Below are 57,671 nucleotides of genomic sequence, written 5' to 3' on the forward strand. Positions count from 1 at the left end.
GTAAGGCATTGGCTGAGAATGGCGTAGAAATTGCCGCTGCTGGTACGTTCCTGAGATAAGTTCCCATACGGAAAGGAAGGATGACAATGGACTATAGTGCCATGAAACCCCAAGCAGTTCGCCAATTGATTCGGGAAGGCAAGATTGACTATTTTACCAGCGGCATGTGCAAGGGGTATGCCCAAGCCAACCTGGTAATCCTGCCCAAAGAACTGGCTTTTGATTTTCTGCTGTTTACTACCCGCAATCCCAAGCCCTGTCCCGTTTTGGACGTAACGGAAGTGGGCAGTCCGGAACCCAAAGCGGTGGCTCCGGGAGCGGATCTGCGGTATGACATTCCCAAGTACCGGATTTACAAGAAAGGGCAGCTGGCAGCTGAAGTTACCAATCTGGATGGATATTGGCGGGATGACTTGGTGGCCTTCCTGCTGGGCTGCAGCTTTTCCTTCGAAGGTCCCATGCTGGATGCAGGCCTGGATGTACGGCATATTACGGAAGACCATAACGTGCCCATGTACATTACCAATATTCCCTGCACCCCAGCCGGCGTGTTCCATGGTCCTATGGTAGTTTCTATGCGGACCATGACGCCCAAGGCAGCCATCCGGGCCATTCAGGTTACCAGCCGGATGCCCAATGTTCATGGGGCGCCCATCCATTTTGGAGACCCGGCAGCCATTGGCATCAAGGATATTGCCAAACCGGATTTCGGTGATCCTTCTACCATATACGAAGGGGAAGTACCGGTGTTCTGGCCCTGCGGGGTAACCCCCCAGGCCGTAGCCATGGCTGTAAAGCCCGATTTCATGATTACCCATGCACCGGGCCACATGTTCATTACGGATGTATTGAACGCTGATTTGAGCATTTTATAAAAATAAAGAAAAATAGAGAGATCAGACAAGACCAAATGAGGGGAACTTACCATGAAAAAAGAATCTAACCTGAGCGTATTGCTGGGGGCAGCGTTTCTGATGGCCACTTCGGCCATTGGACCGGGCTTTTTGACCCAGACCACCGTTTTTACCGGCCAATTGGGAGCCAGCTTCGGCTTTGCCATCCTGGCCATGATCATCATTGATGCCATTGCCCAGCTGAATGCCTGGCGCATTATTGCCGTAGCCAAAAAACCTGGACAGGATATTGCCAATATGGTGTTCCCAGGCCTGGGGTACTTTGTTTCTGCCCTGGTGGTTGCCGGCGGTCTGGCTTTTAACATCGGCAATCTGGGGGGTGCAGGGCTGGGGCTTAACGTGCTCTTTGGCATCAGTCCTATCGCAGGTGCTCTCATTAGCGGTGCTTTGGCCATCTTCATCTTCCTGAGCAAAGAAGCCGGGAATTTGATGGACAAGTTTGCCCAAATTGCTGGGGCCGTGATGGTGCTCCTGACCATTTATGTGGCGGTGATTTCCAACCCTCCTGTAGGGGAAGCTATTAAGGAAACCTTTGCTCCCAGCCATATTGACCTGATGGCTATTGTAACCCTGGTAGGGGGCAGTGTAGGCGGCTATATTACTTTCTCTGGCGGCCATCGTCTGCTGGACGCAGGCATCTGCGGGGAAGAAAACCTGCCGGAAGTGAACCGGAGCTCTCTTATGGGTATCGGTATTACCAGCCTGATGCGGATTTTTCTGTTTCTGGCAGCCTTGGGGGTTATCAGCCACGGCTTCAAACTGGATCCTGCCAATCCCCCGGCTTCCGTATTCCAACTGGCGGTAGGGGATGTGGGCTATAAAATCTTTGGTATTGTCATGTGGTCCGCTGCCATTACTTCTGTAATTGGCTGCGCTTATACGTCAGTTTCTTTCATTCGTACCTTCAGTGAATCCCTGAACCGGAACTACCGGTATTTGATTATTGCCTTTATCGTTTTCTCTGCTGCCATTTTTGCTTTCATTGGCCGTCCGGTAACGGTATTGGTGGTGGTAGGCGCCCTGAACGGGCTGATCCTGCCTATCGTTTTGGGCTCCCTGCTTTTGGCTGCCCGGAACAAGAAAATTGTGGGAAATTATCAGCACCCCAAGGTTTTGATTGTTTCTGGCTGGTTGGTATTTTTGGTGATGTTGTACATGGCTGCCAATACGGTGCTGAAGATGTTTCCTACCCTGTTTAAATAAGGAGGCCGTACGGTTATGACCAAGGCTGAAGAATTTTTGGCAGCGGCAAAAATTCTCCCGGTGGGGGAAGCTGCCTTGATGGTTTCTTTTGGGGATGTGATTGCCCCGGAGTTGCTGAACTGCTCCCGGGCCTTGACCCAAGCCCTGGAAGAGAATCCCTTTCCAGGTATTTATGAGTTTGAAGCGTCCTATACGGGCGTGACTATTTTTTATAATCCTCTGGTGCTGGCTTCCCAATCAGACCTGCCGGAAGACCCGGTGCTGTCCAAGGGCTTTCGGGAGGCTGCCAAATGGGTACGGAATTTATTGGACCAGCTGGTGCTGACGACCAGCGGAGAAACCGAAAAGGTGCGGATTCCTGTCTGCTACGGCGGGGAATTCGGGCCGGACCTGGACTATGTGGCGGAATACCACCATATGACGCCGGACGAAGTGGTGAAAATCCATACCAGCGGTGACTACCTGGTGTACATGATTGGTTTTGCTCCCGGTTTCCCCTACATTGGGGGATTGCCGGAAGCCATTGCCACCCCTCGCCGAGATACGCCCAGACTGGTAATTCCCAAAGGGACAGTAGGTATTGCCGGTACCCAGACCGGGGCTTACCCGTTGGAAACCCCTGGTGGGTGGCAGCTGATTGGCCGGACGCCCCTAGAACTGTTTCGGCCTCAGGATCCGGAGCATCCCAGTGTGCTCCAGGCAGGGGATAGAATTGAATTTTACAGCATTACGCCGGAAGAGTATGCCGAGATTGCAGCCAAAGAGAAGGGAGATGCCGTACAATGAACATTCTTGTGAAGAAAGGCGGCCCTTTGACGACCTTGCAGGATCTGGGGCGGTATGGCTACCAAAAATATGGGGTACTGGTCAGCGGAGCCATGGACTCCTTGTCCCTGGAATTGGGCAATCTACTGGTGCAGAACAAGCCGGGGGAAGGGGCTCTGGAAATGAACATGGGCGGGCCCGTACTAAAGCTGCCGGCAGGGCTGGTCTTTGCCCTGACGGGTGCTGACCTCCAGGCCAAACTGGGCGGTGTGCCCGTGCCTATGAACCGGGCCATTTATGTAAAAGAAGACAGCACCCTGCTTTTTGGCATGGCAAAAACGGGAACCCGTGGTTATCTTACCGTAGCTGGGGGCTTTGACGTGCCACTGGTTATGGGCAGCAAAAGCACCTACCTGCGGGCTAAGCTGGGCGGAGTCGGAGGCGCACCCTTAAAGGACGGAGAAGAGCTGGCGGTGGGAGCGCTGATGGAAAGCCAAAAAGCCTTTGCCGCAGAGCTTTCCAAACAGGGAGGCAAGGCCTTCTCCAGTATGGGCTGGTCCCTCCCTAATGGAGGCGTACTGGAGCCTGGCCCCATTCGGGTAGCGGAAGGGCTACAGTACGACTGGTTTACGGAAGAGAGTTACAACATCTTCTTTGGCCGGCCTTACACCATTACGCCCCAATCGGACCGGATGGGGTACCGGCTGTCCGGGGAAGAACCTCTTACCTACAAGGAAAAGGGCAAGTCCCTGATTTCTGAACCGGTAACCTTCGGGTCCATCCAGGTACCGGCGGACGGGAATCCCATCATCCTGATGGCGGACCGGCAAACCACCGGGGGCTATCCGAAAATTGGCCAGGTAGTTCAAGCAGATCTGCCCCGGCTGGCCCAGCTGCGCCCGGGAGAAAAGCTCCGCTTTAAATTGGTGACACTGACAGAAGCGGAAGGAGCGTTGGCCAAGCAGCGGGAATTTCTAAAAGAAGCGGCCTTGATGACCGCTCGGTAAGATTTTTGTTCATATGGTATAATGCAGTGAGAACTGCAGTAGTAAAACCTTGCCCTGCAGGAGTTTCCTGCAGGGTACTTTTTTGTAAAGGAGCAAAGCGATGGCACTGGATGTAACGCAATATTTGGCGGATTTGGCGGAGCTGGTGGGTCTGGAGTCTTTTAGCCGGTATCCGGAAGGAACGGCCAAGGTGGCGGCCTGGCTGCAAAACCGCTTGGACAAGGCGGGCTGGCAAACGACCCTGATTCCCGTTGGGGAGGAAGTGGGACCCTGTCTGAAGGCGGTATGGGGTCGGGAGGACCACTATGATGTAATTCTTTTGGGCCATATGGATACGGTATTCCCCCCGGGCACGGCGGCCCAGCGGCCGTTTTCTACGGAAGGGGACAAGTTTAAGGGTCCTGGGGCTTCGGATATGAAATGCGGGGACCTGTTCATGGTATATCTGGCGGAGCTGCTCAGTGCGGAAAAGGCCAAGGGCAGTGTCTGCCTGCTGTTTAACCCGGACGAAGAGATCAGCTCCCGGTTTTCCCGGCCTATTATAGAGCGGGAAGCCCAAAAGGCGGACCATGCACTGATTATGGAATCGGCCCGGCCCAATGGGGATCTGGTCAACGAACGGAAGGGCATTGCCAAGTACCGGCTGACCTTCCACGGAATTGCTTCCCATGCGGGGGTAAACCCGGACAAAGGCGCCAGTGCCATTAACGAATTTATCCGCTGGGGAGAAAAAATTATAGCTTTGGCCAGCCCAGAAGCAGGCACCACGGTGAATATTGGCCTGGTGAACGGCGGCACTGCAGCCAATGTGCTGGCGGCAGAATGCACCTGTGTCCTGGATGTGCGGATCAAGACCCTGGCAGAGGGGGAGAGAATTGACAAGGCCCTGCGGCAGCTGCAGGCTGCTCCCTTTGACAGTCGGGTGAAGGTGGACGTGGACGGCGGGGTAGCCCGGCCTCCCATGCTGCCTACGGAAAAATCCCTGGCTTTCTGCCGGCAGGCGGAGCAGGTGGCTGGGCATCTGGGGCTGCGTTTCCACTGGCAGGCAGCCGGGGGCGGCAGTGACGGCAACTTTACCTCTGCCCTGGGCATTCCCACCATTGACGGGATGGGTCCTATTGGGGGAGATGGCCACGCCGTTACGGAATACGGGCTGATTTCCAGCCTGGAACCCCGGTTTGCCTTTCTTGCAGCGTTGGTGAAAACGCTGCTGACGGAGTAGGAGGCGGGTATGCGGGATACTTCTTTGGTTTACCCCATTGATGCCCAGGGCCGGGTACTGCTGGGCCGGAAGAAGCGGGGCATGGGCGTGAACAAATGGAACGGTTTCGGGGGCAAGCTTGAACCGGGGGAAACCCTGCGGCAGTGTGCCGTCCGGGAACTGTGGGAAGAAAGCGGACTTACGGTCCGCCCGGAGGATCTGGAGCTGGTGGGGGATATTTATTTTGACCAGCCTTCTGATGGAAACTGGTCCCATGTGGGCATGGTGTACTTTGTCCGCCGTTGGCAGGGGCAGGTCCGGGCAACGGAAGAAATGGAGCCCCGGTGGTTTGCGGTGAAGGATCTGCCCTATGAGGAGATGTGGGAAGCGGATAAACGCTGGCTGCCTCTGCTGCTTCAGGGAAAACAGCTCCGGGGCACGGTGCAGTTTGACGAGGACTGCAACCACGTAATCCATGACGTGTATGCGGAGGTTCATCTTGACCCCGGCAAGTAACTGGCCCCAGCTGCTGCTGACCTGGTTTGACCAGAACCGGCGGGACTTGCCCTGGCGGGAAAAGAGCCCCCGGGATCCCTACCAGGTGTGGGTATCGGAAATCATGCTCCAGCAGACCCGGACGGAAGCGGTCAAGGAATATTTTGCCCGCTGGCGGCAACAGTTCCCAACGCTTCAGGCCTTGGCCCAGGCCAGCGAAGAACAGGTGCTTCGGGCCTGGCAGGGGCTGGGCTACTACAGCAGGGCCAGGAACCTGCACAAGGCGGCCCAGCAGGTGCTGGTCCAGTACGGGGGACAGGTGCCCCAGGAGGAGAAAGCCCTGCGCAGCCTGCCGGGGATTGGAGCCTATACTGCAGGGGCCATTCTGTCCATGGCCTACGGGCAGAAAATCCCCGCCGTGGACGGAAATCTGCTGCGGGTGCTGGCCCGGCTGTACGGGGTGGACGAGGATATTGCCGGCACTGCGGGGAAAAATACCCTGACCCGGCTGGCTGAAAAGGCCATTCCCGGGGAGCGGCCAGGGGACTTTAACGAGGCCATGATGGATCTGGGCGCGGAAGTCTGCATTCCCCGGCATCCCCGCTGCTCTCTTTGCCCCCTGACAGGGGTCTGCCAGGCTAGAGCGGAAGGCCGGGAGGAAGAACTGCCCGTCAAAAGCAAAAAAGCCCCCCAGAAGGTGTTTTATGCAGCCTGTGCCCTGTGGGAACAGGAGGGACGGTACCTGCTGCACAAGCGGCCGGAAAAGGGCATGCTGGCGTCCATGTGGGAATTTCCCATGGTGCTGGAGGCCGCGGAATCGGCTGCCAAGGCAGGGCTGGAACAGCTGCTGGGAGGCCGGACGGAAGCAGCCGTGTGGAGCCACAAGCACGTATTTACCCACCAGATTTGGCTGATGACCGGGTATCTATTGAACGGCAGCCAGGTGCCGGAGGGGGAATATCTTTGGCTCAGCCCTGAAGAATGGCAGCGCCTGCCGCTGGCCGGGCCTCACGCCAAGCTGGCGGAGAAAATCTGCCAGGGGGAATTGGCTCCGGTACTGGAATTTTAAAAGCCGAAAATAAAACAGGAGAAACCGCAAGTCCGGTTTCTCCTGTTTTTTTATTCCTTTTTCTTTTTGAGCAGCCGCCACAGGGTGGTACGGCTGATGCCCAGCCGCCTTGCTGCGGCACTTTGGTTCATATTTTCTTCTTCCAGGGTTTTCTGGACCACGGCCTGGATAAGCTGGTCCAGGGTTTGGTGGAGGGGCAGGGGCTGCCTTAGGGATGGCCGGAAGATTTCTTCCTCGTGCCGGAGCAGCTGCCGGATGGTGTGGGCCCGGATCCAGGGCGTCTCCGTAGAAAGTACAATGGCCCGGCGCAGCACCTGGCGCAGCTGGCTGGTGTTTTGGGGCCAGCTGTATTGGCACAGGAGGGTTACAGCCTCAGGATCCATGCCCACCAGTTTGGTATCGTATAGGTGGTTGTGGTGCTGGAGGTAGAGCAGGGCGTAGTTCAGGATTTTGTCCTCCTTGTGGGCCAGGGACGGCAGGGGGATGTGGAAGACCCGGAAGGTTTCCCTCAGGACGGTAAGCCTTTCCTGGAGCAGAGGATCTTCCGGGCTGCCGGTCAGCTGAAAGTACAGCCGGCCGGTGGCGCTGTAGCGGGCAGCGGCCAGTTCATCTACCAGCAGGGTAAATAGCTCCGGTGCCAAGCCTTCCAGATTCCTAAAGCAGAGGGAACCCTGCTCCAAAAACAAGGGAGAATGGGGGTCCGTGCAGAAATGGAGAATGTCCTCCTGGTGCAGCAGCCGGCAGTCCAGCTGCAGCAGGGGCGTTTGGGTGCGGCCGCTTTTTTCGTAGAGCTGCTGGCAGAAAATGTCCCCTTCTGTGCCGGGGGCCCCGGTAATGCACAGGGGCTGGACGCTTTTGGCCATTTCCAGGGCCTGTGTCCAGGCGGTCGGGGAAACAATCTGCAAAAAATTGGGCAGGCCCCGCTGCTCACTGTGGCCGGAGGAGGCTTCGTAAAAGGTTAGATAGGGCGGGGTCCCGGACTGGGTAAAGAAGCGCTGGGGCTGGATGAAAAACAGGCTGTAGGGGGCGTTCCGATAGTGGTGGCGCTGGGCCCTGATTTCAAAAAAGCCCTCCGGCAGTTTGCGGTACACGGTTTTGTCCCCTTCGGTGCGGATTGCAGGCAGCAGCCGCCGGCAGAAGGTTTGCAGTTTGTGCAGGTTCTTGGGCAGGTCGTCGTAGAGCAGCTCTCCCGTTTCGTCATAACAGAGCAGGTGTACGCCCTGCCGGCTGAGTCCGGCATGGAACAGGGTGTTTTCGGCGGTGGCCCGGCGCAGATAGGTGGTAACCTGGGTGACCTGGGTCAGGGCCTCCCGGACGCTTTCCCGGCCGGAGGTCAGCAGGACATTCTGCATGCCCAGTTTCTCCGCATATTCCACGGATACGGCGTCCCCGATAATCAGAGTGTAGCCCATTTCCTTTAACTGGGTTACTTTTTCGGCAGCATTATGCCATTGGTCGATATTATAAATGTCAAAATGCAGCTGCAATACGTCACAGAGCACCCGGGCCGAGTTGGCAATATTTTCGTAGGACAGGATGGCGGCCTTCCCCTGGTAGTGTTCCACCAGCTTGATGATGTGGAGCAGGTCGTAGTAGGAAATGGGGATGCCGAAAACCGGCAGGGTGGTGTTCTTTTCCACTTCCATTTTGGTACCGCCCCGGGACAGGACGGCATCGTAGTTTTCCAGGTGGTGCTGTTTCAGTTTTTCTACGCCTTCATAAATGGTGCCGACTTCCACCGTAACCTGGAGCTGGGGAAATTCTTTGGCCGTTTCCAGGATTACATGTTTCAGGGCTTCATAGGGCGCAATGGCCAGCAATTGGATTTTATGGTTCATAGGGATTCCTCCTGTTTCATAATGTAACATATATACAAGCAAATTACAATGTTCTGAACAATTTAAAAATATGTTTCAGATTTAAACGATTTTTGGATTTTGTATTCTTGAACCATTTTCCTGCACTTGTTACAATAAAGACGTCAAAACGGACGAAGGTCCGAATTCAGAGGGGGTATCAGAATGAATGCGGTTATTCATGTAAACAGCAAGGACAATTTGGTCACCTGCCTGCGTCCCATTGCCAAGGGCGAAACCATTACGTTTGAAGGCAAGGAGTACACGGCCACCAGCGACATTCCCAAGTTTCACAAAATGGCAGTAGCAGAAATCAAAAAAGACGAGTACTGCTACAAATACGGCCAGATCATTGGGGAAGCCCTGACGGATCTGCATCCTGGCGATTATGTACACGTACACAATCTGGCCAGCACCCGCGGCCGCGGCGACTTGAAGGCATAAGGAACAGGGGGAGCTATCATGAAAATTTTAGGCTATAGACGTGAAAATGGAACTTTCGGCGTACGGAATCATCTGCTGATTCTGCCCACCTCCGTGTGCGCTACGGATACGGCTGCCAAAATTGCAGCTCAGGTACCCGGCGCTGTGTATGTAAGCAATGAACATGGCTGCTGCCAGATCGGTTCCGACCAGGAACAGACCGAACGCACTTTGGCCGGCTTTGGCATGAACGCCAACGTAGGCGCTGTACTGGTGGTAGGTCTGGGCTGCGACGGTATTCAGGCTGATGACCTGGCCAAACGGATTGCCGTTACGGGTAAACCTGTGGACGCCATTACCATTCAAGGCTGCGGCGGCACCCTGAAAGCAATTTCCCGGGGCGGGGAAATTGCCTGCGCCATGGCTGCCAAACTGTCTACCCAAGTACGGACCGAAGGGGACATCAGCGAAATCATTCTGGGCATGGAATGCGGCGGTTCTGACCCCACCAGCGGTCTGGCTTCCAACCCCTCCATCGGCTATGTGTCCGATAAGCTGTGCAGCCTGGGCGGCAGCAGCATCCTCAGCGAAACCACTGAAGTTATCGGGGCTGAACACATCCTGGCCAAACGGTTTGTGGATGCGGATCAGCGGGAAAAATTCCTGACCATGGTGCATAACGTGGAAGAACGGGCCCTGAAACTGGGCGAAGATCTGCGTACCGGCCAACCTACTCCGGGCAACAAAGCCGGCGGCCTGTCCACCATCGAAGAAAAATCCCTGGGCTGCATGTACAAAGCAGGGACGGAAGCTCCCTTCATGGGCGCCCTGGATTATTCCGAAATGCTGCCTCTGGAAAAGAAAGGCCTGTATTTCATGGATACCCCGGGCCAGGATATTGAATCCATTACCGGCATGGTAGCCGGCGGCGCTACGGTAGTTGTATTCTCCACCGGCCGCGGCACGCCTACGGGCAGCCCCATTGCTCCGGTCATCAAGATTACGGGCAACACGGATACCTACAACAATATGCCGGACAACATTGATGTGAACGCTGGCAAGATCATTACCGAAGGCGCAACCATCAAAGATATCGGTGAAGAAACCTTCCAGCTGCTGCTGGACGTTTGCAACGGCAAGCTGACCAAGGCAGAAGCCCTGGGGCACCGGGAGTTTGGTATCTACAAAGTATCTGGCACATTCTAAGCAAGGACGGGGGCTATTATGAAAATATTACAGACTGTAAAGAAATGTCCGGGCGGTTTGATGATTGTTCCGCTGCTCTTGGGTGCCCTGGTGAATACCTGCGTTCCTGAATTTTGGGTAATCTTCAAAGGGACCTTTACTACCTACTTATGGAAAACTGGCGCCATGCCGCTTTTGGCAGCTTTCCTGTTCTGTAACGGGACAACCATTGATGTGAAGCAAGCCGGAACCACCCTGACCAAAGGCGTTTTGCTGACGGCCATTAAGGTGTTGGTGGGCATGGGTATCGGGGTAGCGGTCAGCTATACCTTTGGGGAAGCCGGTATCTTTGGCCTGGCACCCATTGCCATTATTGCCGCCATTGCCAACTCCAACGGGGGCCTGTATGCGGCTCTGGCTGGGGAATACGGCGATGCCACCGACGTAGGCGCTGTTTCCATCCTGTCCATCAACGATGGTCCTTTCTTCACTTTGCTGGCTCTGGGGGCTGCAGGCTATGCAGTTCCTGTTGAAGTACTGATTGGCTGCGTAATCCCCATTGTGGTAGGCTGCATTTTGGGCAACCTGGACCCGGATATCAAGAAGTTCTGTGAACCGGGGGCCAGCCTGCTGATTCCTTTCTTTGCCTTCCCGCTGGGCGCTGGCCTGACCCTGACTTCCATTGTGAAGGCCGGCCCTGCCGGTATCCTTTTGGGGGTTGCCTCCACGGTGCTCACTGGTCTTGCCGGGTACGCAGGCTACAAACTGATGCATTACAAACATGCCGAAGTCGGTGCCGCCATCGGTACCACCGCAGGCAACGCTGCCAGCACGCCGGCGGCTGTGGCTGCTGCTGGGGTTATTTCCACCGCTCTCAGCGATGCGGCTACGGTACAGGTTTCTGCCGCCATTATTACCACGGCTCTCCTGTGCCCGCTGCTGGTCACTATGCTGCATAAGCATGAGATGGCAACCCATCCGGAAGATTACAAATAAGCCTAGGGCTGGCTAAGCCTTGGGGCTGTATCAAGAGGTTTCGTTGATACAGCCCCTTTTCTTTGTAACCCGGCAAAAAGGGAGCAAAGGATTGCACGAAGGGGAGAAAACCCCTACAATAGGAAGAGCAAGTACTCCAAACAAAGGAAGCGCACAAAAGAGGAGCTGAAACTATGGAACTATTGATTTTGGCCGATGATCTGACGGGGGCCCTGGATACCGGCATCCAATTTGTAGATGAAGGGGCCAATACCCGGGTGGTGCTGGATCCCCAATATCCTTTGGAAGCCCTGGATCCCCAGGTACAGGTCCTGGTGATTGATACGGAATCCCGGCATATTCCTCCCGCCCAGGCTGCGGACCTGGTCCGTTCCATTACGGAACAGGCGGTGGCCCTGGGGGTGGCCTGCATCTATAAGAAGACGGACTCCGGCCTCCGGGGAAATGTAGGCGCGGAATTGGGCGCTCTGCTGGACGCTAGCGGCAGTACCCAGCTGCATTTTATTCCCGCTTATCCCAAAACGGAGCGGACTACAGTAGACGGAATCCATTATATTAAGGGAGTTCCCGTGGCGGACTCGGTGTTTGGCCAGGATCCCTTTGATCCGGTGAAGTATTCCCGAGTAGCCGATGTGCTCCATACCCAGACGGATTTTACGGTGCATAGCGTTGGTCTTCGGGAAATGGCCGGGGAGCAGCCCGGCATCCAGGTGTACGATGCCGTGACCCAGGAGGATATCCTGAACCGGGGGCTGGAACTGAAAAAGTTGGGACGCTTAAAAGTCCTGGCTGGCTGTGCCGGTTTTGCTTCGGTGCTGGCCCGGCTGATGGAAATTACCGGGAAGCGCCCGCCGCTGCCCAAGGCCGAAAAAGCGTTTCTTCTGGTCTGCGGCAGCGTGAATCCCATTACCCGCACCCAGGTAAAGCAGGCAGTGGACAGTGGAAGGATGGTGTATTATCCCTTAAAACCCGCCCAAAGCCTGACCCCAGGGTATTTTGCCACCCCGGACGGCGCCGTGCTTTTGGACGACCTGGCGGAGCAGCTGAAACAGGGCCGGCAGTGCCTGGTGGATACCAATGATATTCCCGGAGAAGAACCGGTGGAAGCCTACGCCGCCGATCGGGGCCTGAACCTGTCCGATGTGCGCAGCCGGATTCCGGAGGATATGGGGGCCCTGATCAAGGGCTTGCTGGACCGGCAGGTCCGGACTACCCTGATGGTAACCGGAGGGGACATTCTCATGGGCTTTGTACAGGCTCTGGGAACCTACGAGATTACCCCTATTCGGGAATTGTTTACCGGCACTGTGCTGTCCACAGTGCAGCTTGATGGCAAGACCCAGCTGCTGATTTCCAAGTCCGGGGGTTTTGGAGACCCGGATGTGATTCTGCGGCTGTTGGATACCCTGCAAACCACGACGAAGGAGGAAAAATAAATGCAAGAAAAACCCATTGTGGCCATTACCATGGGAGATCCTTTTGGCAACGGCCCGGAAATTACCGTAAAAGCTCTGCACGACCTGAAAATCTATGAACAATGCCGTCCCCTGGTGGTAGGCGATGCGTCCTGCATGGAATACGCTTTAAAGGTGGCGGAAAAGGTCAGCGGTTTTACCCTGAAACTCCATACCATCAAAGACGTAAAGGATGCCCTGTTCCAATATGGCACCATTGACCTGATCAGTCTGGATCTGGTGAAACCGGAACAAATTCCCCAGCACGAAAAGGACGGGAAACCCGCTCCCTTTGGGGTGGGGGCCTGCGCCCTGGGCGGGGAAGCTGCCTTCCAATACGTAATCAAGGTCATCGACCTGGCTATGAAGAATCAGGTGGATGCTACAGTTACCAACGCCCTCAGCAAGGAAGCCATCAATATGGCAGGGTACCATTACTCCGGCCACACGGAAATCTACGCCGAATATACCCATACCCAGCATTACACCATGATGCTGGCCCACGATAACCTGCGGGTGGTCCACGTTTCCACCCACGTCTCCCTGCGGGAAGCCATTGAACGGGTAAAGAAACCCCGGGTGCTGGAAGTCATCCGGATTGCCGATGCTGGCTGCAAGGCTTTGGGTATTGAGAAACCTAAAATCGCCGTAGCTGGTCTGAACCCCCACTGCGGGGAAGGGGGCCTGTTTGGCCGGGAAGAAATCGAGGAAATCCAGCCCGCCATTGATGAAGCTATGGCAGAAGGCATCTGCATACCGGACGGCAAGCCCACTCCGGCAGATACAGTGTTCTCCAAGGCACTGGGCGGCTGGTACGACATTGTGGTCTGCATGTACCATGACCAGGGCCATATTCCCCTGAAGGTCAAGGGCTTCGTGTACAACCATGAACTGGGCCGCTGGGATGCAGTGGCCGGGGTCAACATTACCCTGGGCCTGCCCATTATCCGGGCCAGTGTGGACCACGGCACCGGCTTTGGCCATGCAGGCAGCGGCAATGCCAACGAGCTGAGCCTGGAAAACGCCATTTCCTATGCCATCCAGCTGGGCATTCACCGGAAAAAACAAGCCTGATTGGGTAGTTTCAAGGAGCGGAGGAGAAGAAAACTTTTCCTCCGCTCCTTCTTTTTGCACTTCTCGTACAAACTGACTGTACAGTTCTGTCAAAGGGGCCGTTCTGTGCTATAATAAAACTTATCAAAGTTTCCTATTACCAGGCAGAAAGGAATTGATTGCGATGAATGAATCCGACCGCAACCCCAATAAAAGCAAGCAATATTATTATATTGCTGCCATCTTGATCATCCTGATCATCAATACCATCATCACCCCGCTGTTTTTTAAACCCCAGGTGCATGAGGTCAGCTATACCAATTTTCTGAGCATGGTGGACGAGGGAAAGGCCTCCAAGGTGGAAATCACCAAGGACAGGATTGCCCTGCTGTGCAATCAGGACGGAAAAGAACAGATTTACGTTACCGGCCGGGTGGACGACCCGGAACTGGTGAGCCGGCTGGTGAAGGCCAAGGTGGAGTTCTCCCAGGTGATTCCTAAGGAAGAATCTCCCATTACCCGGTTCTTCAACAACTGGATTTTGCCCTTCCTGATTTTCATGGTAATCGGCCAGCTGATTATGCGGTATTTGGGCCCCAAAATGGGCGGGGGCAATATGATGAGCTTTGGCAAAAGCAACGCCAAGGTGTATATCGAAGCCCAGACCGGCACCACCTTCAAGGATGTGGCTGGCCAGGACGAGGCCAAGGAAGCCCTCCAGGAAATCGTCAACTACCTGCATAATCCCTCCCGGTACACGGCCATTGGTGCGGTGATGCCCAAGGGCGTATTGCTGGTAGGACCTCCTGGGACTGGTAAGACCCTTTTGGCCAAGGCCGTAGCTGGGGAAGCCAAGGTACCGTTCTTCTCCATTTCCGGCTCCGAGTTCATTGAAATGTTTGTGGGCATGGGCGCCGCCCGGGTTCGGGACCTGTTTAAGCAGGCCCAGGAAAAGGCTCCCTGTATTGTGTTCATTGATGAAATTGATGCCATCGGCAAAAAGCGTGACAGCGGCCAATTTGGCAGCAATGATGAACGGGAACAGACCCTGAACCAGCTGCTTTCCGAAATGGATGGGTTTGACGGCAGCAAGGGCGTCATCATTTTGGCCGCCACCAACCGGCCGGAAGTGCTGGATAAGGCGCTATTGCGGCCGGGGCGTTTTGACCGGCGGGTACCGGTAGAATTGCCGGACCTCCAGGGCCGGGAAGCTATTTTGAAGGTCCATTCCCACGATGTACGCATGGATCCCCAGGTGGACTTCCACACGGTGGCTCTGGCTACCAGCGGGGCCTCCGGTGCTGAACTGGCTAACATTGTCAACGAAGCCGCCCTTAGGGCGGTGCGGATGGGCCGGACGGAAGTGACCCAGGAGGACCTGGAAGAATCCGTGGAAGTGGTTATTGCCGGGGCCCAGAGAAAGGGTGCGGTGATTTCCCAGGACGAAAAGAACGTGATTGCCTACCACGAAATCGGCCACGCCCTGGTGGCAGCTTCCCAGAAAAATTCTGCCCCCGTTCACAAGATTACCATTATCCCCCGTACTTCCGGAGCCCTGGGCTATACCATGCAGGTGGATACCCAGGAAAAGGTGCTCATGAGCCGGAAGGAATTGTACGAAAAGATTGTTACCCTGACCGGCGGCCGGTCCGCCGAAGAAGTGGTGTTCAACCTGGTAACCAGCGGCGCCTCCAACGATATTGAGCAGGCCACCAAGCTGGCCCGGGCCATGATTACCCGGTTTGGCATGACGGATGAGTTCGATATGGTTGCCCTGGAATCCGTGAATAGTGCCTATCTTAGCGGGGATACCTCCCTGGCCTGCGCACCGGAAACCGCAGCCAAGATTGACGAAGCCGTGTTCCAGCTGGTGAAGAAGGCCCATAAGGAAGCCCGGGAAATCCTGGAAAGCCGGCGGGCCAAAATGGACGAGCTGGCCCAGTACCTGCTGAAGAAAGAAACCATTACCGGGGACGAGTTCATGGCCATCTTAAACGGCAACAACCCGGATGCTCCGGCAGAAGCAGAAACGGTGGATACCACCGCCACAACAGAAAGCTAAGCAAGAACCGTACCCTGGACAGGATTTCCTGTTCAGGGTGTTTTTTTTCGCTAAGAAAATTCAGATTGTTTCTTTCAGGGCATTTCTTTATAATAATTGTAAGAGGGTGTTTAGCTGAAGGAGGAAATGGTATGGAACATGAAAAGGGGAGACCCAGTTATATGACAAGGCCCTTTATGGCTTTGTCTGCACTGAATTTTTTGCTGTACGGGATTTTTTATCTGCAAATGATGGTGGCGGCAGCCTACACCATGGATATTTTGGGAGGAGCACCCTGGCTGGCGGGGATTGCCGCAGGCTGCTTCCTGCTGTCAGCCATGGTGGCCCGGCTGTTTACCGGCCGCTACATAGAACAACTGGGGAAGAAGCGGATGATGGTCTGGGGGAGTCTGTTCTACATCCTGGTGGTACCCCTGTACTATTTTGTGACCAACGCTCCGTTTTTTATTACCCTGCGGCTGCTGCACGGCCTGGGGCTGGGGGTATCCACCTCGGCCATTGCAACCATCGTGGTAAATCTTTTGCCTCCGGAACGGCAGGGGGAAGGGCTCAGTTTCTTTTCCCTGAGCACCACCCTGGCTATGGCGGTAGGACCCATGTTGGGGATGTATCTGTACGCCAACTACAGTTTCCAGATGATTCTCCACGCTTGTATGATACTGGGAGTCTTGAGTGCTGTGGTTCTGCTGACCGCCAAGATTCCGGATTTGACGGTGGATCCTTCCAAACTGAAGGATTTTGGCAAGGGGATTTCCGGACTCTTTGAGAAAAGCGCCCTGCCCATTTCTTATATCAGCATTTTAATGTACTTTGCCTATTCCGGACTCAGCAGTTTCCTGGCATCCTATGTGAAGGTGATTCATCTGGTTCACGCTGGAAGCCTGTTTTTCCTGGTGTATTCCATCTTGATTATTGTTTCCCGGCCGCCCATGGGCCGGCTGTACGACAGGAAGGGCGCCTATGTGATTATCCCCACGTTTTTGGTTTTCTCCCTGGGGATGCTGCTTTTAAGCCAGGCCCGCTGGGAATGGATGCTGCTGCTGTCCGCCGTCTTTATTGGCTTTGGCTTCGGAAATTTTTCCACCCTGGGCCGGGCTATTGCCGTTCGGGGGCTGCCGCCCCATAAGCTGGGAATCGCCTCTTCCACCTACATTGCCGTGTCCGAATTGGGAACGGGATTTGGCCCCTTTATCCTAGGTCTTTTGATTCCCTTAACCAGTTTTCGCGGGGTGTATGTATTCCTGGCTTTGGACATTTTGGCAGCGCTGGGGCTGTACCTGAAATGGTATGGCCGGAAATATTAGACTGAAAATATACATATTATAGAAAACCTGTATACCTCGCAGGAAGGATTTGATAAAGCGGTGGCGAATATAGTCTGTATCATCAACTTTCTGTATCATGAAGGAGGACAAACGTATGAGTAGATTTACTTTGCCGAGAGATATTTACCATGGCTACGATGCCATGGACGTTCTGAAAACCCTGGAGGGCAAACGCGCCATCATCTGCACTGGCGGCGGTTCTGCCAGACGGAATGGTTCCTTGGGGAAAGCCGAAGCTTACCTGAAGGAAGCCGGCATGGAAGTGAAGATCTATGAGGGGATAGAATCCGATCCTTCCGTGGAAACGGTACTGAAAGGTGCCAAGGTTATGGAAGAATTCCAGCCGGACTGGATTGTGGCCATCGGCGGCGGTTCTCCCATTGATGCAGCCAAGGCCATGTGGATCAAGTACGAATATCCGGAAATCACCTTTGAAGAAATGAGAAAGGTGTTCGGCCTGCCCAAACTGCGCAGAAAAGCCCACTTTGTAGCCATTTCCTCTACCTCTGGGACGGCTACGGAAGTAACTTCCTTCTCCATCATTACCGACTATAAAAAGGGCATCAAATACCCCATTGCGGACTTTGAAATTACCCCGGATATTGCCATTGTGGATCCGGAACTGACCCATGGCATGCCCAAGAAGCTGGTAGCCCATACGGGCATGGACGCTTTCACCCACTCCGTGGAAGCCTACGTATCCACTGCCCACTGTGATTTCACCGATCCTTTGGCCATCCACGCCATTGAAATGATTGAACGGGATTTGGCCAACTCCTACAACGGGGATATGGAAGCCCGGGACAACATGCACGTTGCCCAGTGCCTGGCCGGCATGGCCTTCTCCAATGCCCTGCTGGGGATTGTCCATTCCATGGCCCATAAGACCGGGGCTGCCTTTGCCGACTACGGTGCCCACCTGATTCATGGGGCTGCCAACGCCATGTACCTGCCCAAGGTCATTGCCTACAACGCCAAGAATCCGGAAGCCCTGAAGCGCTACGGGGTCATTGTGGACTATATGAAACTGGGCGGCAATACCGATGAAGAAAAGGTGGCCAAACTCATTGCCTGGATTCGGGATATGCAGACCAAACTGAACATCCCCCATGCCATCAAATTCTATGGCAAGGATTCCCTGCCTGCGGAAGAAGGGTTTGTACCGGAAAATGTGTTCCTGGAAAGACTGCCCAAGATTGCGGCAGAAGCCATTGGGGATGCCTGCACCGGATCCAACCCCCGTCAGCCCAGCCAGGAAGATATGGAAAAACTGCTGAAGGCCTGCTACTACGACCTGGAAGTAGATTTCTAAGAGGGGCTGCAAAACGCACAAAAAAGCCTGGGAGCTTAGCTCTCCCAGGCTTTTTTTATAGCTACTTATTTTTGGATTCCCTGATGACATCCAGAAAATCTTGATATTCCATAGTCCGTTTTTTCAGCAGCACATCAATCTGCAGCTTTTGCAGGGGGCTGGTGGTCATGGTCCGGGCCTTTTGCAGTGCCAATTGGGCATCCTTTGGCCAGGTACTTTCCGGCCAGGCCTCCAGGACCTGCAGGGCCAGGGAACGGCAGGAATCGTAGATGGAAACCAACGCTTTTTCCACCAGGTCGCCGCAGGTCCCTGGGAAATATTGCAGGGTATCCAGCAGGGGCAGGCAGGGCTCTTCCTGTTCCAAATATAGGTCAGCATGGGCAGAAGCAAATTTGGCTGCCATGCCGGCCATTCTTTTGTGTTTGGGGTCCAGGAGAAAGCCATACAATTCCGTTTGCAGAGGATCTTTTTTCAGGATGGCCCAGAGCTCCTTGTGCAGGTCCAGCCCCAGGGCAAAGCCCATATGGATGGTGTCCAAATTGGCATTGCCGTCTTTGTCCAGCAGGTGGGCTTTGATTTGGGGCAGCCAATCGGTGGACAGGAGCAGGGTCTCGATTTTGCCAATCAGCAGGTGGAGCTGGTTGCTGGTGAGATAATCCCAGTACTGGTTTTCCGTCCATTGCTTCAGATATTCCCGCAGGTTGGTCAGGCCGGAGGCGGTGACAAGGTCCGTGTGGTGTTCTTCTGCATGATGGAGGTATGCTTCCAGCAGCTCCCACAGGTCGATGTTGGCTTTGGGTCCCTCAGGTTCCTCGGTCAAATAGATTAAGTAGTGGAGAATCAGGGTGGTCAGGTCTTGGAAGGTGTCCTCTTGCAAATGCTCATGATCCAATAGGTCCATGATATTCAGCTTGTTGAAGACCATCAGGGCCATGGCCGGATAATCGATGGTTTGCAAAAAGGCATTGTGGAGCAGCCATTTCCGTTCCTTGATTAGGTTGAACTCGCAGGCCTCAATGGCTCCCAGCCGGCCCCAGCCTCTGGTATGGGTCATCAGGTCCCACAGGTCGGAATTTTCCAGTTGGTGGCTGAGCTTTAGGGCGTAGACCACGAAACAGGTAAATTCTTCACAGCGGGCCAAGAGCAAAAGATCCTTTTTTAGCTGCCAGCAGAGGGTCAGGTTATCCTCATTTAGCAGGCAGAGCCCGGTAATGACAATGGCCAGTTTGACGGCTTCCCGGTTGACGGCCTTGTACAGCCATTCCTGGGTCAAATCCTTCAGACAGGCGGGAATGGGCTCCTGGCTCAGGGTTTCTATAACGGTATCGTAATAGAGAATGCAGGGCAGGGTGGCCGCTTTCATGTAAAAGTCGGCTGCGTGCACTGGGGTAGGGTCTTCCAGAAATGCCTGGAGTACCGTGTGTATCTGGCGGGAAAAGTTTTCTGCACGGATTTCCCGCTGCTGGGTTGAGTCTGCAGAAAGGTCGGACATCAGATAGGGATCGAAGGAACCCAGCATCGGCTGGAAGTCCAACTCGCCGGTTGCAGCGGGTTTGTCCGGCAGAATCTCCTTGGTGAAAAAGCCTTCTGCGTCAATATTTTCTTTTACATAGTCGAAAATTCCCGTGCCTTGGGTCCAGGCTGGAGTACTGTCTCCGCTGTGGCTGAAGGGATACGCAGGAAAAGAAATGCTGTTGGAATTGGTCATTGGATTCATAGTGGCCTCCTAGTTCTGGAGCTCTGGGGCTCCGATTCACAGAAAACTATTATAACATGTTCAGAATAGAAAGACTATATTTTTGGGAGGTTCACTGGGGCAGCAAAAAAATAGGAGGCGCAGGGCGTCTCCTAAAATAAGGAAAAACAAGATTATTTTTGGGTTTGGAGCTGGGCTGCCCGGATTACGTGGCTGGCCAGTACGGAGGTGGTTACCGAGCCTACGCCTCCTGGTACCGGGGTAATGGCTGCCACCACAGGGCTGACGGCGGCAAAGTCCACATCTCCGCACAGGGTGCCCTGGGGCGTGGCGTTAATGCCCACGTCGATGATGACCTGGCCGGGTTTGACCATATCCCGGGTTACCAGACCGGCATGGCCGGCAGCTGCCACGATAATATCGGCCTGCTGGCAGTAGTGTTTCACGTCCTTGGTCTTGATGTGGCAAATGGACACGGTGGCTTCCCGTTTGAGAAATTCCATGGCTACGGGCCGGCCAATCACCAGGCTGGCACCGATGACCACCACATCCTTGCCGGTAACGGGGATGCGGTAGGTATCCAGGATATGCATGCAGGCAGCTGCCGTGCAGGGGGTGAAGCCTGTAAAGGAGCCGGTGAACAAACCGGACAGGGACGTATCCGTAATGCCGTCCACGTCTTTTCTGGGATCCAGGCAGGACCGTACATAGGCATCGTCAAAGCTGGGCGGGAAAGGCCGGAAAATCAGGCAGCCGTGGATAGAGGCGTCGTTGTTGATCTGGCGGATGACGGCCACCAGCTGGTCCTGGGAAGCCTCCGGCGGGAGCACGTAGCTTTCCGTGGCAATACCAATCTTGGCGCAGCGGTTCTTGGCGCTTTTTTCGTAGCGCACGTCGCTCAGGTGTTCCCCAATCCGGACCAGGGCCAGTTTGGGCACGATACCCTGCTGTTTCAGTTTCTCCACTTCTTCCGTTAAATGGGCTGTCAGCTGGGCAGCCACTTCTTTTCCAGACAAGATTTGTGCCATAGTATTACTCCTTTTCTGATGGGATGCAAGGTAAAATGGGTGGTTACAGCAGGTTCATGAAGGCTGTAATCAGAAGCGAGTTGACAATATCCGTAAAGAACCCGCCGCAGACGGGGATAATCAGGTAGGCTTTTTCCGAAGGCCCATACACCTGGGTCAGGGAGTCCATGTTGGCCATGGCGTTGGGGGTGGCACCCATGCCGAAACCGCAGTGGCCCGCCGCCAGCACGGCCGCATCGTAATCCCGGCCGCAGAGATTGAAGGTAATGAAATAGACGAACAGACCAGTAAACAGGGTCTGCACCAGAAGAATGACAATCATGGGCGTAGCCAGGCCCGCCAGCTGGTACAGCTTCATGCCCATCATGGCCAGCGCCAGGAAGAAGTTCAGACCGATGATGCCAATGGTGCTGATTTCCTGGATGGGTACTTCAAGGCCCTTGGCATCACAGCCATTGCGGATAATGATGCCGATGATCATGGCGCCTACGTAGGTTGCCATGGTAATGTGGACGGCATCCAGGGCCATACTGACCAAGGTGCCCAAGCCCATGGCTACAAAAATCAAGGACAGGCCCCAGGTGCCCCGTTCCGGATCCAGTTTTTGGGTAATTTCCGTGTTCCGGCGCAGCTCAGCGACAGCGTCCGTATCTACATTCTGGGCGTCGGTGCTCTTCAGGTGCAGCTGCAAAATCCGTTTCCGGGCCAGGGGGTTGCCGATGACGTTGCCGGCTACCAGACCGTAGGTGGCTGCAGCAATGGCGACAGTCAGGGCATTATCCACCCCCATTTGTTCCAGCAGGGGACCAAAGGCGGCAGAGGTGCCGTGGCCGCCGGTGAGGGGCAGGGAACCCAGGGAAAGTCCCAGGAGCGGGTTCAGACCGAACAGGGAGCAGAGCAGGGCGCCTGTAGCATTTTGGATGGTAATCAGGAGAGCCACACAGACCATAAAGATGATCAGGGTCTTGCCGCCTTTTTTCAGCATGCCAAACCCGGCGGTAAAGCCCACGCTGGTAAAGAAGATGTTCATAAAGACGCTTTGCAGGGTGGTGTCCAGGGTCAGATCCAGGATGTGTCCTTCGTACAGCAGCAGGTTGACCACAGCGAAAATAATGCCGCCGATCACCGGGCTGGGAATGCAGTAGGTTTGGAAAAGCTTCACGCGCTTTTTCAGAAAGGCGCCCAGGTAAAAGACCACGACTGCCAGGCACATGGATTGGTACAGGTTGAATGCCAGTTTCATACGTTCCCCTTCTTTCTTGGAATAAAAAAAGGCCTGAACCAGCACACCACTGTGTACTGCATTCAGACCTTATCGCCGGATGGAAACAGGGCAGCTGTTTCCGCGAACATAAGGAATATGTTCTGTTTGGGCAGGAATCTTGCCTGCCCCTTAATTGGGAACATCGTAGCACAAAAGGGAATAAAAAGCAATAAAGATTTCTGAAAACGTGCTATTATCTGAATGCATACAGTATACTGTAAAATCCGTTGACATCTTTCTTCAGGTATGGTATGCTGATTCCAGTCGAACATATGGGTTTCAGGATGACCTCCTGAAATCAACGTATTTTAGGCTGACCATAGAATGAAGGACTCTTCTTTTGGTCGGCTTTTTGCTTTATTCCACCCAATAGAAAGGGGAATTGCAGAGCAATGACTGCCAAAAAGTATCCGGAGGATGCGGTGTTTGTAACGGGTGTAGCCAAGGTTTCCAAGGAAGACGCCATCAACGCCATGTACGGGATCTTTTCCCTGAGTTTGGTGCTGGACGTCCATACCAACACCATCATCGATGCCAGTGCCAACATGATCATGGAAGCCACCAATGTGTTCCTGCGGGAAATCCTGGTGGGGCATAACCTGCTGACGGACATTGATGCGCTGACAGAAATCCTGCGGAAGCGGTTCCTGGCCCTGTCCCAAAAGGCTGTGATTGCGGCCCTGAAGGATGCCCAGAACCACTACCTGATGGTGTATCCCAATGCCAAGTACGTGAAATAACTCCATAGGTCTTTTTTAAAGGTTGTCCGGCAGCCCCTGACAACCAATTTAGAGAAGGACAAACCGGTTTGCAGCTGGTGCGTCCTTCTTTTTGTCTATCTGCGGTTCCTGTGCTGCTCTTGAAAGGAGAAAACAAAATGGAAATGCCTACGAAACAAGATGCCATCAAATTGCTGGACGTGTTTGACCCGGAAATGGCCGGTCTGCTTCACAAGGAAGAAAAAAGACAGTTTGAGACCATCGGTCTGATTGCCTCGGAAAACGTGGCTTCTCCCCTGTGTACGGCGCTGGAGGGCTCCGTCTTCACCAACAAGAACACGGAAGGGTACCCCGGCAAACGCTTTGTAGGGGGCTGTGAACTGGCGGACAAGGCTGAACAGCTGGCCGTAGAGCGGGTAAAGAAGGTTTTTGGAGCAGAACACGCCAATATCCAGTCCGGCAACGCCACCATTGCCAATATGGCCGTGCTTTACGGCTTGCTGCAAAGAGGCGACACCTTCCTGGGGTTGGAACTGGACAACGGGGGCCATTTGAGCCACGGTGCCAAATTCCATTTCAGCGGCCGAGAATTCAACGCTATCCACTATGGGGTCAACAAGGAAACGGAACGGATTGATATGGATCAGGTACGGGAAATGGCCCATAAGTACCAGCCCAAACTGATTGTTACTGGGGCTTCTTCCTATCCCCGGACCATTGACTACAAAGCTTTCCGGGAAATCTGCGATGAAGTGGGAGCCTACTTCTGGGTGGACTGCGCCCATGACTGCGGCCTGATTGCCGGCGGCGCCATTCCCAGCCCGGTTCCCTATGCCGATGTGGTGACCATGTCCACCCAAAAGACTCTGCGGGGTCCTCGGGGCTGCGGGGTCATCCTGTGCAAACAAGCCATCGCTTCCAAAATTGACCGGGGCGTCTTCCCTCGGCTCCAGGGCGGTCCCAAAGGGGATATGCTGGCGGCCAGAGGCGTACTGTTCTTGGAATTGCTCCAGCCGGAATTCAAGACCTACGCCAAACAGGTCTGCCTGAACGCCAAGGCTTTGGCCCAGGGCTGTGAAGAAGAAGGTATGCGCCTGATTACCGGCGGTACCGATACCCATATGGTGATGCTGGACGTAACGCCGGTGATTGCCAACGGCCAGGAAGCCGAAACCCTGCTGTGCAGCCTGGGCATGGTTACCAACAAGAACATGATCCCCTACGATACCCTGCCGCCCAGCCTGGGCAGCGGCCTGCGGATTGGTTCTCCGACCATGACCACCCGGGGCGCCAAGGAAGCGGAAATGAAGGAAATCGGCCATCTGCTGGGCCGGGCCCTGAAAAACAAGGACAACCCTGCCGTGCTGGAAGAAATCAAGGAAAGAGTGCATGCACTGGCCATTTCCCATCCTATGTTCTCCAGTGAATGGGTAGCTCCCTGCATCCGGGAGGAATTTGATAAAATGTACTGCCATCTGAAGTTCTGATTTGCCAGGAGCTGTTCCCTTTTTGGAGCAGCTCCTTTCTGCAAAAAAAGCCGGACGGCCAAAGGCCATCCGGGCTAGAAGGGCATGGGTTACTGGACGGTAATGTAAATGGCCTGGACGCCGGATGCGAGGGTTAGGGCAGCCGCCCCGTCTTCTGCCTCCAGTACGTACAGGGTATCTGCGGTTAGCACCTTACCGCAAAGGACTCCCAGCGCTTTTTCTGGGTCAGCCTGGGGCGGCAAGTACACATAGCGCCGGGGTGCCGGCGTAAGGGTGTGCGACCCGGCCAAAAGTGTGTACTGAGCGGTGAGGCCTTTTTTGTACATAACATTAAAGTCCAGGGCTTTTCCCACCGAATGGGTGTGCCAGGCGCCGTCAAAATATGCTTCTTCCAGGGGCTTTAGGGTTACGGTACCTGCAGGGTTTTCCTGATAGGTCAGGGTAAAGCCGCCGGAGAGGGGGGTAATGATCCGGAGATAATCCGGCAGTAGGGTGAAATCTGATTCGGGCAGGTCCACGGTGGCGGAGCTGATCCGCAAGGTAAACTGCCGTTTGGCGTAGGAGCCATCGGCAGGGTCCAGATAAAACTCGGTGGTGGTGCCGCCGGACCAGGCCGTGGTTGTAGCTTGGGAGCGGGGAATAATCTGCATAAGCTCACCTCACAATCAAAATTTTGCGAACATTTTGCCTTTCATAGTACCGAAACGGCGTCCGTAGATGGTCAAAAAATAAAAAAATCCGATTTTTTTCCATTCAGACGTTTTTTAGTCGTGAAAAAAATAATATAATAACAGAACGGGACATAGTCCTGCCGTTCGGATTGACTATCTATTACGGAGGTGCCGTCATGGCTAAAAAGTTAGTTGAGTTTGTACCAAATTTCAGTGAAGGTCGCGATAAGGAAAAGGTAGAAAAGATTGTTGACGAAGCCCGCAAGATCAAAGGCTTGAAAATTTTGGATTACTCCAGCGATGAAGACCACAACCGTTCCGTGGTCACCATTATCGGCACTCCCGAAGCAGTGACGGAAGCCGCCATCAACATGGCCAAAACCGCCATTGAACTGATTGATATGAGAACCCATCATGGGGCACATCCCCGTTTTGGCGCAGTGGACGTAGTTCCCTTTACCCCGGTTATGGGCGTAACCATGGACGAATGCGTTGCCATTGCCAATACGGTAGGCAAAGCCTACGGGGAAATGGGCATTCCTGTTTACCTGTACGAAGATGCCTGCACCAAGGAAGAACGCCGGAACCTGGCTGCTGTACGGAAAGGCCAGTACGAAGGCTTCTTCGAAAAGATTAAGGATCCTGCCTGGAAACCGGATTACGGTCCGGCTGTCATGAACGAAAAATCTGGCTGCTCTGCCATTGGCGCCCGGGTTCCCCTGGTTGCCTTCAACGTAAACCTGCACTGCAGCGACATTGAAGTGGCCAACGCCATTGCCCGGAAAGTCCGTCACATCGGCGGCGGCCTGCGCTTTGTAAAGGCCATGGGCGTAAAGCTGGAAGAACGGAACCAGGTACAGGTTTCCATGAACCTGGTAAACTACGAAAAGACCGCTGTTTACCAAGCTTTTGAAATGATCAAAATGGAAGCCCGCCGCTACGGCGTTTCCATTGCCGGCAGCGAAGTAATCGGTACGGTGCCCATGAAAGCCCTGCTGATGGCTGCTGAATACTATCTCCAGATCGAAAACTTCGATATGGATGAAATCTTGGAAAAACGTCTGCTTGAATTGGAAGAGTAAGTAAAACAAATTCCGCATGGAGGTGCGCATATGTTAAGCGATATCGAAATAGCCCAAAAAAATGTGATGGAACCCATCAGCAAGATTGCTGACGGCTTGGGAATCCTGCCGGAAGAGCTGGAACAATATGGCCACTACAAAGCCAAAATCTCCCTGGATGTGCTGAAACGCCTGCAAGACAAACCCAATGGGAAATTGGTCCTGGTTACGGCCATTACTCCCACCCCAGCTGGCGAAGGCAAATCCACTACCAGCATTGGCCTGGCCCAGGCTCTGAACAAAGTGGGCAAGAAGGCCGTAGTAGCTCTGCGGGAACCGTCCCTGGGACCTGTCTTCGGTATTAAGGGCGGTGCAGCCGGCGGCGGTTATGCCCAGGTTGTACCTATGGATGACATCAACCTGCATTTTACCGGTGATATGCATGCCATTACCGCAGCCAACAACCTGCTGTCTGCCATGATCGATAACCATATCCATCACGGCAACGCCCTGCGTTTGGATGCCCGCCAAATCACCTGGCGCCGGGTTATGGACATGAACGATCGTGCCCTGCGCAACGTGGTAGTGGGCCTGGGCGGCAAAGTCTGCGGCTTCCCCCGTCAGGACGCTTTCACCATTACCGTGGCTTCTGAAATCATGGCCATCCTGTGCCTGGCCAAGGACCTGGAAGACCTGAAAGCCCGGTTCGGCCGCATTGTTATCGGCTGCGACCTGGACGGCAACCCGGTGCATGTACATCAGCTGGGCTGCGAAGGGGCTATGGCCATGCTGATGAAGGATGCCATTAAACCCAACCTGGTGCAAACCCTGGAACACACCCCTGCCATTATCCATGGCGGACCTTTTGCCAACATTGCCCATGGCTGCAACTCCCTCTTGGCCACCAAGATGGCCCTGAAGCTGGGCGATATCGCCATTACGGAAGCAGGCTTCGGTGCTGACCTGGGTGCTGAAAAATTCATGGATATCAAATGCCACTATGGCAATCTGTATCCGGATGCCGTGGTAGTGGTTGCCACCATCCGTGCCCTGAAGATGCATGGCGGCGTAGCCAAAGCAGACCTGAGCAAGGAAAATGTCCAGGCTGTCAGCGACGGCTTCACCAACCTGGCAAAACAGGTGGAAAATATGAGAACCTTTGGCCTGCCCGTACTGGTAGCCATCAACAAGTTCTCCAGCGATACCCCGGCAGAAATCGATATGCTGCTGCAGAAATGCAACAGCTACGGTGTAGAAGTCAGCCTGAACGAATGCTGGGAAAAGGGCGGCGAAGGCGGCATCGATATGGCCAACAAGCTGGTGGAAATCCTGGAAGGCCAAGCTCCCAAGAAAGTGGAACTGTACGATGTCAACGATACCATCCCCAACAAACTGAATGCCATCGTAACGAAAATCTACGGCGGCGATGGGGTGGAATTTACGCCCAATGCCAAGAAACAGATCAAACAATTGCAGGATTGGGGCCTGGATAAACTGCCGGTGTGCGTAGCCAAGACCCAGTACTCCCTGAGCGACAACCCGGCTCTCCTGGGTGCACCCAAGAACTTCAAGATTACCGTACAGGATGTACGGGTATCCAACGGCGCAGGCTTCATTGTCTGCCAGACCAGCAACATCATGGTTATGCCCGGTCTGCCCAAACAACCGGCTGCCCTGAAGATGGATATCGACAACGACGGCAAGATTTACGGTCTGTTCTGATAGGAGGCAATACGTCCCATGGAATTGCGGAAACTGTCTGTAGAAGCATTTATCGATGAAACCGGATCTTCTTCTCCGGCGCCCGGCGGCGGCTCCATTGCTGCCCTGAACGCCTCTTCCTCTGCAGCCCTGATCGAAATGGTGGCTCAGCTGACTATCGGCAAGGAAAAATACGCAGCAGTACAGGAGGATATGAAGGACGTGGCTGAAAAGGCCCATGCCCTGAAAGCCCGTTTCTTGGAACTGATTGACGAAGACAGCAATGCCTTCAACAAAATCATGGCCGCTTTCAAGCTACCCAAGGATACGGACGAAGCCAAAAAAGCCCGTTCTGCCGCCATCCAGGAAGCTACCAAGGGCGCTGCCCTGGTACCCTTTACGGTGGGGGAAACGGCCTATGGCCTGCTTGACCTGGCTGCTATTGTGATTGAAAAAGGCAACGCCAACGCCATCACCGACGGCGCGGTAGCTGCCATGAACGCCCGGGCTGCTGTCCGGGGCGCCTTCCTGAATGTAAAAATCAATTTGGGAAGCATCAAGGACCAGGCCTTTGCGGAAGACCTGCGCCAAAAGATGGCTGCCATTGAAAAAGATGTGGATGCACGGGAACAAGCCCTGCTGAACAAAGTACAGCTGTAATTGCAGATTGCTTCTCAAGGATGTCTGCCCAGAGTTGGGCAGGCATCCTTTTTTTGACGCCCTTTGGACGTGGTTAACCTGAGGCTGGCAGTGCAAAATGACCGAACAATTAAATTGTAAAGAATGTTATAGTTATTATATGGTACAAACGTTAGAAAACAGAAAAATTCGTTAAAAATCATGTATACAAGGAAAATTGACCTTTTATGGACGAAAATCAGCTATACATATGCCCATAAATACAAATAAATAGAAGCAAAACAAAATTTTTGCCTGTTTTTCTTTAACCATCTACTGGAATAAAGAAATACGAACAATAAGGAGTGTGATGTATAAAATATTAGAGTAGTGTGCTAGGCCAAGCTAATCCAATTACATCCATTAAGGAGGGAGTATCGTGGAAGAAAAAGAAGTCAAGAAAGGCGTACGCTGGGATGTGTTCATCCCCTGTTTTGTAGTCATTGGGGGTTCTGCCCTGTTGGGGGTCCTCCACAATGAATGGCTGACCAAGGTTACCCAGGCCATTTTCGGCTGGTCCCTGGAAACCTTTGGCTGGCTGTATCAATGGGTGGCCATTGGCACCCTGATTATGATTGCCCTGTTAACCTTTTCTCCTTTGGGGAAGATTCGCTTTGGGGGACCCAATGCCAAAGCCAAATTCTCCTTTGGCGCCTGGTTTGCCATGACCCTGACCGGGGGCATTGCTACGGGCCTGATTACCTACGGGGTCAATGAACCCATCATTTATTACGGCAATATTTACGGGGAGCTGAATGCTTCGGGCATCAAACCCTTTACACCGGAAGCGGCCTTTTTCTCCATGGGCCGGGTATTTTATAACTGGACTTTTATTCCCTATGCCATCTATGCCTTGACCGGCGTAATCATGGCCTATTTATACTATAACCGGAATAAGGAATTGTCCGTAGCAGCTTCCCTGACCCCGTTGTTTGGGGAAAAGGTCAACAAAGGGCTTTGGCGTTCCCTGGTGGACGTACTATCCGTACTGGCCATTGCCCTGGGACTGGCAGCTTCCCTGGGGGCGGGACTTGCCCTGATCGGAACCGGCCTTACGGCAGCCTACGGCATCAAACAGGGACCTCTGGTCTGGTTTGTGCTGACGGCCATTATCACGGCCACCTTTACCATTGCTTCCGTGCTGGGCATTGACCGGGGCATCAAATGGCTGGCCAATCTGACCACCAAGATTTTCTACGCCCTGCTGTTCCTGTTAATCATCATTGGCCCTACGGTGTACATTATGAATATGGGCAACATCGGCATGGGCTACTGGCTGGATCATTTCTGGACCTGGGGTCTGGATCCCTATCCGGTGGGCGGCAAGGAACTGGTTACCTGGTGGACCATGTACGACTGGGCCATTTGGATTGCCTATGCTCCGCTGATGGGAATTTTCTTCGCCATGATTGCCTATGGCCGGACCATTAAGGAATTCCTGATCATCAACTGGATTTTGCCGGCGGTCTTTGGCATGATCTGGTTTGCGGTTTGGGGCGGTACGGCCCTCCAGTGGCAGATCAACGGCCGAGTGGATATTGTAGCTGCCATTAAGGCCGGTGGTGCCGTATCCGGCATCTGGGCGTTCCTTCAAGCGGTGCCCCTGGGCAGTATCCTGATCCCCATTATCATTATTACGCTGATTGCGGCGTTCTCCACTACGGCGGACACCATGTCCACCACCATTGCGGCCCTGTGCACCAAGGGTGCCCGGCACGATGAAGAACCGGCCCTGTGGCAGAAGGTGGTCTGGGGTGTATCCATCGGCGCTATTTCTGCCATCATGGTAGCTTTTGGCGGCGGTGAGCAGGGGGTGGACGGCGTTAAGTACCTGTCCGCCTGCGGTGGTTTTGTGGTGCTGGCCATCTTTATTTTGCAGGTGCTGGCCGCCGGGAAGGTCTTCTTTATGGACAAGGAAACCAAAAAGGACATTGTGGACAGTGAAAGCCAGGTAGAAAATACCGTGGTGGAAAATGCTGAGGAAGGAAAGTGAGCGTATGGCACGGACAATTGAATTGGGCGGTAAAATTGATTTGGAGGACTTCCTGGCAGTGGTCCGGGACAAGGCGCAGGTAACTTTCAGTGAAGCCTATAAGGCTCGGGTCAACAAGTCCCGGGCCCTGGTGGAGCAGTGGGTGGAAGAGGAAAAGGTTATGTACGGGGTGACCACGGGCTTCGGGGCCCTGTGCACCAAGGCCATTGACAAGGACGAAACGGCCCAGCTCCAAAAGAACATCATTTTGTCCCATTCCACCTCTGTGGGCAAGCCCCTGAGCGAAGAAACGGTCCGGGGAACCCTTTTGATGGTGCTCCAGAACCTGGGCCAGGGCTACAGCGGCGTGCGGTTGGAAGTGCTGGAACAGTACCGGCAGTTTCTGAACCGGAACCTGGTGCCTTGGGCACCGGGGGACGGCAGTGTGGGGTATCTGAGCCCGGAAGCCCATATGGCTCTGGTGATTACCGGCCGGGGCAAGGCCTATTACCAGGGAGAGCTGCTCCCTGGGGCGGAAGCCCTGGAAAAAGCCGGCCTTAGCCCTATCCAGCTGGCGTCCAAGGAAGGCCTGGCGCTGGTGTCCGGCACCACGGCGGTAACAGCCATGGGGGCTATCGGTCTCTATGATATGCTCCAGGCCGCCAAAACGGCCGATGTGGTGGGAGCTCTGAGTTTGGAAGCCCTTCAGGGAGTCATGAACGCTTTTGATCCTCGGGTTATGGCGGTGCGGCCCCATGAAGACCAGGGGAAGACCGCAGAAAACGTCCGGAACCTATTGGCAGATTCCCAGGTGATTGCAGCGGCCAAGGGAACCCGTGTTCAGGATGCCCTGTCCCTGCGCTGCATTCCCCAGCTCCACGGGGCCGCCAAAAAGACCCTGCTGGATGCCAAAAAGACTCTGGAAATCGAAATGAATTCCTGCTGCGACAATCCCATTATCTGGCCGGAAGCCGGGGAGGAAGAAGTGATTTCCGCCTGCAATGCCGACTCTGCTTACGTGGGGATTGCCATGGATTCCTCCTGCATTGCCGCTACCATGCTGGTCAAAATGTCCGAGCGCAGGAACAACCGGCTGATTGACGGCAGCCTGTCCGGCTATTCCTGGTTCATGATCAAGAAGCCGGGGCTTAATTCCGGGCTGATGATTCCCCAGTATACCCAGGCCGGGCTGCTCAACGAGATGCGGATTCTGTGCACCCCAGCGGTCATTGATAATACCCCTACCTGCGGCAACCAGGAAGATTACGTGGCCATGGGGTATAACGCCGGGAAGAAATCCCTGTCCGTGGCGGAAAAACTGGAATACATCCTGGCCATCGAACTACTGTCCGTCTACCAGGCCCAGCCTTTTGCGGCGCCTGGCAAAGCCCGCAGCAGCGCCAGCGCAGCAGTGCTGGCCCAGGTGGCCAAGCAGGTGCCGCCCATGGAAGAGGATATGTACCTGTATCCCTGCATCGAATATCTGAGACAGGCCATTCATGAAGGGAAAATCATTGCCTGGGCAGAGCAGGGGATGGGCAAAAAGCTGCTGTAAATGGTTTTTCTCCCTAACCGCATAAAATTATTTTCAGGAATCCAGACTCTCCAGCAGGAAGGTCTGGATTCCTGTATTCTGTATTAAGGATACAAAAATGGCTTTAAATGGCAGGATATCCGAGTAAGCGGCTATGCCATCTGGTATATCCATCAGGAATGGCAAAATATGGAAAAATAAGGGTGAATTTCATTTTATGGACTCTTTCTGGACGGTTGACGGATATACTAATAGCGCAAGAAAAAATAAATAAGAAAAGCATAGTTTGGTGCGACCCCTCTTATTTATCACTCTAACGGGATAAAGTGAAAAAGAGACAAAGAGAAATATCTGAAAAGTTTGTTTAAGGCCGCCGGCTGTGGGTTTGGAGGAACTGCTCCAGCAAGCCTACATGTTCTTATCTGTAGTACAAAAATAAAATACAAAAACTGTAAATATTATTACAAAATGAAAGAAAAACATCGATTCCTTTATAGAGTCGATGTTTTTTTATTGGTACTAGTTTCAATAAAAAGAATTTTGCCGTTTCTCTGATTTTGACCATTCTCTGACTGACAGCCCATACAATGGATAGCGAAAAGGATTTGTACAGGCGCAAAGAAAATCACATATTGAAAAGGAGTTGATCATTGTTATGGATATCTTAACCAACCCGATTGTCGTATCCGTTATTATCATGTCAGTGCTGTGCCTGCTGAAGATGAACGTGATGCTGGCAATCCTGGTCGCAGCCGTTATTGCTGGCCTGACCGGCGGCATGAACCTTACCACCACCATCAGCACCCTGATCTCTGGTATGGGCGGCAACTCGGAAACCGCACTCAGTTACATCCTGTTGGGCTCCCTGGCTGTGGCCATTGGCCGCTCCGGCTTGGCTGACATTGCAGCCCGGAAAATTACCAAGGTAGTAGGAACGAAGAAAATGGCCTTTGTTTTCCTGATTGCCTTTGTTTCCTGCTTCTCCCAGAACCTGATTCCTGTACACATCGCCTTCATTCCTATTTTGATTCCGCCTCTGCTGACGGTTATGAACCACATGAAACTGGACAGACGTGCCGTAGCCTGTGCTCTGACCTTTGGTCTGAAAGCCCCGTACGTATCCTTGCCCGTAGGCTTTGGTCTTTTGTTCATGACCATCATCAAGGACCAGATGGTTGCCAACAACGTTTCCGTTACCATCAGTGACATTTCTTCCGTTATGTGGATCGGCGGCGCTGCCATGCTGGTAGGCCTGGTACTGGCCGTCTTCTTCTACAGCGGTGACCGGGAATACGAGGACCTGCCCATTACCGGCATGGACGAACACGCAGAAGAGGTATCCATGAACGCCGAATGCTGGAAAGCTCTGGCCGGTGCCGTAACGGCTTTCCTAGCTCAGCTGTACTTTGAATCCCTGCCCATTGGCGCTATGTGCGGCCTGTTGGTGATGATTGTCACCGGCTCCATCAAATGGAAGGACATGGATGAAATCATCAACGGCGGCGTTGCCATGATGGGCTTCATTGCCTTCGTTATGCTGATTGCAGCCGGCTACGCCAATGTACTGCGGGAAACCCACTCGGTAGAATCCCTGGTAGCTGCCACTACCACCGTTATCAACACCAAATTCAGCGGGGCTTTCCTGATGCTGGCTGTAGGCCTGTTGATCACCATGGGTATTGGTACTTCCTTCGGGACCATTCCTGTTGTGGCTTCCATTTACATTCCCATGGGCTACCAACTGGGCTTCAGCACTCCGTCCATCATTCTGCTGATCGGTATTGCTGCTGCCTTGGGTGATGCTGGTTCTCCTGCTTCCGACTCTACTTTGGGACCTACTTCCGGTCTGAACGCCGACGGACAGCACAACCACATTTGGGATACCTGCGTACCCACCTTCATTTTCTTCGATGTCACCCTGTTTATCGGCGGCATGATTGGTGCTATGATTTTGGGGTAATGCCGCGTTGTAACCTGTTTAGCTGATTTTCCTTTTCGCCTGACAAACCCAACACTTTGGGACTTTCATTTTATAGGAGGATGCACAAATGTTAAAAGACGTTAAAGCCATTAAAGAAGTCGTATTGACCGGTGATGATTTGACCCTGGAACAACTGATTGCAGTCAGCCGCTATGGGGCACAGCTTTCCTTTGATCCGGACGCTGTTGCAAAAATCAAGGCTTCCCGTGCCTTGATTGATGATATCGTCAACAGCGATCGCGTTGTTTACGGGGTTACCACGGGCTTCGGCTCTTTGTGCCGGGTGCATATTTCTCAAGATGAATGCTCCCAGCTGCAGGAAAACCTGATCCGTACCCACTCCTGTGGTTACGGCAAACCCCTGAGCAGGGAAGTGGTCCGGGCTGCCATGACCATTCGTGCCAACGCTCTGGTAAAAGGCTACTCCGGCATTCGGCTGTCCACCCTGGAAACTTTGGTGGCCATGATCAATAAGGGTGTACATCCCTACATTCCGGAAAAAGGCTCCTTGGGCGCTTCCGGTGACTTGGCACCCCTGGCCCATATGGTTCTCCCCATGCTGGGTCTGGGCGATGCGGAATACCAAGGCACGGTAATGCCCGGTAAGGAAGCCATGGAAAAGGCTGGCATTCCTACCATCCATCTGGAAGCCAAAGAAGGCCTGGCCCTGATCAACGGCACTCCGATCCTGACTGCTATGGGCGTCTTTGCCCTGTGGGAAGGCATGAACCTGCTGAAACAAAGCGATATTGCGGCTGCCCTGTCCGTAGAAGCCCAAAGAGGCATTATCGATGCCTACGACGAACGGCTGCACATCATCCGTCCGCATAAAGGACAGCTGGACACCGCTGCCAATATGAGAGCTTTGCTGGCCGGCAGCACCTACGTAACCCACCAGGCTCAGCTCAAGGTACAGGATTCCTACTCCCTGCGCTGCGTACCCCAGATTCATGGGGCCAGCAAGGACTGCCTGGGCTTTGTAAAAGACAAAGTGGATATCGAAATCAACTCCGCTACGGATAACCCCATTGTTCTGCCGGATGGCGATGTTATCAGCGGCGGCAACTTCCATGGCGAACCCATGGCTCTGCCCTTCGACTTCCTGGGCATCGGCATTTCCGAAATTGCCAACGTATCCGAACGCCGTCTGGAAAGACTGATCAACAACTCCCTGAGCGGCTTCCCCTCCTTCCTGGTTAAACATTCCGGCCTGAACTCCGGTTTCATGATTACCCAATACGCTGCTGCTGCACTGGTCAGCGAAAACAAGGTGCTGGCACATCCTGCTTCCGTGGATTCCATTCCTACCTGCGAAAACCAGGAAGACTTGGTCAGCATGGGTGCCCATGCAGCCCGGAAAGCCGGCGAAATTGCCTTCAATACCCGCCGGGTGGTTGCTACGGAAATCCTGGCTGCCTGCCAGGCCATCGACCTGCGGGAAGGCGAAGGCTTCAAACTGGGTGCTGGTACCCAGGCTGCCTACGACCGGGTGCGTGAAACCAACAAGTTCATTGCCTACGATAAAGACATTGAAATGTTCAAGGAACTGGAAAAGATTACCAAACTGGTAGAGGATGGCGACATCCTGGATGCTGTAGAAGACAAAGTCAAACTGGCTTACTTCTAATAAAAAGTGGTCCTCTGACGGGAAAAAGCCTGTTGCCCCCAACGGGCTTTTTCTCTGCCAGAAATCCGGGCTTTTTGATTCTTTATGGACGCTGGGGGCGGGAAACGTCCAAAGCGGCAGACGAAAAAAGCCGAAAAAAACGGATTTTGGACGGCTGCATAGACGTTTTTTAGATGTTTAGTTTCTACAATAGTATTGTGCAAGGATGGGATCGGAAGGATCCCCCATTATCTGCAAAGGAGTGTTGATCAATGAAGAATGAAGATATTGCCAAGGCAATGACGATTAAATTGGAATTCCCTAACGGGCTGCCTCCGAAGAAACCGTTCCAGGAAGGCATCCGCAGAGCTCCTGACCGGGGCTTCCGGCTGACTCCTGCCCAAACGGAAATCGCTTTGAAGAATGCCCTGCGCTACATTCCTGAAAAATATCATGATGAACTGATTCCTGAATTTCTGGAAGAACTGACTACCCGGGGCCGGATTTACGGCTATCGTTTCCGTCCGGAAGGCCGGATTTACGGCAAACCCATCAACGAATACAAAGGCAAATGCACCGCTGGCAAAGCCTTCCAGGTCATGATCGACAACAACCTGGACTTTGAAGTAGCCCTGTATCCTTACGAACTGGTTACCTACGGGGAAACCGGCAGCGTCTGCCATGACTGGATGCAGTACAACCTGATCAAACGGTACCTGGAAGAAATGACCGAAGACCAAACCCTGGTTATGGAATCCGGCCACCCTGTGGGCCTGTTCCATTCCAAACCGGAAGCTCCCCGGGTTGTCATCACCAACGGCCTGATGATTGGTGAATACGATAACCTGAAGGATTGGGAAATCGCAGAAGAAATGGGCGTTGCCAACTATGGGCAAATGACCGCTGGCGGCTGGATGTACATTGGACCCCAAGGGATTGTCCATGGTACCTTCAACACCATTTTGAACGCTGGCCGTATGAAACTGGGGATTCCTGAAGACGGCGACCTGGCTGGCCGGCTGTTTGTTACCTCCGGTTTGGGCGGCATGAGCGGTGCTCAGGGCAAGGCTGCTGAAATTGCCAACTGCGCTGCCATCATCGCAGAAGTGGATGCTTCCCGGATTAAGACCCGTCTGGATCAGGGCTGGATTTCCGGTGTATCCGACTCCATTCCTGAAGTTATTGAAATGGCTCATAAGGCCATGGCAGAAAAAGTGGGCAAAGCCTATGCTTACCATGGCAACATTGTAGATCTGCTGGAATACATTGCCGACCACGACATTCACGTAGACCTGGTTTCCGACCAGACCTCCTGCCACAATGCCTACAACGGAGGCTACTGCCCGCAGGGCCTGACCTTCGAAGAACGCACCAAGATGCTGGCAGAAGATCCTGTGAAATTCCGTAAACTGGTGGACAAGACCCTCCATGCTCATTTCGCAGCCCTGAAGAAAATCACCTCCAAAGGCGTATACTTCTTCGATTATGGCAACTCCTTCCTGAAAGCCGTATTCGATTCCGGCGTCAAGGAAATCTCCAAGAACGGCGTAGACGACAAAGATGGGTTCATTTGGCCCAGCTATGTAGAAGATATTATGGGACCCCAGCTGTTCGACTATGGCTATGGCCCGTTCCGTTGGGTATGCCTCAGCGGCAAGCCCGAAGACCTGCATAAGACCGATATGGCCGCTATGGAATGCATCGACGTGAACCGCCGGTATCAGGATCGGGACAACTACAACTGGATTCGGGATGCTGAGAAGAACAAACTGGTGGTAGGTACCCAGGCTCGTATCCTGTACCAGGATGAAGTAGGCCGGATTAAGATTGCCCTGCGCTTCAACGAACTGGTACGCAACGGGGAAATCGGTCCTGTCATGATGGGCCGTGACCACCACGATGTATCCGGTACGGACTCTCCGTTCCGTGAAACCTCTAACATCAAAGATGGTTCCAACGTAATGGCTGATATGGCTGTACAATGCTACGCCGGCAACGCTGCCAGAGGCATGAGCCTGGTAGCCCTGCACAACGGCGGCGGCACCGGTATCGGCAAAGCCATCAACGGCGGCTTTGGTCTGGTACTGGATGGCAGCCACAGAGTGGATGAAATCATCCGCAGTGCCCTGTCCTGGGATGTTATGGGCGGTGTAGCCCGTCGTTCCTGGGCCCGGAATGAACACGCCATGGAAACCGCTATGGAATTCAATAAGACCCGCTTCGGCATCGGCCAAATCACCCTGCCGTATCTGGCGGATGAAAACAAGGTTAAGGCTGCGGTAGCAGAAGTTTATCCGCATGCCCACGTAGTAAAAGACTAAGCTGCAAGTAAACAGGGGTGTGATTTTTTCACACCCCTTTGTTTCTATTCTGGCTGAAAAGCTGGAAAGCAGAAGGAGGTAAAGCATGACAGAACAACTGCTGATCAAAAATGCGTCCCAGATTGTGACCCCCTTGGGAAAAACGGCCCGGAAGGGTGCGGCCATGAAGGACGTAAAAATTTACGAAAACCAATCCATCCTGATTGAGGACGGCAAAATCAAGGCCATCGGCCAGGACCCTAACTGGGAAAAACAGGTGCCGGCGGAGAAACAGCTCAATGCCCAAGGCAAGGCGGTACTGCCGGGCTTTGTGGATTCCCATACCCATCTGGTATTTGGAGGCTACCGGCCGGATGAATTCCTATGGCGGATGAGCGGCATGAGCTATATGGAAATCATGGAACGGGGCGGGGGCATTCTGAACACCATGAAGGCTACCCGGGCTGCTTCTGAAGAAGAACTGGTGGACCATGCCCTGGACCATCTGAAAAAAATGCTGGCCATGGGCGTGACCACCGTAGAAGCCAAAAGCGGCTACGGCCAGGACCACGATACGGAAATCCGTCAAATGAAGGCCGTCCGGGAACTGAACAAACGGCAGCCCATTGAACTGGTCTCCACCTTCCTGGGAGCCCACGCGGTACCGCCGGAATTTGCCGGTCGGGGGGACGACTTCCTGGAGTTTCTCATTCACGACGTCATGCCGGAAGTGGCCCAGGATCACCTGGCGGAATTCTGCGATGTGTTCTGCGAGAAGGGCGTTTTCTCCATCGAACAGAGCCGGCACCTTTTGACGGAAGCCCGGAAAATGGGCTTCAAGCTGAAAATCCACGCCGACGAAATTGTCAGCCTGGGAGGTGCTGAACTGGCGGGAGAACTCCACGCCACCAGTGCGGACCATCTGCTCCACGCTTCCGACGCTGGCATCAAGGCCATGGCCGAGAATGGGGTAGTATCCACCTTGCTGCCCACTACGGCTTTCTGCCTGAAGGAACCCTTTGCCCGGGCCCGGGAAATGATTGATGCCGGCTGTGCGGTAGCCTTGGCCACGGACTTTAATCCGGGCAGCGGCTTTACCTTCTCCGTGCCTTTGATGATTGGGCTGGCAGTAATCTACATGGGTATGAGCGCCGAAGAAGCCATTACGGCCCTGACCCTGAACGGGGCGGCTGCCGTAGACCGGGCGGACCGGATTGGTTCCCTGGAAGCCGGTAAACAGGCCGACCTGGTGATTCTCCAATATCCTTCCTACAAATTCCTGCCCTACCATACCGGCGTGAACATTGTAGAAACGGTGGTAAAGAACGGTAAAGTGGTTCACCAAAACGCCTAAGAGAAATTGCAGCTCCACTTTTTGACTCCAGAAGAAGGAATTATGTAAAAAATGACATAATTCCTTCTTCTTTTTTGTGTACAAGCAGAATTTATATTATAATAAGAACTGGTTATGGTTTTGAAGTGTTCCCCAAATTAGGACAAACGGAGTCAAAATATCAGGGTTTGTTGAGGTGCAGAACAATGACAGAACGGATTGAAGCGCGTTTTTTGGGCGTTCCTGTAATCTATAAGGACGGGAAGGAAATGTTCTTTCCCTACAACAAGGTGAACGCCTTGGTGTATTATATGCTGGTGAAAGGAACTGTGCTGCGGGACGAGCTTAGCGGGATCCTGTGGGCGGATAAGCCCGATACAGTGGCCCGGAAGAATCTCCGCAACGCCATTTACGAAACCAAGAAGGTTCTGGGACAGGATGTGTTCATCTCGCCCCGGAAAGCGGTAATTAAGGTGAATCCGGCCATTGCGGTGACCGTGGATGCCAACCAGTTTGAGAAGGACCCCCGGGGTCAGCTGGACCTGTACCAGGGAGAATTCCTTCAGGGGTTTTTCGTCAAGGAAGCGGAGGAGTACGAAAACTGGTATCTGACCCAGCGGGACCGGCTGGAAAATCTGTATATGGAAGCCCTGCTCCAGAAACTGAAGGATGCCACGGCGGTGAAGAATATTCCCCAGGTCACCCGGTACGGCCGGCTGCTGATTGCCCATGATCCCTACGATGAAGGGGTCTACCTGCACCTTTTGAAGGTGTACTGCCAGGAAGGCAATGTGCACCAGGCCCAGGAATTGTACGAGGAAATGAAAAAGGTGTTCCACGAGGAGCTGCGCAGCAGCGTGCCGGTGGAAATTGACGAATTGCTCCGCCAGGGGCGGCAGCAGGGGAATCAGCCCTACAAGGTGGAACTGCCCAAGCAGACCCAGATTACTGGCCGGGAAAAGGAATTGCAGCAGGTCCGGCGGATTGTGGAAGAATTTCTCCAGGGAGGCAGCAGTGAAACCCTGCTGATTCGAGGGGACGCCGGCAGCGGCAAAACCCTGCTGAAGGATGCCTTGGTGAAAGGGATGCCCAGCAACGTGGTGGTGCTCCAGTCCAATTGCTACCAGCCCGAACAGAACATTTTGCTGCGGCCCTGGACGGGGATTGTGGAGGGGCTCGGTAATCTGGTGGAGCGGGAGCGGCTGCAGGTGCCCCGGCTGGAAAACCTGCGGCTGAACGAATTATTTCCCCAGATGGACATGGGCGGGGACCGGGAAGCGGGGCTGGCGGAAGTCAAGGATATGCTCAAGGTGGATGCGGTATTCCATACTTTGTACACTACCCTGGAGGCAGCGGCCAGCCATAAGACTGTGGTAATTATCTTTGAGGACCTCCAGTGGATGGACCCTCTGAGTCTGTCCCTGTTAAGCTCCCTGATTCTTCACAAGAAATCCCCCCGGCTGCTGTTTCTCCTGACTGCCCAGGAATCCAAGGAAAAAGCTTTCCAGCAGTTTGAGGCGGCGGTGAGTATGTACCAGAAACTGCGAACTCTGGACCTGAAACCGGTGGGAGAAGACGTGGTGCGGCTTTTTGCTCAGCAGGCGGAGCTCAAGGTGCCGGTAACCGACGAACTGGTCCATCGCTTGATGCAGGAGTCGGAGGGAAATATTTTCCTTTTGAAGGAATGCCTGACGGCCTTTAAAAATACCGGCAGCTTGGATAATCTGACGGAAAATATGATCAACATTTTTAAGACCGGCTGCTGCTCCCTGACGGACACCCAGCAGAAGGTGTTGGAATTTATCGCTCTGTTCTACGATGGAGCGCCGCTGGCCATGATTTCCGAATACATGCACCTGAACAGCCTCCAGGCCCTGGAAATTCTGGAAGAACTCCGGAGCCGAAACCTGATCCGGCCGGTGACCCAGCAGCCGGAAGTGTTGTACGAAATCATCCAGCAAAAGCTCAAGGAATACATCCATCAGCAGGTATCCCCAGAAAAATGGCGGATCCTTCACGGCTATGTGGCTAGCCTGTGGGAAAAGCGGCTGACCCATTCGCCCCAGGATATTCGGCTGTATCACCATTTGGAGTACCATTATCAGGAGGCCGGGGAACTGGTGAACATGGGCCGCTACAAGCTGAAGATTTTGATGTACTACCTGAACTTCAGCAACGAACTGTTCCCGGTGCTCAGCAGCACGGAGATTACCCCCGATGACGAAAAGAGCTGCTACATTGAGACCAATTTGTCCCAATTCCTGTCAGAAGTGGATGAGATGATGCATACCATCAAGCGGAACTACGGGGAAACTCCCGAGGTCCGGGATTTGGAAATGACCTATCTCCACCTTATGGGCCGGCACTATATCCGGGTAGGGGAATACGAGAAGGGCGTGCGGAACATTTTGAGCCTGATTGAGCAGGCCTCTGAGGTCCACAACCGGGACTACATGCTCATGGGTTACAAGCAGATGATCTACTACGATATCCAGATTGGCAATACGGAAGAAATGAAAAACTATCTGGAAATCGCCCTGAACCTGGCGGATGAATGCAACTACCACAAGGAAATGGGTATCCTGCTCCGGCTGAAGGGCCTGAATATGATTATGCAGGGGAACTTTGAGGAGGCAGAGCGGCTGCTGAAGGAATCCATTTCCCCCTTCATGGTGACCCAAAATGTGAAGCGGCGGTATGCCCTGAATATTGCCGGGTCCTATAACTACCTGGGGGAAATCCGCCGGGGCCAGGGCAAGTTCCAGGAAGCCCTGGATTATTACAAACAGGCCCTGGACTACAGCAAGGACCAGGAAGCCTACAGTTCCTGGGTGGTATTTTCCTGCAATGCAGGGGTTGCCTGCTGGAATATGGGGGATTATGACCAGGCCAAAAAATATTTTCTCCAGGCCTACCAATTGTTCCCCCGGTACGTATTCTACTGGCGGCATCCCATTGTGGAGTCCGGTCTCAGCCTTTTGGCCATGCGGGAAAACAAGGAGGAGGAAGCTATCCGCTTCTTGGATGACGCCCTCCAGAAACTGGGGAATATGAATAATCCCAGGGAGGCAGGCTATGTGTATATGGCCATTGCCCTGCTGAAAAAACAGTACCCGGATAGCCGGATTGCCCAGCACTACGAAGGGACGGTGCTGTCCTACGGCACCCGGGCTTTGCAGGAACTGGATCCCTATCGGGATACCTGGGAACGGGCCCAAATGGAAAAATTGTTTTGATAGCTTCTGCCGGCGCAGTTTGCCGGCAGATTTTTTTGCGCCAAAAATACGGCAAGCTGGCCTGGTGCAAAAATATTTTCAGCTTGAAATATTTATAATTCCTTGCTACTCTAATACAGTAAAGCAAATCCCGCTGCGTGCAGCAGGCTGTTTCCAGGGGTGGGCAGCAGCCTTGCCTAGGCATGCCGGAAACGAAAGGAAGTCGATTGGTATGGAAATTATCGGAAATCCTATTGTTGTATCTGTCATCGTCATGTCTGCCCTGTGCCTCTTGAAGATGAACGTAATGCTGGCCATTCTGGTGGCCGCCATCATTGCCGGGCTTACCGGCGGCATGAATGTGGTGACTACCATCAGTACCCTGATTGCCGGCATGGGGGGCAACTCGGAAACGGCTCTGAGCTACATTCTGCTGGGCTCTTTGGCAGTGGCCATTGGCCGCAGCGGCCTGGCGGATATCGCTGCCCGGAAAATTACCAAAGTGGTGGGAACGAAAAAGACCGCTTTTGTTTTCTTGATTGCCTTTGTTTCCTGCTTCTCCCAGAACCTGATTCCTGTGCATATTGCCTTCATACCCATCCTGATTCCGCCCCTGTTGGTGGTCATGAACCATATGAAATTGGACAGACGGGCTGTAGCCTGCGCCCTGACCTTTGGCCTGAAAGCCCCCTACGTATCCCTGCCGGTAGGTTTTGGCCTGCTCTTTATGACCATCATCAAGGACCAGATGGTGGCCAACAATGTGACCGTTTCCATCAGTGACATTTCTTCTGTTATGTGGATTGGCGGGGTTTCCATGGTGGTGGGTCTGGTACTGGCTGTCTTCTTCTACAGCGGTGACCGGGAATACGAGGATCTGCCCATTACCGGCATGGATGAACACGCTGAGGAAGTAACCATGAACGCCGAATGCTGGAAAGCCCTGGCCGGCGCCGTAACGGCATTCCTGGCGCAGCTGTATTTCGAATCCCTGCCCATTGGCGCCATGTGCGGCCTTTTGGTGATGATTGTTACCGGTTCCATCAAATGGAAGGACATGGATGAAATCATTAACGGCGGTGTTGCCATGATGGGTTTCATTGCCTTCGTTATGCTGATTGCCGCCGGCTACGCCAATGTGCTGCGGGAAACCCACTCTGTAGAAGCCCTGGTGGCTGCCACCACCACCGTCATCAATACCAAATTCAGCGGTGCCTTCCTGATGCTGGCGGTGGGACTTCTGATTACCATGGGTATCGGCACTTCTTTTGGGACCATTCCCGTAGTTGCTTCCATCTACATTCCTTTGGGCTATCAACTGGGCTTTGGTACACCGGCCATCATCCTGCTGATTGGGATTGCTGCGGCCTTGGGGGATGCTGGGTCTCCTGCTTCTGACTCCACCTTGGGCCCTACCTCCGGTTTGAACGCCGATGGGCAGCACAACCATATCTGGGATACCTGCGTACCCACCTTTATTTTCTACGATATTACCCTGTTTATCGGCGGCCTGATTGGCGCCATGCTTTTGGGCTAATAAAATACCCCTTTTTAGGACTGCCGATTTCCCCGGCAGTCTTTTTTTGCCCCTTTTTCCGGAGGCGAAATTATATTATAATAAGGTATAATTATATTAGTTCGAAAATTGACCTTTGCAACATAAGAATGATTGTAGTTTCTTTGCGGAAAATGGCGGTTTTTCCAGTCACTTTGACTGAGCAAGCATAAATAAATGTGATGAATGGCCAGCAGCTGGCCCTGGTCGAAAAGCCGGGTCCGGCCTCCTGCAGGGGCCTCTGCCAAAGGCGGTCACCCGCAGGGAAGCAAGTTTGTGCGGGGAGGAATGAATATGGTTTCTTTGAAAAAAGTAATGGAAGTACTGGATGCACAGGTTGTGGTAGGCGCCAAGGAGCTGAACCGGGAAGTGAATTCTGCCTGCGGCAGCGATATGATGAGCGATGTACTGGCTTACGCCAAGGACCGGGCGGTACTGCTTACCGGACTTTTGAACATCCAGGTGGTGCGTACGGCGGACATCAGCGATATTTCCGCCATTGTCTTCGTCCGGGATAAGCATCCGGAACAGGAGGTGCTGCTGGCAGCCAAGGCCAAGAATATCCCTGTGCTCTACACCCGCTGCACCATGTTTGAAGCCTGCGGCCGGCTGTACACCCTGGGCCTTAGAGGCTGCTCTCCCAAGGACAGTACGGAGGAACTGTAACATGGAAGAGCTCTATCCGGTGGTGCCGGAGGATTTCGAACGGGCCGGAGCGGCTTCCATGGCCATCAAGGACCTGCTGAAACAGCTGGGCCTGCCTCCGGAATTTATCCGGCGGGTGGCCATTGGAGCCTACGAAGGGGAAATGAACTGCCTGATCCACGGAGGCGGCGGCCAGGTGAAGCTCCAGGTGGAGCCGGACGCCATCCGGGTCCAGGTCAGCGATGACGGCCCCGGCATCCCGGATATTCCCCAGGCCATGCAGGAAGGCTGGTCCACCGCTTCTGCCAAAATCCGCTCCATGGGCTTTGGGGCCGGCATGGGTTTGCCCAATATGAAAAAAGTGGCGGACCAGCTGGATATCCAGTCCACAGTGGGAAAGGGGACCAAGGTAACCATGACGTTTTCCCTGCCAGGGAAAACGGCGGGAAAGACAGGTGAGGCCTGATGGAGAGCTATTTGTGTTCGGTCCAGGTGGACCGGGAAAAATGCACGGGCTGTCTGCTCTGCGTCAAAAATTGCCTGGTGCAGGCCATCCGGGTCCGGCAGGGCAAAGCCCAGATTATTTCCGACAAATGCATTGATTGTGGGGAGTGCATCCGCTGCTGCCCGCCCCGGGCCATTGAGGGCCTGGCGGACCCGCTGGACCGGCTAAAGGACTACCGGGTAAACCTGGCTCTGGCCACCCCTTCCCTGTATGCCCAGTTCCCCGGGGATCTGCCGGCGTCCATTTTATGGGAAGGCTTGCGTGAAATTGGCTTTGACGGGGTCTTTGACGTGGCCCTGGCAGGGGATTATGTCAGTGGGGAAATGGAACGGTATCTGGCCCAATATCAGGGCCCCTGGCCGGTAATTTCTTCGGCTTGCCCGGCGGTGCTCCGGCTGATTCAGACCCGGTACCCGGAACTGGTTAAGCAGGTGCTGCCGGTATTGGCTCCGGCAGAAGCGGCAGCCATCTATACCCGCCGGGAGACCACCAAGCGGCTGGGCCTTGACCCGGAGCAGGTGGGCATCTGGTTTATTTCTCCCTGTCCGGCCAAGGGTACCAACATCCATCAGTCCGTGGACGTACTTCACACAGCCGTTACGGGCTCCTTTACCATTGCCTCCATTTACGGACCGTTAAGCAAGGCCGTAAAGGAACTGCGGGAAAAGCGCCACGAGTGGCCGGAAGCCACCCTGGGGTCGTCCTACGGCCTCAGCTGGGGCACCTGGGAGGGGGAAGTCCTTTCCACTGGCACCACCAGCTATGTGGCAGCCCAGGGCCCCCAGGAAGTGGACGAGCTGCTCCAGCAGATCAGCCTGAACAAGCTGTCAGAAGTACGCTATGCCTGCTGCTATAGCTGCGCCGGGGGCTGCGTAGGCGGTCCCTGCGTGGCCGTCAATAAATTTGTGGGCAATGCCCAGCTGCATCGCCGGGTCCAGCGGCGCCGGGAACGGGAACCCCAGGACCGGTTGGAAACCCTGCATCGCCACCAGGTGTGCGAGGATTTCCCCCTGTCGGAAGGCTACATCAAGGCTCTCCAGCCCCGGCCGGATCCGCCCCTGGCAGAAGATTTTCGGGAGGCGCTGGACAAGCTGTCCCAGCTGCGGCAGCTTCAGGCAGAACTTCCCCAAATCGACTGCGGAGCCTGCGGGGCACCTACCTGCAATACCCTGGCAGAAGATGTGGTTAGGGGCTATGCCCAGAAGGACGACTGCATCTTTGTGTACCGGAAAGAGTGGGGGAAAGATAGGAAAAATCAATAGGTCAGCTTTTCTATCGAAAGTTTTTCCCATTATAGCTAGCTTTGTTCTTGCAAGTTACAGAAAATATTGTTATTATTTATGGCATGGATGTCTGTCTTAAATATAGCAATTTTCAGAAATACCAAATTTCACTGCGCCTGGCAACAGGCAAAACGGGAGGAATTGCAAATGATCAATATTAACGATCGAGTCCATTGTGCAGCAGCACTGAGCAAAATCACCACGGCTGAAAAAGCCGCCGAAATTATCCAAGATGGCATGAACCTGGGCATGAGCGGTTTCACGCCCTCCGGCTATCCCAAGGCACTGCCCTTGGCTCTGGCGGAAAGAGGCAAGAAGGAACCCTTCAAGGTTAACGTATGGACGGTATTAGCTGGTCCGGAAATCGATACGGAAATGGTCAACGCCGGTATTGTAGGCAACCGTATGCCGTACCAAACCGACAAGACCTGCCGGAATGCCATCAATAATGGCCAAATTAAATACGTGGATGCCCACATCAGCCATTTCAACCAATTGGCTCGCTTTGGCTTCCTGCCGGAACGCCGGGATGTCGATGTGGCCATTATTGAAGCCTGCGCCATCAAAGACCTGGGCAAGGGCAAAATCGGCATCATCCCCACCACCAGCCTGGGCGGCAGCTGCGGCTATGTGCAGAGCGCCAAGAAGGTCATCATCGAAGTCAATGTGACCCAGCCGGTGGAATTGGAAGGTATGCATGACTGCTACGTTCCCCTGGATCCTCCGTACCGGAAAATCATCCCCATTGAAAAGCCGGAAGATTTGATTGGTACTCCGTACATTCCCTGCGACCTGGACAAGGTAGCGGCCATTGTTCCCTGCGACATTCCGGATAAACCCAGCAAATTGTCTGCCGTAGACGACGATGCCCGGGCTATGGGCCAGAACCTGGTAGACTTCTTCAAGGCAGAAGTCAAGGCCGGCCGTCTGCCCAAGAACCTGCTGCCGCTGCAATCCGGCGTAGGCTCTGTAGCCAATGCTGTTATCAACGGCCTGGTAAACTCCGATTTTGAGGACCTGACCGTATTTACGGAAGTTATCCAAGACGGGATGTTCGACCTGATTGATGCCGGCAAGCTGAGAGTGGCTTCTGGCGCTTCCCTGACCCCGTCCGCTCCGTATATGGAAAAACTGTACAAGAACTTTGACAAATATAAGAAACACCTGATCCTGCGTCCGCAGGAAATTTCCAACAACCCGGAAGTGGTGCGCCGTTTGGGCGTTATTGCTATGAACACCGCCATTGAATGCGATATCTACGGCAACATCAACTCCTCCCACATCTGCGGCACCAACATCATGAACGGTATCGGCGGCAGCGGTGACTTTGCCAGAAACGGCTACCTGACGGTATTCTTTACCAACAGCATGGCCAAGGGCGGCAAGATCAGCTCCGTGGTTCCCTTCTGCTCCCATATCGACAGCACCGAACACGATGTGGACATTATCGTTTCCGAACGGGGCGTTGCCGACCTGCGCGGCCTGTCCCCGAAAGAAAGAACACCCATCATCATCGACAAGATTGCCAACCCCAAATACCAGCCCCTGCTGAAGGATTACTTTGAACGGGCCTGCGTAGCCTGCCATAACAGCCAGACCCCGCACATCCTGGAAGAAGCGTTCTCCTTCCATGAACGTCTACTGAAAACTGGCACCATGGAAGTGAAGTAAAACCCAATTTTCCGAAAACATGTGGCAACACAATGATATTTATGTTACAATTACCGTGTTTTGGTTTTTCGCATAAATAATCATGTTTGAGGAGGTGCGTGTATTTGACAACACAAGAAAAAATCGATGATATGTTTGCCCGCTACGAAAAAATCGAAGCCGGCGGCGGTGCCAAGAGAGTCGGCAAGCAGCATGACTCTGGCAAAATGACTGCCCGGGAACGGATTGCCGCATTTTTGGATGAAGGCAGTTTCGTGGAACTGGATAAATTCGTAGAACACCGGTGCACCAATTTCGGACAGGAAAAGAAATATCTGGCTGGAGACGGTGTAGTAACTGGTTATGGCACGGTTAACGGTCGCACAGTATTTGTTTTCGCACAGGATTTCACCGTAGAAGGTGGCTCTTTGGGCGAAATGCACGCCAATAAAATTGCAAAAGTTCAAGAAATGGCTTTAAAAACTGGAGCTCCCATTGTGGGCATGGCCGATTCCGGCGGTGCCCGCATTCAGGAAGCCACGGATGCCCTGGCAGGCTTTGGTAAGATGTTCAAGCAGAATACCATGTCCTCCGGGGTAATCCCCCAGATTTCCGCCATCATGGGACCCTGTGCCGGCGGCGCCGTGTACAGCCCGGCCCTGACGGACTTCATCTACATGGTGAAGAAAAGCTCCAAGATGTTCATTACCGGACCGGAAGTGGTGAAATCCGTTACCGGCGAGGATGTGGGCCAGGAAGACCTGGGTGGTACCTTTACCCACAGCACCCGCTCTGGCGTAGCTGATTTTGCGGCCGAAAACGATGCAGACTGCCTGGAACAGATCCGGTACCTGCTGAGTTTCCTGCCTTCCAACAACCGGGAAAACCCGCCTGTGTACGACACCGGCGACAGCGCTTTCCGGATGGATGAGTCCCTGAACACCATCATCCCCGATGGTTCCCACCTGCCCTACGATATGTACAAGGTTATCCGTAGCATTGTGGATAATGGGGAGTATGTGGAACCCCACCGGATGTATGCCCGGAACATCATCACCTGCCTGGCCCGTCTGGACGGCTCTACGGTGGGCATCATTGCCAACCAGCCCCGGATTATGGCCGGCTGCCTGGACATCAACGCTTCGGATAAGGCTGCCCGCTTCATCCGTTTCTGCGATGCGTTCCGGATTCCCCTGATCAACATCGTGGACGTGCCTGGGTTCCTGCCCGGTACGGACCAAGAATACGGCGGCATTATCCGCCACGGTGCCAAAATGCTGTACGCCTACTGTGAAGCAACCGTTCCCAAGATTACCCTGGTAACCCGGAAAGCTTACGGCGGCGCATATCTGGCCATGTGTGCCCAAGACCTGGGTGCCGATCACGTTATCGCCTGGCCCACGGCAGAAATTGCCGTAATGGGACCCCAAGGCGCTGCCAAGATTATTTTCCGTCATGATCCCGATGTGGAACAGAAGACGGAAGAATACATCAACAACTTCGCTACCCCTTATTACGCTGCTAAGCATGGTATGGTGGAAATGGTCATCGAACCGAAGACCACCCGTCCTACCCTGATTAAAGCATTGCGCATGCTCAAGAGCAAGCAGGAAGACCGTCCTAAGAAAAAGCACGGCAATATCCCGCTGTAATTTGGTGCTGCGCACCCCTTGACCCACAAAACGACCAAGAGGAAAGAGAGGTGAGGTAATGACAGAGAATCCGTTGCTTATTGCAGCCATCAATCTGACGATTGTTTTTGGCGTGCTGATTGTGTTGGGCATTATGATGACCCTTGTCCATGCAATCGATCCAACGAAGAAAAAATAACCTGTCTACACAATTCAAATGCAGTGTCTAGACTGCCCTTCACCTGCAGTTTCTAGAGGCTCATGAGCCGCATACGGGCCAATCGCCCGCGGCGCTACTCATCTCTCTCTACCTTGGTTTTCGCAGCGTGCTGCTTGTTTGTATGTTGAAATCGAAGCGGGAAGCAATTTGCCAAGCAAAAGCATCCGTTCCGCTGGGATTTTGATATAAACCATTTTTTCCATTTAGAGGAAAGCGAGGTGACGTACATGACCGACAACCCGTGGCTGATTGCCGTGATCAACATGACAATCGTGTTCGGCGTGCTGATTATACTGGGCATCATGATGACCATCATCCATATGATTGACCCGACAAAAAAGAAAGCTGCCGCAAAAAAAAAGCCTGTAGCTGCTAAGCCGGCTCCTTCCGTTGCTGCCAACAAACGGCAGGAAGAAGAAAAAGTAGCGGCTATCGCCGCTGTCCTGGCAATGGTACAGGACGAAGATGATGCTGTTGCAGCCGCCCTGATGGCCGCTATCGCACAGCATAAGAAAATGATGGAACCTATGGCTCTGCCTCATCATTTCTTTTAAGGAATCGTTGAGGGGCGATTCGTGATGGACCACATTCTATTTTTCCAAAATTCGAGGAGGGTTTTCTAATGAAAAAGTTCAATGTTAACGTAAATGGCACTGTATACCAAGTGGAAGTTGAAGAAGTTGGCGGTACTGTAAGCGCAGCTCCTGCTGCTCCTGCTGCTCCTGCCGCTGCTGCTCCTGTAGCTGCTGCTCCTGTAGCCGCTCCTGCTGCTGCTCCTACTGCTGCTCCTGCTCCGGCTCCTGCCGCTGCTCCCGCTCCTGCTGCTGCCCCGGCTGCTCCTGCTGGTGCCAACACCATCGAAGCTCCTATGCCTGGTAAGGTTCTGTCCGTAAACGTTAAACCTGGCGACAAAGTTGAAGCTGGCGATGTCCTGCTGATTCTGGAAGCCATGAAAATGCAGAATGAAATTATGGCTCCTGAAGATGGCACCGTTACCGACGTTCGCGTAAACGCTGGTGACACCGTTGCTACTGGCGACGTAATGGTAATTCTCTAATTCCTTGCGCCACCAATCTAAAGGAGGATATTAAAATATGGATGCTTTTCTGGTAGCCCTTGCTTCTGTCATCAACGACAGCGGCTTCGTGGCTTTTACCACAGGCAATGCCATCATGATGCTGGTAGGCTGTGTCCTGCTGTATCTGGCAATCGTAAAGGGTTTCGAGCCGTTGCTGCTGACCCCGATTGCGTTCGGCTGCCTGCTGGCTAACGTACCCCGCACCGGTTTCGAAACCGATCCTGGTGTAATGCAATTGATCCTGGGCGGTATCAAATACGAAGTATTCCCGCCGCTGATTTTCATGGGCGTAGGCGCCATGACCGACTTCGGTCCCCTGATTGCCAACCCCAAAACCCTGCTCCTGGGCGCAGCTGCCCAGGCCGGCGTATTCGTTGCCCTGCTGGGTGCAATGCTGCTGGGCTTCAACGTGCGTGAAGCTGCTGCTATCGGCATCATCGGTGGTGCTGACGGCCCGACTTCCATTTACCTGGCAACCAAGATGGCTCCCCATCTGCTGGGCGCAATCGCTGTAGCTGCTTACTCCTACATGTCCTTGGTTCCCCTGATTCAGCCTCCTATCATGAAGCTGTTCACCACCAAGAAAGACCGTCAGATCAAAATGGCTCAGCTGCGTACGGTAACCCACTTCGAAAAAGTGGTTTTCCCGATTATGTGCACCATTTTCATCTCCCTGCTGCTGCCCTCCGTTTGCTCTCTGATCGGTATGCTGATGCTGGGCAACCTGTTCACTGAATCCGGCTGTATGGACCGTCTGTCCGATACCGCACAAAATGCTTTGATGAACACGGTTACCATTATGCTGGCTACTGGTACTGGTTTGACCATGAAGTCTGAAAGCTTCCTGACCACCCAAACCCTGCTGATTATCTTCTTGGGCCTGGTTGCTTTCGCCGGTGGTACTGCTGCTGGCGTTATCTTCGGTAAACTGATGTGCATCGTTGACGGTGGCAAGACCAACCCGCTGATCGGCAGTGCCGGTGTATCCGCAGTGCCTATGGCTGCCCGTGTTTCCCAGATTGTGGGACAACAGGCCAACCCTGGCAACTTCCTGCTGATGCATGCTATGGGCCCCAACGTGGCTGGTGTAATTGGTACGGCAGTTGCTGCTGGTACCATGCTGGCAATGATTGGACCTGCACAATAAGCTTTAACCTGAAAAGTGGTTATGACAGAAATGTCATAACCACTTTTTTTAATGAGTTAACGCAAAAACAAGGCTCCTTTTAAAGAGAAGGGGCCTTGTTTTGTCAGGCAGCCCTTCTGCTTCAGGCCCATACCGATACTTTACCAAGGGACGGAACAGAAATTTCCCGGCTCTTTCCCGAAATTCCCCAGAATCCCAAGAAATGCCTTACTTTACGGGTAAATTTTGATATAATAAGGAAGTTAAGGATTTTTAGGTGAGGAATGAAGAAATGAAGGAGAAACACGTGGAAGAATACAAGGAATATTCAACAGTCAGTAAGGAACGACGGTATTTGCAGTGGGCGGCCCTGGCCGTAATTGGCATTTCTTGGGCCTACGAAGGGTACCATACCTTTGCCCTGTACCAGTTCAGCCTGATGGGCTGGGGCTACAATGTGCTGTTTTTGCTCCTGTGGTGCTGGCGCTGTATGTTTGATTATACGGTGGTGCTTACCGGCAAGGACCTGCGGGTGATTATGTATGGCCTGGGCATTGAGCGCCGGATGACCGTCCATTTAAAAGATATGGAAAGTTTTTCCAATCAGTATAAGCGGAGCTTTTTCCGCAAAACTGCCATCAAAAAGTATGTGCACCGCTATTCTTCCATCGATCCCAATCCCCAGCGGATCCTGGTGTATAGGGAGAACGGCAAATTGTGCGCCCTGCTGTTCAAATCCAGCGGTAAGCTGATGCAGCTGCTGGCAGAGCGGTACCCCAAGCAGTACCTGCAATTCCCGGAATAAAGGAGAATGGTTGTGAATACGTATATTGGAACCGTGGTGGCCATTCATGGCCAGCAGGCACGAGTAAAAATTGAACAAAAGCCAGGGGAGCAGCGCCCCAAGCAGCTGGATTGCTGGAACGCCTGCGAAGCCAAGCGGGGAATGCGGGTCCTGGTGGAACGCCAGGAAGTAGAAGCTGGCAAGGCCAAACTCATTGCCCGGGGCATTCCTGTGCTGACCGCAGTGGCCGGGGCGGCTTTTGGACGGGCTATGGCCCACTTTTTCCCCCTGCCCCAGTGGCAGGTGGTGCTGGGCAGCACTGTTATCTGGCTGCTTTTGGGCTGGAACTACGCCCGGAATTTTCGCAAGGTGGTCAATCCCCGGGGTGCCCAGTGGACCGTTACCGGGTACTACAGCGATGGGATGATTCCTGGTGTGGACGACCCGGTTTCTTCTGAGGAGGAATAAGCATGCTGGGCGCAAAAAATGGATTGTGGCTGGTAGGAGCCCTGGCGGCAGGGGCTGTGATGGGAGGGCTTGTGGCAGAAAGCCTCCAGGCGTCCCAAGTACTGGGCCCCATTACGGATACCCTGGTGCGGCAGTACCAGATTATTTCCGTGCCGCCGGTGGATGTGGATTTGTACATTGCCAAGCTGACCATCGGCTTTACCTTTTCTCCCAACCTGGTGGCGATTGTTGGCATGGTGCTGGGAGCCATTATTTATAACAAGTTATAAGGAGGACCTATGGAGATACTTTTGGCTTCTGCTTCTCCCCGCCGGCTGGAACTGCTGCGTCAGGCGGGCCTGAATCCCCGGGTGGTGGTAAGCCACTGCGAAGAACTGAAGGAAAGCGCTTCTCCGGAGGATCTGGTGCTGCACAATGCTCTGGCCAAGGGGCGGGCTGTGGCCTCCCAGGAAAACCCTTCAGCTCTGGTGATTGCCACCGATACGGTGGTAGCGGTGGACGGGAAAATCCTGGGCAAACCCCAGGATACCAAGGACGCTGCCCGGATGCTGCGGCTGCTCAGCGGCCGGACCCATCAGGTACTTACCGGGGTAGCCCTGTTTTACCGGGGGCAGGAGAAAGCCCGGGTGGACGTGACAGAGGTGACTTTTGCACCCTTGACGGACCAGCAGATCGCCTGGTACATTGGTACTGGGGAACCCCTGGATAAAGCCGGAGCCTACGGCATTCAGGGAAAAGCAGCACTTTTTATACCCACTATACACGGGTCCTACAGTAATGTGGTAGGACTTCCCTTAGCAACTTTACTTACACTATTCGCAGAAATGGACGTGATGCAAGATGACACACTATTTGATCAAGGAAATGCTGCCGGAGGAACGGCCTCGTGAAAAAATGCTGGCGCTGGGACCCCAGGCCCTGACCCCTCGGGAACTTTTGGCCATTCTCATTGGCAGCGGCACCAAGGGCCGGTCGGCCCTGGATATTGCCGGAGAACTGGTAGGGGACCTGCTGAAGGATGAAGCCCTGGCCCGGACCCAGGACCTGCAGGAACTGACGGTGGTTCATGGGCTGGGTCCCAGCAAGGCGGCGGTGATTATGGCTGCCCTGGAGCTGGGCCGCCGGGTGGCCGCCAACAGCAAGCCCAAAATGGGCCTGATCCGCTGCCCGGAAGACGGGGCCATGCTGGTGATGAGCCGGCTGCGCCACGAAAACCAGGAACATTTTCAGGTAATCCTGCTCAACAGCAAAGGGCGGGTAACGGCCATCAAGGAAATCTCCCAAGGCTCCCTGAACGCGTCGGTGGTCCATCCCCGGGAAGTGTTTGCTCCGGCGGTGGTGCATCATGCAGCGGCCCTTTTGGCCGTGCACAACCATCCTTCCGGGGATCCCACGCCCAGCCAGGAAGACCGGGACCTGACCCGGACCCTGGTCAAGGCCGGAGAAATTTTGGGCATTCCCGTGGTGGACCATTTGGTCATCGGGGATGGGGCCTACTATAGTTTTAAGGAACATGATTTGATTTAGGCCGGCAGCTGCCGGAAATATAGAAAAGAAAGGGAGGGGAAACCCATGCTGGAATTTTTTGATTCGCTGCATACGGATGTGGGCATTGATTTGGGTACGGCCAATACCCTGATTTGCCTGAAGCACCAGGGAATCGCCCTCCAGGAACCGTCCGTGGTGGCGGTGGATGACCGTACCGGCAAGGTACTGGCGGTGGGCAAGGCTGCCAAACAGATGGTGGGCCGGACGCCCCAGGGCATCAGTACGGTACGGCCCCTGCGCCACGGGGTAATTGCCGATTTTGAACTGGCGGCGGTGATGCTGCGGCACCTGCTCCGGCAGGCTCTCCAAAAGCGTTCCTTTGTCCGCAGCCGGGCGGTGATCAGCGTGCCCTGCGGAGTGACCAATGTGGAACGACGGGCGGTCATCGATGCGGCCCTGGAAGCCGGGGTCAAGGAAGCCTACCTGCTGGAAGAACCTTTGGCTGCGGCTCTGGGGGCAGGCCTGCCCATTAAGGAAGCCACCGGGCTTATGGTGGTGAATCTGGGAGGCGGCACCACGGAAGTGGCGGTCATCTCCCTGGGCCAGATTGTCTTCTCCCGAACCCTCCGGCTGGGCGGCGCAGAAATGGATGATGCTCTTGTACGGGCTATCAAGAAAAAGTATAATCTTCTTATCGGTGAACAGATGGCGGAAACCATCAAGCTTGAAATTGGAACCCTGCGAAAAACAACCCCCAGCGCTGTGATGGAAATCCGGGGCCGGGACCTGCTGACAGGGCTCCCCCAAAGCCGCCTTTTGGATCAGAACCAGGTCCGGGAAGCCCTATTGGAACCGGTGCGCAGCATTGTGGAGACCATTCGGGGAACCCTGGAACAGATGCCGTCCGAAATGGCGGCAGATGTGCTGGATCGGGGCATTGTGCTCACCGGCGGGGCCGCCCTGCTGCGGGACCTGGACTGGGTACTGACCCGGGAAACGGGTCTGACGGTAGTGGTGGCCGAAAACGCCCTGGGCTGTGTGGCCCTGGGCACAGGACGAGCTGCGGAAAATATGAATCTGTTCCATAAGGGACATCGACCGGCGGGGAGCAAATGAGAAAGCGACGAGTGGTAATGAAGAAGGAGAGAAAAATACGGCTGGCAGTGGTGGCTGCCATTGTCCTGGTACTGGGCGGCGTAGGCTGGGACCTGCTGCATCATTTTGCAGCGGGCAACACCGTGCTTTCCACCCTTTCCCGGCCCGTGAACTTTATTGTGGGCGGCCTGGGCAAAGGGGTACAGGGGGCCTCCGACTTCTTGACGAACCGCAATGGGGTGGCCAAGGAAAACAAGGACCTGAAACGGGAAAATGAGGAGTTGCGCCAAAGCAACGCAGAGCTTTTGGCCATGAAGGCGGAAAATGTCCGCTTGGCCAAACTGCTGAAGTTTACGGAACTTCATCCTGCCTGGCAGACCACCCCGGCCAAGGTCATCAGCCGGGACCTGGGGGATTTCAAGGACGTGATCCTGATTGATAAGGGCAGCGACGACGGCCTCCAGATGAATATGCCGGTGGTGAACAGCTCCGGCCTGATAGGCATTATCGATGGGGTGTATCCCCATATGGCCAAAGTACTGCTGATTTCCAGCCCCAGAAGCCGGATTGGCGGCCTGAACCTCCGGGGAGATTCTCGGGCGGCGGGAATCGTCAACGGCGTGGCCGGGCCGGACCAGCAGCTGGAAATGCGGAACTTGACTCGGAACGCAGATGTGCTGCCGGGGGATACCATTGTGACCAGCGGTTACAGCGGCTACAATCCTGGAGGCATCATCATTGGCACCATTGAGGAAGTCCGCATGGACCCTGGGGGCCTGACTAAGAGTGCTTCCATTGCTCCAGCGGTGGATTATGCCCATTTGGAGGAAGCCCTGGTCATTACCAACTTCCATGGGTTTGCAGATTTCCTCCGGGAGGAAGGGAAGGACCCTGATGTGCCCGCTTCCAAAGGAGGCAGATCATGATCCTGCGCGCCTTGGCTTGGCTGTTTTTTACCCTGTTTTTGTTTAGTTTGGAAAATCATTGGTTTATGTTTTTCACCACCACCCAGTCTCCTGACTTGCTGCTGCTCTTCCTCCTGCTCTACGCGCTGGACCAGGGAGAGCGGGGCGGCACGTTCTACGGACTGGGTATTGGTGCATTATTGGATGTGGTCACGTTCAGCTATTTTGGCTGGCATATGGTGACCCGGGCCTTTATCGGCTACGTGGTGGGAAAGAACCGGCTGAATATGTTTGCAGACCGGCTGCCCACCTATTTGATTTTGACCTTTATGGTAACCTTGCTTTTGCGGGTGGCAACCTCCCTGTTTTTGTGCTTCATGCAGGGCAGGTGGCTCCCTTTTTGGCCGTTTTTGGTGCTGACGGTGAAAAGTATAGGCTGGAATCTGATCTGTGCCCCGGTCATGTGGTTTTTGTACCACAAGCTGAAACAACGGCTCCACAGTCGGATGGATTATTATTATCATCTGTAGGAGAAACGCTGTGCTGAATAAAAAGTTTGCTTACCGTCTGGAATTCCTGCTGTTTTCCGGCGTTATCATTATCTGCATCCTGATTGGGCGGATGTTCTACCTGCAAATCCTGCGGGGCAGCTACTACAGCCGTCAGGCAGAA

Annotated in this window: 50 protein-coding genes and 1 pseudogene (1 of these 51 running past the window's edge); 45 read left to right on the forward strand and 6 right to left on the reverse strand. The window is 54.0% G+C overall.

Annotated features, from left to right (window positions below):
• Positions 1–86 precede the first annotated feature (86 nt).
• The 7 genes from DW089_RS02295 to mutY all read left to right on the forward strand — a co-directional run bounded on the left by DW089_RS02295 (position 87) and on the right by mutY (position 6,654).
• Complete coding sequence (locus DW089_RS02295; RefSeq protein ID WP_255419930.1) at positions 87–875, forward strand: putative hydro-lyase; 789 nt, start codon at positions 87–89, stop codon at positions 873–875.
• Between the two features lie 51 nt (positions 876–926).
• Positions 927–2,117 carry an NRAMP family divalent metal transporter gene (locus tag DW089_RS02300; protein ID WP_105327521.1) on the forward strand — a complete coding sequence of 397 codons (1,191 nt, stop codon included), beginning with the start codon at positions 927–929 and terminating at the stop codon, positions 2,115–2,117.
• A gap of 15 nt (positions 2,118–2,132) precedes the next feature.
• Positions 2,133–2,903 (forward strand): 5-oxoprolinase subunit PxpB, encoded by a 771-nt coding sequence (gene pxpB, locus DW089_RS02305; RefSeq protein ID WP_118286711.1) that lies wholly within the window; start codon positions 2,133–2,135, stop codon positions 2,901–2,903.
• A complete protein-coding gene (locus DW089_RS02310) occupies positions 2,900–3,889 on the forward strand; it encodes a biotin-dependent carboxyltransferase family protein (RefSeq protein ID WP_118286712.1) in 990 nt (329 codons plus the stop codon). The genes pxpB and DW089_RS02310 overlap by 4 nt, the downstream gene beginning before the upstream one ends.
• A 100-nt stretch (positions 3,890–3,989) precedes the next feature.
• The gene (locus DW089_RS02315) at positions 3,990–5,111 is read left to right on the forward strand and encodes a M20 family metallopeptidase (protein WP_231086953.1); all 1,122 of its coding nucleotides are present in this window, start codon (positions 3,990–3,992) and stop codon (positions 5,109–5,111) included.
• Between the two features lie 9 nt (positions 5,112–5,120).
• Positions 5,121–5,606 (forward strand): 8-oxo-dGTP diphosphatase, encoded by a 486-nt coding sequence (locus DW089_RS02320; RefSeq protein WP_105326345.1) that lies wholly within the window; start codon positions 5,121–5,123, stop codon positions 5,604–5,606.
• Complete coding sequence (gene mutY / locus DW089_RS02325; RefSeq protein WP_231086955.1) at positions 5,590–6,654, forward strand: A/G-specific adenine glycosylase; 1,065 nt, start codon at positions 5,590–5,592, stop codon at positions 6,652–6,654. The genes DW089_RS02320 and mutY overlap by 17 nt, the downstream gene beginning before the upstream one ends.
• Before the next feature lie 50 nt (positions 6,655–6,704).
• On the opposite strand, the gene DW089_RS02330 is transcribed toward mutY, so the two are convergent.
• Positions 6,705–8,492 (reverse strand): sigma-54-dependent Fis family transcriptional regulator, encoded by a 1,788-nt coding sequence (locus tag DW089_RS02330; RefSeq protein WP_158572307.1) that lies wholly within the window; start codon positions 8,490–8,492, stop codon positions 6,705–6,707.
• Between the two features lie 183 nt (positions 8,493–8,675).
• Between DW089_RS02330 and DW089_RS02335 the strand changes: the two genes are divergently transcribed.
• The 8 genes from DW089_RS02335 (at position 8,676) to DW089_RS02370 (ending at position 18,320) form a co-directional block, all read left to right on the forward strand.
• A complete protein-coding gene (locus tag DW089_RS02335; protein ID WP_105326342.1) occupies positions 8,676–8,954 on the forward strand; it encodes a UxaA family hydrolase in 279 nt (92 codons plus the stop codon).
• A gap of 18 nt (positions 8,955–8,972) precedes the next feature.
• Positions 8,973–10,139 carry a UxaA family hydrolase gene (locus DW089_RS02340; protein WP_105326341.1) on the forward strand — a complete coding sequence of 389 codons (1,167 nt, stop codon included), beginning with the start codon at positions 8,973–8,975 and terminating at the stop codon, positions 10,137–10,139.
• An 18-nt stretch (positions 10,140–10,157) separates the two neighbouring features.
• Positions 10,158–11,114: a 2-keto-3-deoxygluconate permease gene (locus DW089_RS02345; protein WP_118286713.1), complete on the forward strand. Its 957-nt coding sequence runs from the start codon at positions 10,158–10,160 to the stop codon at positions 11,112–11,114.
• Positions 11,115–11,287: 173 nt separating this feature from the next.
• Positions 11,288–12,550 (forward strand): four-carbon acid sugar kinase family protein, encoded by a 1,263-nt coding sequence (locus DW089_RS02350; RefSeq protein WP_118286714.1) that lies wholly within the window; start codon positions 11,288–11,290, stop codon positions 12,548–12,550.
• Positions 12,551–13,642 carry a 4-hydroxythreonine-4-phosphate dehydrogenase PdxA gene (pdxA, locus tag DW089_RS02355; RefSeq protein WP_105326339.1) on the forward strand — a complete coding sequence of 364 codons (1,092 nt, stop codon included), beginning with the start codon at positions 12,551–12,553 and terminating at the stop codon, positions 13,640–13,642.
• Between the two features lie 163 nt (positions 13,643–13,805).
• Complete coding sequence (gene ftsH, locus DW089_RS02360; protein ID WP_105326338.1) at positions 13,806–15,683, forward strand: ATP-dependent zinc metalloprotease FtsH; 1,878 nt, start codon at positions 13,806–13,808, stop codon at positions 15,681–15,683.
• Between the two features lie 131 nt (positions 15,684–15,814).
• Positions 15,815–16,987 (forward strand): MFS transporter, encoded by a 1,173-nt coding sequence (locus tag DW089_RS02365; protein ID WP_118286715.1) that lies wholly within the window; start codon positions 15,815–15,817, stop codon positions 16,985–16,987.
• A gap of 115 nt (positions 16,988–17,102) precedes the next feature.
• Complete coding sequence (locus tag DW089_RS02370) at positions 17,103–18,320, forward strand: iron-containing alcohol dehydrogenase (RefSeq protein ID WP_105326336.1); 1,218 nt, start codon at positions 17,103–17,105, stop codon at positions 18,318–18,320.
• A 61-nt stretch (positions 18,321–18,381) separates the two neighbouring features.
• Here DW089_RS02370 and DW089_RS02375 read toward each other — a convergent pair whose 3' ends face one another.
• The 3 genes from DW089_RS02375 to gltS form a co-directional block, all read right to left on the reverse strand.
• A complete protein-coding gene (locus tag DW089_RS02375; protein WP_146109045.1) occupies positions 18,382–20,037 on the reverse strand; it encodes a hypothetical protein in 1,656 nt (551 codons plus the stop codon).
• Positions 20,038–20,189: 152 nt separating this feature from the next.
• Positions 20,190–21,044, reverse strand: a complete 855-nt coding sequence (locus DW089_RS02380; protein ID WP_105326334.1) for a bifunctional 5,10-methylenetetrahydrofolate dehydrogenase/5,10-methenyltetrahydrofolate cyclohydrolase — start codon at positions 21,042–21,044, stop codon at positions 20,190–20,192.
• Positions 21,045–21,087: 43 nt separating this feature from the next.
• A complete protein-coding gene (gene gltS, locus DW089_RS02385) occupies positions 21,088–22,287 on the reverse strand; it encodes a sodium/glutamate symporter (protein WP_105326333.1) in 1,200 nt (399 codons plus the stop codon).
• A 413-nt stretch (positions 22,288–22,700) separates the two neighbouring features.
• Between gltS and DW089_RS02395 the strand changes: the two genes are divergently transcribed.
• On the forward strand, positions 22,701–23,048 hold the full coding sequence (locus tag DW089_RS02395; RefSeq protein ID WP_105326331.1) for a DUF3870 domain-containing protein: 348 nt from the start codon (positions 22,701–22,703) through the stop codon (positions 23,046–23,048).
• A gap of 137 nt (positions 23,049–23,185) precedes the next feature.
• Entirely contained in the window at positions 23,186–24,514 is a 1,329-nt protein-coding gene (gene glyA, locus DW089_RS02400; RefSeq protein ID WP_105326330.1) for a serine hydroxymethyltransferase, read from the forward strand.
• Positions 24,515–24,603: 89 nt separating this feature from the next.
• Here the strand turns inward: glyA and DW089_RS02405 are convergent, their stop codons facing one another.
• Positions 24,604–25,164 carry a HutD family protein gene (locus DW089_RS02405; RefSeq protein ID WP_105326329.1) on the reverse strand — a complete coding sequence of 187 codons (561 nt, stop codon included), beginning with the start codon at positions 25,162–25,164 and terminating at the stop codon, positions 24,604–24,606.
• A gap of 197 nt (positions 25,165–25,361) precedes the next feature.
• Here DW089_RS02405 and ftcD point away from each other — a divergent pair, with 197 nt between their 5' ends.
• The 3 genes from ftcD to DW089_RS02420 are packed head-to-tail and all read left to right on the forward strand — an operon-like array spanning position 25,362 to position 28,607.
• Complete coding sequence (gene ftcD, locus DW089_RS02410; RefSeq protein ID WP_105326328.1) at positions 25,362–26,267, forward strand: glutamate formimidoyltransferase; 906 nt, start codon at positions 25,362–25,364, stop codon at positions 26,265–26,267.
• A 30-nt stretch (positions 26,268–26,297) separates the two neighbouring features.
• Positions 26,298–27,968, forward strand: a complete 1,671-nt coding sequence (locus DW089_RS02415; protein ID WP_105326327.1) for a formate--tetrahydrofolate ligase — start codon at positions 26,298–26,300, stop codon at positions 27,966–27,968.
• An 18-nt stretch (positions 27,969–27,986) separates the two neighbouring features.
• A complete protein-coding gene (locus DW089_RS02420; protein WP_105326326.1) occupies positions 27,987–28,607 on the forward strand; it encodes a cyclodeaminase/cyclohydrolase family protein in 621 nt (206 codons plus the stop codon).
• Here the strand turns inward: DW089_RS02420 and DW089_RS11785 are convergent.
• Positions 28,582–28,653, reverse strand: a pseudogene (locus DW089_RS11785) (hypothetical protein); the annotation flags it as partial. The gene DW089_RS02420 and the pseudogene DW089_RS11785 overlap by 26 nt on opposite strands.
• Positions 28,654–29,004: 351 nt before the next feature.
• On the opposite strand from DW089_RS11785, the gene DW089_RS02430 reads away from it, so the two are divergent.
• From DW089_RS02430 to mrdA, 25 genes are all read left to right on the forward strand, one after another.
• A complete protein-coding gene (locus tag DW089_RS02430; RefSeq protein ID WP_118286717.1) occupies positions 29,005–30,618 on the forward strand; it encodes a BCCT family transporter in 1,614 nt (537 codons plus the stop codon).
• Between the two features lie 4 nt (positions 30,619–30,622).
• On the forward strand, positions 30,623–32,152 hold the full coding sequence (gene hutH, locus DW089_RS02435) for a histidine ammonia-lyase (RefSeq protein ID WP_118286718.1): 1,530 nt from the start codon (positions 30,623–30,625) through the stop codon (positions 32,150–32,152).
• A 634-nt stretch (positions 32,153–32,786) separates the two neighbouring features.
• Positions 32,787–34,091, forward strand: a complete 1,305-nt coding sequence (locus DW089_RS02440; RefSeq protein WP_105326323.1) for a Na+/H+ antiporter family protein — start codon at positions 32,787–32,789, stop codon at positions 34,089–34,091.
• A gap of 88 nt (positions 34,092–34,179) precedes the next feature.
• On the forward strand, positions 34,180–35,739 hold the full coding sequence (hutH, locus tag DW089_RS02445) for a histidine ammonia-lyase (RefSeq protein WP_105326322.1): 1,560 nt from the start codon (positions 34,180–34,182) through the stop codon (positions 35,737–35,739).
• 251 nt (positions 35,740–35,990) lie between these two features.
• A complete protein-coding gene (locus tag DW089_RS02450) occupies positions 35,991–38,039 on the forward strand; it encodes a urocanate hydratase (protein WP_118286719.1) in 2,049 nt (682 codons plus the stop codon).
• Between the two features lie 85 nt (positions 38,040–38,124).
• Complete coding sequence (gene hutI, locus DW089_RS02455; RefSeq protein ID WP_105326320.1) at positions 38,125–39,372, forward strand: imidazolonepropionase; 1,248 nt, start codon at positions 38,125–38,127, stop codon at positions 39,370–39,372.
• 185 nt (positions 39,373–39,557) lie between these two features.
• On the forward strand, positions 39,558–42,587 hold the full coding sequence (locus tag DW089_RS02460; RefSeq protein WP_118286720.1) for an AAA family ATPase: 3,030 nt from the start codon (positions 39,558–39,560) through the stop codon (positions 42,585–42,587).
• Positions 42,588–42,798: 211 nt separating this feature from the next.
• On the forward strand, positions 42,799–44,103 hold the full coding sequence (locus tag DW089_RS02465) for a Na+/H+ antiporter family protein (RefSeq protein ID WP_118286721.1): 1,305 nt from the start codon (positions 42,799–42,801) through the stop codon (positions 44,101–44,103).
• Between the two features lie 312 nt (positions 44,104–44,415).
• Positions 44,416–44,787 carry a DRTGG domain-containing protein gene (locus DW089_RS02470; RefSeq protein ID WP_105326317.1) on the forward strand — a complete coding sequence of 124 codons (372 nt, stop codon included), beginning with the start codon at positions 44,416–44,418 and terminating at the stop codon, positions 44,785–44,787.
• 1 nt (position 44,788) lies between these two features.
• A complete protein-coding gene (locus tag DW089_RS02475; RefSeq protein WP_105326316.1) occupies positions 44,789–45,232 on the forward strand; it encodes an ATP-binding protein in 444 nt (147 codons plus the stop codon).
• Entirely contained in the window at positions 45,232–46,533 is a 1,302-nt protein-coding gene (locus tag DW089_RS02480; protein ID WP_233547535.1) for a [Fe-Fe] hydrogenase large subunit C-terminal domain-containing protein, read from the forward strand. The genes DW089_RS02475 and DW089_RS02480 overlap by 1 nt, the downstream gene beginning before the upstream one ends.
• 168 nt (positions 46,534–46,701) lie before the next feature.
• Entirely contained in the window at positions 46,702–48,225 is a 1,524-nt protein-coding gene (locus tag DW089_RS02485) for a succinate CoA transferase (protein ID WP_118286723.1), read from the forward strand.
• A 131-nt stretch (positions 48,226–48,356) separates the two neighbouring features.
• Complete coding sequence (locus tag DW089_RS02490; protein WP_199614499.1) at positions 48,357–49,856, forward strand: carboxyl transferase domain-containing protein; 1,500 nt, start codon at positions 48,357–48,359, stop codon at positions 49,854–49,856.
• A 426-nt stretch (positions 49,857–50,282) separates the two neighbouring features.
• Positions 50,283–50,609, forward strand: coding sequence for a sodium ion-translocating glutaconyl-CoA decarboxylase subunit delta (gene gcdD, locus DW089_RS02500; protein ID WP_105326312.1), 327 nt, complete (start codon positions 50,283–50,285; stop codon positions 50,607–50,609).
• 68 nt (positions 50,610–50,677) lie between these two features.
• Positions 50,678–51,112 carry a biotin/lipoyl-containing protein gene (locus DW089_RS11765; protein ID WP_118286724.1) on the forward strand — a complete coding sequence of 145 codons (435 nt, stop codon included), beginning with the start codon at positions 50,678–50,680 and terminating at the stop codon, positions 51,110–51,112.
• Positions 51,113–51,149: 37 nt separating this feature from the next.
• The gene (gcdB, locus tag DW089_RS02510; RefSeq protein WP_118286725.1) at positions 51,150–52,280 is read left to right on the forward strand and encodes a sodium ion-translocating glutaconyl-CoA decarboxylase subunit beta; all 1,131 of its coding nucleotides are present in this window, start codon (positions 51,150–51,152) and stop codon (positions 52,278–52,280) included.
• 271 nt (positions 52,281–52,551) lie between these two features.
• The gene (locus DW089_RS02515) at positions 52,552–53,064 is read left to right on the forward strand and encodes a hypothetical protein (RefSeq protein ID WP_105326309.1); all 513 of its coding nucleotides are present in this window, start codon (positions 52,552–52,554) and stop codon (positions 53,062–53,064) included.
• Positions 53,065–53,076: 12 nt separating this feature from the next.
• Positions 53,077–53,511 (forward strand): SoxR reducing system RseC family protein, encoded by a 435-nt coding sequence (locus DW089_RS02520; RefSeq protein WP_105326308.1) that lies wholly within the window; start codon positions 53,077–53,079, stop codon positions 53,509–53,511.
• Positions 53,512–53,513: 2 nt separating this feature from the next.
• Positions 53,514–53,780, forward strand: coding sequence for a DUF4321 domain-containing protein (locus DW089_RS02525; RefSeq protein WP_105326307.1), 267 nt, complete (start codon positions 53,514–53,516; stop codon positions 53,778–53,780).
• 9 nt (positions 53,781–53,789) lie between these two features.
• Positions 53,790–54,401: a nucleoside triphosphate pyrophosphatase gene (locus tag DW089_RS02530; protein WP_118286726.1), complete on the forward strand. Its 612-nt coding sequence runs from the start codon at positions 53,790–53,792 to the stop codon at positions 54,399–54,401.
• Complete coding sequence (radC, locus tag DW089_RS02535; RefSeq protein ID WP_233547537.1) at positions 54,352–55,038, forward strand: DNA repair protein RadC; 687 nt, start codon at positions 54,352–54,354, stop codon at positions 55,036–55,038. Before DW089_RS02530 ends, radC begins: the two co-directional genes overlap by 50 nt.
• Positions 55,039–55,083: 45 nt before the next feature.
• Positions 55,084–56,115: a rod shape-determining protein gene (locus DW089_RS02540; RefSeq protein WP_105326305.1), complete on the forward strand. Its 1,032-nt coding sequence runs from the start codon at positions 55,084–55,086 to the stop codon at positions 56,113–56,115.
• Entirely contained in the window at positions 56,112–57,020 is a 909-nt protein-coding gene (mreC, locus tag DW089_RS02545; protein ID WP_231086358.1) for a rod shape-determining protein MreC, read from the forward strand. The genes DW089_RS02540 and mreC overlap by 4 nt, the downstream gene beginning before the upstream one ends.
• The gene (gene mreD / locus DW089_RS02550; RefSeq protein WP_118286727.1) at positions 57,017–57,529 is read left to right on the forward strand and encodes a rod shape-determining protein MreD; all 513 of its coding nucleotides are present in this window, start codon (positions 57,017–57,019) and stop codon (positions 57,527–57,529) included. Before mreC ends, mreD begins: the two co-directional genes overlap by 4 nt.
• A 10-nt stretch (positions 57,530–57,539) precedes the next feature.
• Positions 57,540–57,671, forward strand: partial view of a penicillin-binding protein 2 gene (mrdA, locus tag DW089_RS02555; protein ID WP_105326302.1) — the 5' end (the start) only. 1,656 nt of this gene lie beyond the right edge of the window; only the first 132 of its 1,788 coding nucleotides appear in the window; it begins with the start codon at positions 57,540–57,542; the stop codon falls past the right edge of the window.

The sequence above is a fragment of the Acidaminococcus sp. AM05-11 genome (assembly GCF_003472805.1).
GTDB lineage: Bacteria > Bacillota > Negativicutes > Acidaminococcales > Acidaminococcaceae > Acidaminococcus > Acidaminococcus hominis.

Bases quoted from the DNA above. Each gene is read 5' to 3' on its own strand.
- DW089_RS02295 (WP_255419930.1), top strand. From the start codon at position 87: ATGGACTATAGTGCCATGAAACCCCAAGCAGTTCGCCAATTGATTCGG.
- DW089_RS02300 (WP_105327521.1), top strand. From the start codon at position 927: ATGAAAAAAGAATCTAACCTGAGCGTATTGCTGGGGGCAGCGTTTCTG.
- pxpB (WP_118286711.1), top strand. From the start codon at position 2,133: ATGACCAAGGCTGAAGAATTTTTGGCAGCGGCAAAAATTCTCCCGGTG.
- DW089_RS02310 (WP_118286712.1), top strand. From the start codon at position 2,900: ATGAACATTCTTGTGAAGAAAGGCGGCCCTTTGACGACCTTGCAGGAT.
- DW089_RS02315 (WP_231086953.1), top strand. From the start codon at position 3,990: ATGGCACTGGATGTAACGCAATATTTGGCGGATTTGGCGGAGCTGGTG.
- DW089_RS02320 (WP_105326345.1), top strand. From the start codon at position 5,121: ATGCGGGATACTTCTTTGGTTTACCCCATTGATGCCCAGGGCCGGGTA.
- DW089_RS02330 (WP_158572307.1), bottom strand. From the start codon at position 8,492: ATGAACCATAAAATCCAATTGCTGGCCATTGCGCCCTATGAAGCCCTG.
- DW089_RS02335 (WP_105326342.1), top strand. From the start codon at position 8,676: ATGAATGCGGTTATTCATGTAAACAGCAAGGACAATTTGGTCACCTGC.
- DW089_RS02340 (WP_105326341.1), top strand. From the start codon at position 8,973: ATGAAAATTTTAGGCTATAGACGTGAAAATGGAACTTTCGGCGTACGG.
- DW089_RS02345 (WP_118286713.1), top strand. From the start codon at position 10,158: ATGAAAATATTACAGACTGTAAAGAAATGTCCGGGCGGTTTGATGATT.
- DW089_RS02350 (WP_118286714.1), top strand. From the start codon at position 11,288: ATGGAACTATTGATTTTGGCCGATGATCTGACGGGGGCCCTGGATACC.
- pdxA (WP_105326339.1), top strand. From the start codon at position 12,551: ATGCAAGAAAAACCCATTGTGGCCATTACCATGGGAGATCCTTTTGGC.
- ftsH (WP_105326338.1), top strand. From the start codon at position 13,806: ATGAATGAATCCGACCGCAACCCCAATAAAAGCAAGCAATATTATTAT.
- DW089_RS02365 (WP_118286715.1), top strand. From the start codon at position 15,815: ATGGAACATGAAAAGGGGAGACCCAGTTATATGACAAGGCCCTTTATG.
- DW089_RS02370 (WP_105326336.1), top strand. From the start codon at position 17,103: ATGAGTAGATTTACTTTGCCGAGAGATATTTACCATGGCTACGATGCC.
- DW089_RS02375 (WP_146109045.1), bottom strand. From the start codon at position 20,037: ATGAATCCAATGACCAATTCCAACAGCATTTCTTTTCCTGCGTATCCC.
- DW089_RS02380 (WP_105326334.1), bottom strand. From the start codon at position 21,044: ATGGCACAAATCTTGTCTGGAAAAGAAGTGGCTGCCCAGCTGACAGCC.
- gltS (WP_105326333.1), bottom strand. From the start codon at position 22,287: ATGAAACTGGCATTCAACCTGTACCAATCCATGTGCCTGGCAGTCGTG.
- DW089_RS02395 (WP_105326331.1), top strand. From the start codon at position 22,701: ATGACTGCCAAAAAGTATCCGGAGGATGCGGTGTTTGTAACGGGTGTA.
- glyA (WP_105326330.1), top strand. From the start codon at position 23,186: ATGGAAATGCCTACGAAACAAGATGCCATCAAATTGCTGGACGTGTTT.
- DW089_RS02405 (WP_105326329.1), bottom strand. From the start codon at position 25,164: ATGCAGATTATTCCCCGCTCCCAAGCTACAACCACGGCCTGGTCCGGC.
- ftcD (WP_105326328.1), top strand. From the start codon at position 25,362: ATGGCTAAAAAGTTAGTTGAGTTTGTACCAAATTTCAGTGAAGGTCGC.
- DW089_RS02415 (WP_105326327.1), top strand. From the start codon at position 26,298: ATGTTAAGCGATATCGAAATAGCCCAAAAAAATGTGATGGAACCCATC.
- DW089_RS02420 (WP_105326326.1), top strand. From the start codon at position 27,987: ATGGAATTGCGGAAACTGTCTGTAGAAGCATTTATCGATGAAACCGGA.
- hutH (WP_118286718.1), top strand. From the start codon at position 30,623: ATGGCACGGACAATTGAATTGGGCGGTAAAATTGATTTGGAGGACTTC.
- DW089_RS02440 (WP_105326323.1), top strand. From the start codon at position 32,787: ATGGATATCTTAACCAACCCGATTGTCGTATCCGTTATTATCATGTCA.
- hutH (WP_105326322.1), top strand. From the start codon at position 34,180: ATGTTAAAAGACGTTAAAGCCATTAAAGAAGTCGTATTGACCGGTGAT.
- DW089_RS02450 (WP_118286719.1), top strand. From the start codon at position 35,991: ATGAAGAATGAAGATATTGCCAAGGCAATGACGATTAAATTGGAATTC.
- hutI (WP_105326320.1), top strand. From the start codon at position 38,125: ATGACAGAACAACTGCTGATCAAAAATGCGTCCCAGATTGTGACCCCC.
- DW089_RS02460 (WP_118286720.1), top strand. From the start codon at position 39,558: ATGACAGAACGGATTGAAGCGCGTTTTTTGGGCGTTCCTGTAATCTAT.
- DW089_RS02465 (WP_118286721.1), top strand. From the start codon at position 42,799: ATGGAAATTATCGGAAATCCTATTGTTGTATCTGTCATCGTCATGTCT.
- DW089_RS02470 (WP_105326317.1), top strand. From the start codon at position 44,416: ATGGTTTCTTTGAAAAAAGTAATGGAAGTACTGGATGCACAGGTTGTG.
- DW089_RS02475 (WP_105326316.1), top strand. From the start codon at position 44,789: ATGGAAGAGCTCTATCCGGTGGTGCCGGAGGATTTCGAACGGGCCGGA.
- DW089_RS02480 (WP_233547535.1), top strand. From the start codon at position 45,232: ATGGAGAGCTATTTGTGTTCGGTCCAGGTGGACCGGGAAAAATGCACG.
- DW089_RS02485 (WP_118286723.1), top strand. From the start codon at position 46,702: ATGATCAATATTAACGATCGAGTCCATTGTGCAGCAGCACTGAGCAAA.
- DW089_RS02490 (WP_199614499.1), top strand. From the start codon at position 48,357: ATGTTTGCCCGCTACGAAAAAATCGAAGCCGGCGGCGGTGCCAAGAGA.
- gcdD (WP_105326312.1), top strand. From the start codon at position 50,283: ATGACCGACAACCCGTGGCTGATTGCCGTGATCAACATGACAATCGTG.
- DW089_RS11765 (WP_118286724.1), top strand. From the start codon at position 50,678: ATGAAAAAGTTCAATGTTAACGTAAATGGCACTGTATACCAAGTGGAA.
- gcdB (WP_118286725.1), top strand. From the start codon at position 51,150: ATGGATGCTTTTCTGGTAGCCCTTGCTTCTGTCATCAACGACAGCGGC.
- DW089_RS02515 (WP_105326309.1), top strand. From the start codon at position 52,552: ATGAAGGAGAAACACGTGGAAGAATACAAGGAATATTCAACAGTCAGT.
- DW089_RS02525 (WP_105326307.1), top strand. From the start codon at position 53,514: ATGCTGGGCGCAAAAAATGGATTGTGGCTGGTAGGAGCCCTGGCGGCA.
- DW089_RS02530 (WP_118286726.1), top strand. From the start codon at position 53,790: ATGGAGATACTTTTGGCTTCTGCTTCTCCCCGCCGGCTGGAACTGCTG.
- radC (WP_233547537.1), top strand. From the start codon at position 54,352: ATGACACACTATTTGATCAAGGAAATGCTGCCGGAGGAACGGCCTCGT.
- DW089_RS02540 (WP_105326305.1), top strand. From the start codon at position 55,084: ATGCTGGAATTTTTTGATTCGCTGCATACGGATGTGGGCATTGATTTG.
- mreC (WP_231086358.1), top strand. From the start codon at position 56,112: ATGAGAAAGCGACGAGTGGTAATGAAGAAGGAGAGAAAAATACGGCTG.
- mreD (WP_118286727.1), top strand. From the start codon at position 57,017: ATGATCCTGCGCGCCTTGGCTTGGCTGTTTTTTACCCTGTTTTTGTTT.